The sequence below is a fragment of the Archangium violaceum genome, from assembly GCF_016887565.1.
Classification (GTDB): Bacteria; Myxococcota; Myxococcia; order Myxococcales; family Myxococcaceae; genus Archangium; species Archangium violaceum_B.
Genome location: NZ_CP069396.1, coordinates 12,349,715 through 12,405,412 on the forward strand (window position 1 = coordinate 12,349,715; position 55,698 = coordinate 12,405,412).

50 protein-coding genes (2 of these 50 only partly in view) are annotated in these 55,698 nt (G+C 69.3%); 22 read left to right on the plus strand and 28 right to left on the minus strand.

The features are described 5' to 3' along the window. Positions 1-961: the end of a protein kinase domain-containing protein gene (locus JRI60_RS49300; protein WP_343213379.1), read on the plus strand. Its footprint begins 1,682 nt before the window's first position; 961 of the gene's 2,643 nt are visible here — the last part of the coding sequence; the start codon falls outside the window, past its left edge; its stop codon occupies positions 959-961. Positions 962-1,270: 309 nt separating this feature from the next. Here JRI60_RS49300 and gyrB read toward each other — a convergent pair whose 3' ends face one another. Both gyrB and JRI60_RS49310 read right to left on the minus strand, forming a co-directional pair. Next, entirely contained in the window at positions 1,271-3,724 is a 2,454-nt protein-coding gene (gene gyrB, locus JRI60_RS49305; RefSeq protein WP_204223077.1) for a DNA topoisomerase (ATP-hydrolyzing) subunit B, read from the minus strand. Positions 3,725-3,849: 125 nt separating this feature from the next. Then, positions 3,850-4,308 carry a hypothetical protein gene (locus JRI60_RS49310; protein WP_204223079.1) on the minus strand — a complete coding sequence of 153 codons (459 nt, stop codon included), beginning with the start codon at positions 4,306-4,308 and terminating at the stop codon, positions 3,850-3,852. Between the two features lie 98 nt (positions 4,309-4,406). Here JRI60_RS49310 and JRI60_RS49315 point away from each other — a divergent pair, with 98 nt between their 5' ends. Then, entirely contained in the window at positions 4,407-5,174 is a 768-nt protein-coding gene (locus JRI60_RS49315) for a GNAT family N-acetyltransferase (RefSeq protein WP_204223081.1), read from the plus strand. A gap of 4 nt (positions 5,175-5,178) precedes the next feature. Here JRI60_RS49315 and JRI60_RS49320 read toward each other — a convergent pair whose 3' ends face one another. From JRI60_RS49320 to JRI60_RS49345, 6 genes are all read right to left on the minus strand, one after another. Then, positions 5,179-5,550, minus strand: coding sequence for a response regulator (locus tag JRI60_RS49320; RefSeq protein ID WP_204223083.1), 372 nt, complete (start codon positions 5,548-5,550; stop codon positions 5,179-5,181). Beyond that, the gene (locus JRI60_RS49325; RefSeq protein ID WP_204223085.1) at positions 5,547-7,193 is read right to left on the minus strand and encodes an ATP-binding protein; all 1,647 of its coding nucleotides are present in this window, start codon (positions 7,191-7,193) and stop codon (positions 5,547-5,549) included. The genes JRI60_RS49320 and JRI60_RS49325 overlap by 4 nt, the downstream gene beginning before the upstream one ends. Then, entirely contained in the window at positions 7,190-7,642 is a 453-nt protein-coding gene (locus JRI60_RS49330) for a response regulator (protein ID WP_204223087.1), read from the minus strand. The genes JRI60_RS49325 and JRI60_RS49330 overlap by 4 nt, the downstream gene beginning before the upstream one ends. Beyond that, complete coding sequence (locus JRI60_RS49335; protein WP_204223089.1) at positions 7,639-9,063, minus strand: sensor histidine kinase; 1,425 nt, start codon at positions 9,061-9,063, stop codon at positions 7,639-7,641. The genes JRI60_RS49330 and JRI60_RS49335 overlap by 4 nt, the downstream gene beginning before the upstream one ends. 134 nt (positions 9,064-9,197) lie before the next feature. Further along, a complete protein-coding gene (locus JRI60_RS49340; protein ID WP_204223091.1) occupies positions 9,198-9,743 on the minus strand; it encodes a hypothetical protein in 546 nt (181 codons plus the stop codon). A gap of 129 nt (positions 9,744-9,872) precedes the next feature. Beyond that, on the minus strand, positions 9,873-11,702 hold the full coding sequence (locus tag JRI60_RS49345) for a hypothetical protein (protein WP_204223093.1): 1,830 nt from the start codon (positions 11,700-11,702) through the stop codon (positions 9,873-9,875). A gap of 166 nt (positions 11,703-11,868) precedes the next feature. Here JRI60_RS49345 and JRI60_RS49350 point away from each other — a divergent pair, with 166 nt between their 5' ends. The 3 genes from JRI60_RS49350 to JRI60_RS49360 all read left to right on the plus strand — a co-directional run bounded on the left by JRI60_RS49350 (position 11,869) and on the right by JRI60_RS49360 (position 15,789). Continuing rightward, positions 11,869-13,923, plus strand: coding sequence for a serine/threonine protein kinase (locus JRI60_RS49350; protein WP_204223095.1), 2,055 nt, complete (start codon positions 11,869-11,871; stop codon positions 13,921-13,923). A 120-nt stretch (positions 13,924-14,043) separates the two neighbouring features. Beyond that, positions 14,044-14,865 carry a DUF2381 family protein gene (locus JRI60_RS49355; RefSeq protein WP_239470190.1) on the plus strand — a complete coding sequence of 274 codons (822 nt, stop codon included), beginning with the start codon at positions 14,044-14,046 and terminating at the stop codon, positions 14,863-14,865. Between the two features lie 489 nt (positions 14,866-15,354). Next, the gene (locus tag JRI60_RS49360) at positions 15,355-15,789 is read left to right on the plus strand and encodes a hypothetical protein (protein WP_204223097.1); all 435 of its coding nucleotides are present in this window, start codon (positions 15,355-15,357) and stop codon (positions 15,787-15,789) included. Between the two features lie 5 nt (positions 15,790-15,794). On the opposite strand, the gene JRI60_RS49365 is transcribed toward JRI60_RS49360, so the two are convergent. After that, positions 15,795-16,964 carry a pyridoxal-phosphate-dependent aminotransferase family protein gene (locus JRI60_RS49365; RefSeq protein WP_239470191.1) on the minus strand — a complete coding sequence of 390 codons (1,170 nt, stop codon included), beginning with the start codon at positions 16,962-16,964 and terminating at the stop codon, positions 15,795-15,797. Between the two features lie 105 nt (positions 16,965-17,069). Here JRI60_RS49365 and JRI60_RS49370 point away from each other — a divergent pair, with 105 nt between their 5' ends. Both JRI60_RS49370 and JRI60_RS49375 read left to right on the plus strand, forming a co-directional pair. Next, positions 17,070-18,080 carry a ChaN family lipoprotein gene (locus JRI60_RS49370; RefSeq protein ID WP_204223098.1) on the plus strand — a complete coding sequence of 337 codons (1,011 nt, stop codon included), beginning with the start codon at positions 17,070-17,072 and terminating at the stop codon, positions 18,078-18,080. A 409-nt stretch (positions 18,081-18,489) separates the two neighbouring features. Continuing rightward, positions 18,490-18,864: a VOC family protein gene (locus JRI60_RS49375; RefSeq protein ID WP_204223099.1), complete on the plus strand. Its 375-nt coding sequence runs from the start codon at positions 18,490-18,492 to the stop codon at positions 18,862-18,864. Between the two features lie 30 nt (positions 18,865-18,894). On the opposite strand, the gene JRI60_RS49380 is transcribed toward JRI60_RS49375, so the two are convergent. From JRI60_RS49380 to gnd, 5 genes are all read right to left on the minus strand, one after another. Then, positions 18,895-22,032, minus strand: a complete 3,138-nt coding sequence (locus JRI60_RS49380) for an ATP-binding protein (protein ID WP_204223100.1) — start codon at positions 22,030-22,032, stop codon at positions 18,895-18,897. Positions 22,033-22,268: 236 nt separating this feature from the next. Further along, complete coding sequence (locus JRI60_RS49385; protein ID WP_204223101.1) at positions 22,269-23,042, minus strand: SAM-dependent methyltransferase; 774 nt, start codon at positions 23,040-23,042, stop codon at positions 22,269-22,271. A gap of 42 nt (positions 23,043-23,084) precedes the next feature. After that, on the minus strand, positions 23,085-23,675 hold the full coding sequence (locus JRI60_RS49390) for an HdeD family acid-resistance protein (RefSeq protein ID WP_239470192.1): 591 nt from the start codon (positions 23,673-23,675) through the stop codon (positions 23,085-23,087). Between the two features lie 74 nt (positions 23,676-23,749). Continuing rightward, a complete protein-coding gene (gene zwf, locus JRI60_RS49395; protein ID WP_204223102.1) occupies positions 23,750-25,231 on the minus strand; it encodes a glucose-6-phosphate dehydrogenase in 1,482 nt (493 codons plus the stop codon). Positions 25,232-25,234: 3 nt separating this feature from the next. Next, the gene (gene gnd, locus JRI60_RS49400; protein WP_204223103.1) at positions 25,235-26,251 is read right to left on the minus strand and encodes a phosphogluconate dehydrogenase (NAD(+)-dependent, decarboxylating); all 1,017 of its coding nucleotides are present in this window, start codon (positions 26,249-26,251) and stop codon (positions 25,235-25,237) included. Positions 26,252-26,412: 161 nt separating this feature from the next. Here gnd and JRI60_RS49405 point away from each other — a divergent pair, with 161 nt between their 5' ends. The 3 genes from JRI60_RS49405 to sitI6 are packed head-to-tail and all read left to right on the plus strand — an operon-like array spanning position 26,413 to position 29,697. Next, entirely contained in the window at positions 26,413-28,239 is a 1,827-nt protein-coding gene (locus JRI60_RS49405) for a glycoside hydrolase family 15 protein (protein ID WP_204223104.1), read from the plus strand. Positions 28,240-28,264: 25 nt separating this feature from the next. Further along, positions 28,265-28,942, plus strand: coding sequence for a SitA6 family polymorphic toxin lipoprotein (gene sitA6, locus JRI60_RS49410; protein ID WP_204223105.1), 678 nt, complete (start codon positions 28,265-28,267; stop codon positions 28,940-28,942). A 35-nt stretch (positions 28,943-28,977) separates the two neighbouring features. Beyond that, positions 28,978-29,697, plus strand: coding sequence for a SitI6 family double-CXXCG motif immunity protein (gene sitI6 / locus JRI60_RS49415; RefSeq protein WP_204223106.1), 720 nt, complete (start codon positions 28,978-28,980; stop codon positions 29,695-29,697). A gap of 35 nt (positions 29,698-29,732) precedes the next feature. On the opposite strand, the gene JRI60_RS49420 is transcribed toward sitI6, so the two are convergent. Both JRI60_RS49420 and JRI60_RS49425 read right to left on the minus strand, forming a co-directional pair. Continuing rightward, entirely contained in the window at positions 29,733-30,263 is a 531-nt protein-coding gene (locus JRI60_RS49420; RefSeq protein ID WP_204223107.1) for a hypothetical protein, read from the minus strand. 37 nt (positions 30,264-30,300) lie between these two features. Next, positions 30,301-31,071: an SDR family NAD(P)-dependent oxidoreductase gene (locus JRI60_RS49425; RefSeq protein WP_204223108.1), complete on the minus strand. Its 771-nt coding sequence runs from the start codon at positions 31,069-31,071 to the stop codon at positions 30,301-30,303. A 204-nt stretch (positions 31,072-31,275) separates the two neighbouring features. On the opposite strand from JRI60_RS49425, the gene JRI60_RS49430 reads away from it, so the two are divergent. Beyond that, positions 31,276-31,605, plus strand: a complete 330-nt coding sequence (locus JRI60_RS49430; protein WP_204223109.1) for a hypothetical protein — start codon at positions 31,276-31,278, stop codon at positions 31,603-31,605. An 80-nt stretch (positions 31,606-31,685) separates the two neighbouring features. On the opposite strand, the gene JRI60_RS49435 is transcribed toward JRI60_RS49430, so the two are convergent. From JRI60_RS49435 to JRI60_RS49450, 4 genes are all read right to left on the minus strand, one after another. Next, positions 31,686-32,912 (minus strand): MlaD family protein, encoded by a 1,227-nt coding sequence (locus JRI60_RS49435; RefSeq protein WP_204223110.1) that lies wholly within the window; start codon positions 32,910-32,912, stop codon positions 31,686-31,688. Further along, positions 32,909-33,730, minus strand: a complete 822-nt coding sequence (locus JRI60_RS49440) for an ABC transporter ATP-binding protein (protein WP_204223111.1) — start codon at positions 33,728-33,730, stop codon at positions 32,909-32,911. Before JRI60_RS49440 ends, JRI60_RS49435 begins: the two co-directional genes overlap by 4 nt. 1 nt (position 33,731) lies before the next feature. Beyond that, a complete protein-coding gene (locus tag JRI60_RS49445; RefSeq protein WP_239470925.1) occupies positions 33,732-34,442 on the minus strand; it encodes an MlaE family ABC transporter permease in 711 nt (236 codons plus the stop codon). Positions 34,443-34,573: 131 nt separating this feature from the next. Next, positions 34,574-35,089 carry a hypothetical protein gene (locus tag JRI60_RS49450; RefSeq protein ID WP_239470193.1) on the minus strand — a complete coding sequence of 172 codons (516 nt, stop codon included), beginning with the start codon at positions 35,087-35,089 and terminating at the stop codon, positions 34,574-34,576. 190 nt (positions 35,090-35,279) lie between these two features. Here JRI60_RS49450 and JRI60_RS49455 point away from each other — a divergent pair, with 190 nt between their 5' ends. Continuing rightward, positions 35,280-35,666, plus strand: a complete 387-nt coding sequence (locus JRI60_RS49455) for a hypothetical protein (protein ID WP_204223113.1) — start codon at positions 35,280-35,282, stop codon at positions 35,664-35,666. Positions 35,667-35,730: 64 nt separating this feature from the next. Here JRI60_RS49455 and JRI60_RS49460 read toward each other — a convergent pair whose 3' ends face one another. Continuing rightward, positions 35,731-38,169, minus strand: coding sequence for a carboxypeptidase-like regulatory domain-containing protein (locus tag JRI60_RS49460; protein ID WP_204223114.1), 2,439 nt, complete (start codon positions 38,167-38,169; stop codon positions 35,731-35,733). Between the two features lie 70 nt (positions 38,170-38,239). Between JRI60_RS49460 and JRI60_RS49465 the strand changes: the two genes are divergently transcribed. After that, positions 38,240-39,136: a tetratricopeptide repeat protein gene (locus JRI60_RS49465; protein ID WP_204223115.1), complete on the plus strand. Its 897-nt coding sequence runs from the start codon at positions 38,240-38,242 to the stop codon at positions 39,134-39,136. 18 nt (positions 39,137-39,154) lie between these two features. Here the strand turns inward: JRI60_RS49465 and JRI60_RS49470 are convergent, their stop codons facing one another. From JRI60_RS49470 to JRI60_RS49490, 5 genes are all read right to left on the minus strand, one after another. Continuing rightward, the gene (locus tag JRI60_RS49470; RefSeq protein ID WP_204223116.1) at positions 39,155-39,514 is read right to left on the minus strand and encodes a hypothetical protein; all 360 of its coding nucleotides are present in this window, start codon (positions 39,512-39,514) and stop codon (positions 39,155-39,157) included. A gap of 90 nt (positions 39,515-39,604) precedes the next feature. After that, a complete protein-coding gene (locus JRI60_RS49475; RefSeq protein ID WP_204223117.1) occupies positions 39,605-40,087 on the minus strand; it encodes a DUF4265 domain-containing protein in 483 nt (160 codons plus the stop codon). A gap of 2 nt (positions 40,088-40,089) precedes the next feature. Beyond that, positions 40,090-41,304: an HNH endonuclease gene (locus tag JRI60_RS49480; RefSeq protein WP_204223118.1), complete on the minus strand. Its 1,215-nt coding sequence runs from the start codon at positions 41,302-41,304 to the stop codon at positions 40,090-40,092. A 609-nt stretch (positions 41,305-41,913) separates the two neighbouring features. Next, the gene (locus JRI60_RS49485; RefSeq protein ID WP_204223119.1) at positions 41,914-42,435 is read right to left on the minus strand and encodes a DUF962 domain-containing protein; all 522 of its coding nucleotides are present in this window, start codon (positions 42,433-42,435) and stop codon (positions 41,914-41,916) included. A gap of 103 nt (positions 42,436-42,538) precedes the next feature. Then, the gene (locus JRI60_RS49490) at positions 42,539-43,426 is read right to left on the minus strand and encodes a LysR family transcriptional regulator (protein ID WP_204223120.1); all 888 of its coding nucleotides are present in this window, start codon (positions 43,424-43,426) and stop codon (positions 42,539-42,541) included. 119 nt (positions 43,427-43,545) lie between these two features. On the opposite strand from JRI60_RS49490, the gene JRI60_RS49495 reads away from it, so the two are divergent. The 4 genes from JRI60_RS49495 to JRI60_RS49510 all read left to right on the plus strand — a co-directional run bounded on the left by JRI60_RS49495 (position 43,546) and on the right by JRI60_RS49510 (position 47,241). Beyond that, positions 43,546-43,845 carry a YiaA/YiaB family inner membrane protein gene (locus JRI60_RS49495; RefSeq protein ID WP_204223121.1) on the plus strand — a complete coding sequence of 100 codons (300 nt, stop codon included), beginning with the start codon at positions 43,546-43,548 and terminating at the stop codon, positions 43,843-43,845. Positions 43,846-43,998: 153 nt separating this feature from the next. Continuing rightward, on the plus strand, positions 43,999-45,567 hold the full coding sequence (locus JRI60_RS49500) for an AAA family ATPase (RefSeq protein ID WP_204223122.1): 1,569 nt from the start codon (positions 43,999-44,001) through the stop codon (positions 45,565-45,567). 3 nt (positions 45,568-45,570) lie between these two features. Continuing rightward, positions 45,571-46,296 (plus strand): hypothetical protein, encoded by a 726-nt coding sequence (locus tag JRI60_RS49505; RefSeq protein ID WP_204223123.1) that lies wholly within the window; start codon positions 45,571-45,573, stop codon positions 46,294-46,296. 84 nt (positions 46,297-46,380) lie between these two features. Beyond that, positions 46,381-47,241, plus strand: coding sequence for a hypothetical protein (locus JRI60_RS49510; protein ID WP_204223124.1), 861 nt, complete (start codon positions 46,381-46,383; stop codon positions 47,239-47,241). A 4-nt stretch (positions 47,242-47,245) separates the two neighbouring features. Here JRI60_RS49510 and recF read toward each other — a convergent pair whose 3' ends face one another. Both recF and JRI60_RS49520 read right to left on the minus strand, forming a co-directional pair. Continuing rightward, positions 47,246-48,397, minus strand: coding sequence for a DNA replication/repair protein RecF (recF, locus tag JRI60_RS49515; protein ID WP_204223125.1), 1,152 nt, complete (start codon positions 48,395-48,397; stop codon positions 47,246-47,248). 45 nt (positions 48,398-48,442) lie between these two features. Further along, positions 48,443-49,660, minus strand: a complete 1,218-nt coding sequence (locus JRI60_RS49520) for a hypothetical protein (RefSeq protein WP_204223126.1) — start codon at positions 49,658-49,660, stop codon at positions 48,443-48,445. A gap of 182 nt (positions 49,661-49,842) precedes the next feature. On the opposite strand from JRI60_RS49520, the gene JRI60_RS49525 reads away from it, so the two are divergent. The 5 genes from JRI60_RS49525 to JRI60_RS49545 form a co-directional block, all read left to right on the plus strand. Then, positions 49,843-50,433 (plus strand): Uma2 family endonuclease, encoded by a 591-nt coding sequence (locus JRI60_RS49525; protein WP_239470194.1) that lies wholly within the window; start codon positions 49,843-49,845, stop codon positions 50,431-50,433. Between the two features lie 21 nt (positions 50,434-50,454). After that, positions 50,455-51,393, plus strand: a complete 939-nt coding sequence (locus JRI60_RS49530) for a LysR family transcriptional regulator (protein WP_204223127.1) — start codon at positions 50,455-50,457, stop codon at positions 51,391-51,393. A 70-nt stretch (positions 51,394-51,463) separates the two neighbouring features. Further along, on the plus strand, positions 51,464-53,035 hold the full coding sequence (locus tag JRI60_RS49535) for an aromatic amino acid hydroxylase (RefSeq protein ID WP_204223128.1): 1,572 nt from the start codon (positions 51,464-51,466) through the stop codon (positions 53,033-53,035). Between the two features lie 174 nt (positions 53,036-53,209). Beyond that, positions 53,210-54,721, plus strand: coding sequence for a flavin-containing monooxygenase (locus JRI60_RS49540; protein ID WP_204223129.1), 1,512 nt, complete (start codon positions 53,210-53,212; stop codon positions 54,719-54,721). Further along, positions 54,714-55,698, plus strand: partial view of an alpha/beta hydrolase gene (locus JRI60_RS49545; RefSeq protein ID WP_204223130.1) — the 5' portion only. 89 nt of this gene lie beyond the right edge of the window; the window shows 985 of its 1,074 coding nt (coding positions 1-985); the start codon lies at positions 54,714-54,716; its stop codon lies off the right edge, out of view. The genes JRI60_RS49540 and JRI60_RS49545 overlap by 8 nt, the downstream gene beginning before the upstream one ends.

A 55,698-nucleotide genomic window follows, 5' to 3' on the forward strand; every position in this document is an offset into this window, starting at 1 on the left:
CGGGAGCGTTCCGCTCGAAGAGGCCAACACCCTGGTGCTCACCCTGCCCGGCTACCGGCCGTGGACGAAGCGCTTCACCCGGAGCAGCGATGCGGATCCGCCCATCCACGCGGAGCTCGAGCGCCTCCAGGAGGAGCCCGCCCCACCGGAGAAGCCCCAGCCCACCGAGGCCGTCGCCGCGACCACCGCCGAGCCAGTGGACGCGGGCACCGAGGCGCCGAAGTCCAACCCCTACAACGAGGTGGACTACCCGGCGCGGCTGATCGTCCTCCGCCCGAAGTACAACGCCTTCCCGGTGACGCAGTACACCACCGCGTCGATCGACCTCAGCCCGTCCGCGAGCTACTCCGTCAACACGGAGGGCAGTGCCTCGCTGGCCGAGGAACGTGGAGGCGCGTCCGGCACGCTGGCCTACTTCCTCGAGGGCGACAACGTGTCCGTGGACGAGTCCTTCGGGCTGATCGGCCCCGCCTCGCGCACCATCAAGGGCGCGCGCCGGCTGCACGTCTTCCTGCTGGACGATGACGTCTCGGACAACAGCGGCACGGTGCGGGTGCACCTGCGCCAATCCAAGTGGACGGCGCCACGCCAGCTCACGTTCAACGCCGCACAGGACGCGCTGGCGCTCAAGCCCGAGCACCAGCTGGTGCTGCGCGGGCTCAACCCGGACGCCCTCTACCTGCTCACCGTGCGCGATGACCTGCCGGAGCTGCGCTCGGGTGCCGGCGGGCGGACACGTCGGGTGCTGTGCGCGGAGAGCAACCAGAAGTCCGCCCGGCGCACACACCGCCTGTTCGAGTCAGGAAAGCGCTACCAGCTGACGGGGGCCGACACGCTGCGCTGCACCTACCCGGACACCCGGTTGGAGGACAACGCCGGGGCGCTCGAGGTGGACATCGTCGACGTCACGGACATGTCCCGAAGGGACAGGGCAGCGGCGCTGCGCGGCGCATCTCGTTGACCGGACGACACCTCCCGGGTTAGTGAAGACGGGCGGGCGGTCAGGCGCAGGGTGCCTCCTCCGTCCAACCCTTTCGTACTCCCCAGGCAGGCAGCAACCGCTTCCGTTCTCATCCCGGAAGCGATGCGTACCATGAAGCGCACAGGGACCCACTGAGGGGTACCCGGGAATACAACAGATTCCTTCCGTAAAGGCTCAAGGGGGCCGCAGCGGTTCCGCGGCCCGGCTCGATAAGGACGGGAAAGGCACGTGGGCGCGGAGCCGAGACAGGCACCGGGCCCACTTGTCTTTTGGGGGTCTGGAACTCCCTCAGATGTCCAGGTTCTGCACGTCCAGCGCGTTGCGCTCGATGAACTCGCGCCGCGGCTCGACGGCCTCGCCCATGAGCAGCGAGAAGATTTCGTCGCTCTCCACGGCGTCCTCGATGCGTACCTGGAGCAGCGTGCGGGTGGCCGGGTTCATCGTGGTGTCCCAGAGCTGCTCCGGGTTCATCTCACCCAGACCCTTGTAGCGCTGCAGGCCCAGCCCCTTCTGCGCGTCCTTGCGCACCGCGGCCAGCACCTCCTGCACCGACAGCGCCGTCACCTCGCCATCGCTCACCACCACCCGGTAGGGCGCCTTGCCCATCGCGCCGAACACGTCGCGCAGGCCCACCAGCTCCAGGTACTCCGGCGACGACAGGAAGCCGTGATCGAACACCGTCTGCTTCAGGCCCCCGTTGACGTCCGTCTTCACCACCAGCTTCTTCGTGTGGTGCTCCGTGTCGTCGGGGAACGACACCTCGAAGCGGCCCAGCGCGTCCGGCATCCGGGCCTTCAGGTACTCGCGCACCTTGTCCATCTGCCCGCTCAGCGCGGCCTCGTCGGCCAGCGTGCCCGCATCCACCCGGGCCGCCTGCACCAGCGCGTCCACCACCCGCGCGTCCCGCCGCGCCGCCAGCTTCTCCAGCCGCTCCTCGTACGTAATCACCTTCTCCAGCAGCGAGCGCAGCTCCGAGCCCCCGATCTCCCCGGACGGCGTCACCACCCGCGAATGCTCGGAGGCGATCCGCAGCAGGTAGTCGTTCAGGTTCCGCTCGTCCTTCACGTACATGTCCTTCTTGTTGCGCGTGACTTTGTAGAGCGGCGGCTGCGCGATGTAGAGGTAGCCGTTCTGGATGAGCTCCGGCATCTGCCGGTAGAAGAACGTCAGGAGCAGCGTGCGGATGTGGCTGCCGTCCACGTCGGCGTCCGTCATCAGGATGATGCGGTGGTAGCGCGCCTTCGTCGGATCGTAGTCCTCGCGCCCGATGCCCGTGCCCAGCGCGGTAATCAGGGTCACGATCTCCGCGCTCGTGAGCATCTTCTCGAAGCGCGCCTTCTCGACGTTCAGGATCTTGCCGCGCAGCGGGAGGATGGCCTGGTTGCGCCGGTCGCGGCCCTGCTTGGCCGAGCCACCTGCGGAGTCACCCTCGACGATGTAGAGCTCGCTCTCGCTGGGGTCGCGGCTCTGGCAGTCGGCGAGCTTGCCCGGCAGCGAGCCACCGTCCAGCACGCCCTTGCGCCGCACCGTCTCGCGCGCCTTGCGCGCGGCGATGCGCGCCCGCGTGGCATCGCCAATCTTGGCGACGATCTTCTTGCTGACGATCGGGTTCTCCTCGAGGAAGGTGCCGAGCTGGTCATTGACCATCTGCTCGACCAGGCCCTTGATCTCGCTGTTGCCCAGCTTCGTCTTCGTCTGCCCCTCGAACTGGGGGTTGGACAGCTTGACGGAGATGACGGCGGAGAGGCCCTCGCGCGCGTCCTCGCCCGTGGGCGTCTCCTTCAGGTCCTTCCACGCCCCGCCCTTCTCGGCGTAGCTGTTGAGCGTGCGCGTGAGCGCCGCCTTGAAGCCCGACAGGTGGCTGCCACCCTCGTGCGTGTTGATGTTGTTGGCGAAGGTGAAGATGCGCTCGTCGTAGCCATCGTTCCACTGCATGGCGATCTCCAGCGACACCCCCTCCCGCTCCGCGCGGAAGTGGATGGGCTTGTCGTGGAGCGCCTCCTTCGCCTTGTTGATGTACTCGACGAAGGAGACGATGCCGCCGTCGAACTTGAAGTCGTGCTCCTTGCCGATGCGCATGTCACGGATGATGATGCGCAGGCCGGCGTTGAGGAACGCGAGCTCGCGCATGCGCTGGCTGAGCGTGTCGAAGCTGAAGTCCGCCGTCTCCATGACGGTGTTGTCCGGCTTGAACCAGATGAGCGTGCCGCGCTTGTCCGTCTCGCCCACGGCCACGGGCGGGCCATTGGACACGCCGCGCGAGTACGACTGCTCGTACACCTTGCCGCTGCGCTGGATGCGGACCTTGAACCACTCGGAGAGGAAGTTGACGCAGGTGACGCCCACGCCGTGCAGGCCGCCGGACACCTTGTAGGCGCCGTTGCCGAACTTGCTGCCCGCGTGCAGCTCCGTCAGCACGACCTCGAGCGTGTCCTTGCCCTTGAACTTCGGATCCGGATGCGGGCCCACGGGAATGCCACGACCGTTGTCCTGCACGGACAGCGAGCCATCCACGTGGATGACCACCTCGATGTCGGTGCAGTGGCCCGCGAGGGCCTCGTCGACCGAGTTGTCCACCACCTCGTAGACGAGCTTGTGCAGCCCGTACGTCATGGTGTCGCCGATGTACATGCCCGGACGCTTGCGGACGGCCTCCAGGCCCTCCAGCTTCGTGATGGCACCCGTGTCGTAGTCCGCGGGCGACGGCGCCGCGGCGGCGCCGGTGGCGGGGATGTTTTCCATGCGAGAAAAATCCTTGGGAAATGCTTGGCTGGAACCGGTCGTGCCTACCATTTCGAGGCACACCGAACAAGATTGTTGAGAACACGCAAGGCAGCGGAAAGATTCATGAAATCCCCCGCGCGGCGCTATGCGTCATAACGTGGAGCGGGCTTCCTTTCTTCCAGGGCGCTCGCCAGCTCGCCGAACACCGCCCGGGAGGGAAAAAGGTGGCGCGTCACCAGCACCCGGCCCCCCTCTTCCAAGAACAATCCGAGCACGTCTTCCTTCTTGCCCAGGCGGCGCACGGCGTCGATCTGCCCCCAGGAGAGCTGGAGCTGGCTGCCCGTGAAGGGGCGTGCCACCTGCACGCCCCGGGTGCTCAAGGTGATGCCCCAACCGGGGCGGGGTCGCAGCCGGTGCCAGGCGAAGACGAAGGCGAGCATCAGCCCTCCAGTGAGGCCCGCCCGGGCCACGGCCAGGGGAGCGTTGCCCAGCGACCTGGCATCCGCCAGGGCCCAGGCACTGAGGATGGCCAGCGCGCACGCGCCCACGAAGAGGGCCCGGCGCGTGGGACGAGGATCGAAAGCGTAGAAGCGGGGCTCCATGCGAGCACCTGAACCCTAACCTCCCGGAGGCTCCGCCGGGGATTTTCCTGATACGAGCTGTCCACCCGCGAGCGCTGGAAGTGCCTACCCTGCGGCCCATGACGGACGCTGAACTCACCGAGCGCCTGCGGACCAATCTCTGGGACTTCAAGACCCTGCAGGCCCGCGGCGGTCCGCTGCGGATGCTCGACCTGCCCGGGGTGCGGGCCTTCGCGCTGCCGGATCATCCGGACAACCTCTTCCAGCAGCAGGTGATGTACGAGGACACGCGCTCGCTCGCCGAGGCCCTCGCGCCGCTGGAGGCCTGGTACCGAGAGCAGGACGTGCCCGTCTGGCGCGTGCCCGTGTACCCGGGGGAGTCCCTCGCGGAGGGCCCGCTGGCCCGCGCCGGCTACCGGCCCGCGGACACCATCCCCGCCATGGGCCTCACCCTGAACCACCCGCCGCCGCCCCACCTCCCTCCGGGCCTCACCCTGGAGCACCCGGAGGACCTGGACGAGGTGCTCGCGCTCAACGCGCTCTGCTACGGCGAGGAGAACGCCGGCTTCTTCGAGGACTGGCGCATCCAGCCGCTGCCGTCCGACCAGCTCCATGCCGTGCTGATGCGCGAGGGAGGCAGGCCGCTCGCGGGGGCCGTCTCCTTCGAGCGGGGAGACGCGGCGGGCATCTACCTGGTGGCCACCCACCCGGCCGCGCGCCGCCGGGGCCTGGGCGCCCGGGTGATGCACTGTCTGCACGCGGACGCATTCGCCCGGGGCCGCTGCGTGGCCGTCCTCCAGGCCTCCGACATGGGGCACGACCTGTACCGGCGGCTCGGCTACCGGGAGCTGGGCGGGTGGCCCAACTGGGTGCGCCACACCCGCTGAGGACTCACTCCGGCAGCGCGTGCTGGCCCACCGTCTCCACCAGCACCTCCACGTCCACCGGCTTGCGCAGGTAGGCGCACGCGCCCACCTCGCGGGCCACGTCCGCGTTGCTGGCCGAGGCGGAGAAGATGACCACCGGGATGTCCCTCCACGCGGGGCTCGCGTGCAGCTCCTGGGCGAAGCCCAGGCCGTCCAGCACCGGCATCATCATGTCCAGCAGCACCAGCCCGGGCAGGGGCCGGGTGCGCGCGAGCACGTCCAGCGCCTCGCGGCCATTGCCGGCCCCCAGCACGGTGAAGCCCGCGTCGCGCAGCACCTCCTCGAGCGCCTCGCGCAGGTCCGCGTCGTCATCCACCACCAGCAGGGGGCGCGTCATGAGGGCTCCTTGGACGACTGCGCGGGAGTCTCCAGGGGCAGCTCCAGGGTGAAGCGGGCCCCCCCCTCCTGGCGCTGCTCGGCCCACACGCGGCCTCCGTGTGCCTCGGCCGCCCGGCGCGCCAGGTACAGCCCCAGCCCCAGCCCTCCATAGGAGCGCGAGGACACCGCCCGTCCGAAGCGCTCGAAGATGCGCTCGAGCTGGTCCGCCGGAATGCCGATGCCCCGGTCCTCCACCACCACCCGCGCCACCGTCCCGTTGCGCTGCACCCGCACCTCCACCGGATGGCGCGCACCGAACTTGAGGGCGTTGGACAACAGGCTGGACACCACCTGCTCCAACCGCATCCGGTCCCATTGGCCGACGACGTCCGGAGCCACCTCCAGCCGAAGCACGCAGCCCATGGCCTGGGCCTCCGCCTCGAAACGCTCCAACACATCGCCCATCAACTCTCCCAGGTCCAGCCGCTCGAGGGACAGGGGTAGCCCGCTGGTGGACAGGCGCGACACGTCCAGCAGCGTCTCCACCAACGTGCCCAGGCGCCGCACCTGGCGCAGGCCTCGCTCCAGCCGCGCCACCAGGTCCGACGAGGTCTCCCGCCGCGCCCGCTGCACGAGGGTGCTCAGCTGCAACCCCAGCGTGGTGAGCGGCGTGCGCAGCTCGTGGGCGGCCACGGCGAGGAACTCGTCGCGCAGGCGGATGGCCTCCTGGGACTCCTGGAAGAGGCGCGCGTTGTCCAGCGCCAGGGCGGCGCGGCGCGCCAGCTCCTGCACCACGGGCATGTCCCGCGAGGAGAAGCGCGGCCGCCCTCCCTCGCTGGTGCCGAGCGTCATCACGCCCAGGGTCCCCGAGCGCCCCTGCAGCGGGACGTGGATGACGGAGCGCAGCTTCAAGGAGCTCATCCGGCGCAGGTGCTCCGGAGAGCGCGCCAGCACCTCCAACCGGGCCGAGGGCACGTCCGTCAGCAACTGCGGCTCGCCGGTGCGCCACACCCGCACGGGGCCCGAGGTGGCGTTCGGGTCCAGGGGAAAGAGGCGGTCCGTCTCGAAGCCTTTGGCCACTCGTTCGGGATCCTCGTGCGCCAGCGCCACCACCTTGAGGGCCTCGCCCGTCTCCGAGAAGTAGACGGCGCACCAGTCCGCCAGCTCCGGCACGCACAGTTGCACCACCCGCGCCAGCGTCTCCTGGAAATCCAGCGAGCGGGCCAGCACCTCGCCGGCGCGGGCCAGCAGGGCCCGGTCCCGCTCGGCCAGCCTCCGCTCGTGGCGGATGCGCGCCTCCCCCAGCTCGCGCGCCACCGCGGCGGGCAGCCGGGTGAGGAGCGTCTTGGGAAAGTAGTCGCGGGCCCCGGCCTTCATCACCTCCACGCCCTCGAATTCCCCCACGCTGCCGGAGACGACGATGAGGGGGATGTCCTGGCCGCTGTCCTGCAGCACCCGGAGCGCCGTCGGCGCGTCGAAGCCGGGCATGCTGTAGTCGGAGAGGATGATGTCCCAGGAGCCATCCTTCAGCGCCGCGCGCATGTCCTCGGCCGTCTGCACCCGGTGACTCTGGACGTCGAAGCCACCCCGGCGCAGCTCGCGTTCCACCAGCATCAAGTCGTCGGGATTGTCCTCGACCTGCAGGACGCGCAGGGGCGTCATTCATGGACCCCCGGCTGCGGTACGCGGTTGAGCGCCAGCCAGTACAGGCCGAGCTGGCGCGCCGCCTCGACGAACTCGTTGTAGCTCACCGGCTTGCGCACGTAGCTGTTGCAGCCCTGGCTGTAGCTCTGCACCAGGTCCTTCTCCTCGTCCGAGGAGGTGAGGATGACCACCGGGAGGAAGCGGGTGCTCGGGCTGGCGCGGATCTGCCGCAGCACCTCGTGCCCGTTCAGGCGGGGCAGCTTGAGGTCCAGCAGCACCAGGGCGGGAAGGGGCTCGCCAGCCCGGTGCGCGTACGCGCCCCGCGCGAAGAGGTAGTCGAGCGCCTCCACCCCATCATCCACCACCTCCAGCGGCTGGGGGTGGCCCGCGCGCTGGAAGGCACGCCGGGTGAGGTCCACATCGTCCGGGTTGTCCTCCACGAGGAGGATGGAGCGTTGGGGGCTCATGCGAGCGACTCCTGCAAGGTGAAGCGGAAGGTGGCGCCGCCACCCACGGTGGCCTGGGCCTCGATGTGTCCACCATGACGATGGACGATGCGCTGCACCGTGGCCAGACCAATTCCCGTGCCGGGGAAGTCGGTGACCTTGTGCATCCGCTGGAAGGGGGTGAAGAGCTTGTCCGCGTAAGCCATGTCGAACCCCACGCCGTCGTCGCGGACAGCGTAGTGAGTCACCCCGTCGACCGTCTCCGCGAAGAACTCGATGAGGGCCCCGGGGCGCTTGCTGGTGAACTTCCAGGCGTTGCCCAGGAGGTTCTCCATCAACACCCGGAGCAACCGCGGGTCGCCCCGGGTGGAGAGACTGGATTGGATGGAGAGCTTCACCTCCCGCCCCGGCTCGCGCTGGCGGAGCTCGTTGGCCACGGAGCCGGCGAGCGCGCTGAGGTCCACCGGCTCGCGGCGCAGCTCGGCGCGGGTGACGCGGGAGAGCTGCAACAGGTCGTCGATGAGCTGGCCCATGCGCGTGGCGGCCGCCTGCAGCCGCTCGAGGAGTTGGAGACTGCTGGGCGACAGCCGCTCGGCCTCGTCCTCGCGCAGCGCCTGGGCGAAGCCGTCGATGGCGCGCAGGGGCGCGCGCAGGTCATGGGAGACGGAGTAGCTGAAGGACTCCAGTTCCTGGTTGGCGGCGGTGAGCTCGGCGGTGCGCTGGGCCACACGCGACTCCAGGCGGGCCTCACTGGCACGCAGGGCGTCCGCCTGGGCCTGCACCCGAGCCAGGCTGGCATCGTAATCCCGGGCCAGGGTGAGCAACTGACGCCGGCTGAGCCAGGCGAGCAGCACGCCCACGGTGAGCGTCCACAGCAGCCCCAGGAAGAGCACGGTGCGAGCGCCCCGCTCGGCCTCGGCGCCCTGGAGGGTGGCGCGCTGGCGCTCCTCGGCGACGATGGCATCCAGGGTGGCGCGCAGCGCATCCATGCGGACCTTGCCGGCACCCGAGCGCACGAGGGAGAGCCAATCGCCCCCCTCCTTGAAGAGGGTGAGCATCTGCATGGACACCTGCTCCCAACTCTTCCAGCCCTCTCGAAGCGCCTCCATCCGGGCCTGCTCCGTGGGTTTGCCCTCCAGGTCCCGTTCCAGCTCATCGAGCGCCCGGGGTAGCAGCTGTTCGGCTGCCTGGTAGGGCTCGAGGAAGGCGCGGTCCCCCGTGAGGAGGAAGCCGCGCACGCCCGTCTCCCGGTCGATGAAGAGCTGGCGCACGCGCTCCACCCGGACGAGGGTCACCTGGGAGTGGCGTGCCGCCTCCTGCGTCTGGAGCAGGTCCTTCACCTCCCACAGGAGGAGGGCCGCGAGCAGGAGCAGCAGCCCCACCGGCACCAGGATGGCGCGCAGCAGCAGGCGGCGGAAGCGTCGCGGATCGGTCAGGGGCATCACACAGTCAACGGTGGCAGGGCTCCTCCGTCAAGGTTGGGAGCAGGAAGGAGTTGTTCAACCCATACCGTTGGCCATTCCGGGCGGGCGGGGGAGGAGGCTCGTCTGGAGTGGAGGGGAGGGCAAGCGAGCGGTCACGCCCGGGTCCCCATCACCTTCGCGGCCCAGCGGCGTGTCGAGTCGTCCACGTGCTTCATCAACGCGTCGAAGCGCCCCGCGCGCATCAACTCCACCAGCCGCTCGTCCCGCGCGAGGATCCCGGCCGCGTCCCAGGGGAAGGTGAGGACCGTCTCACCGGACTCCTGATAGCCCGGGTGTGCGACCAGGGCTTCCAGGTAGCGCGAGTAGCTGTCGAAGAACCGGTCCACGTTCGAGGCCACGGGCATGACCTTGGGTCCATCGAGGTCATAGGTGTTCACCTCCACCACGGGCTGCATTCCCCGCGCATCCATGAGACCCGGCACGGTGGCATAGGCGTAGACGTCACCACCGAAAACAATCACGGGCTCACCCAACTCATCCCAGTAATTCTCCTGCCACCACTTGTTGTTCTCCTCCAGTCTGTTCACCTCATCATCGAACTGGGTGAGCACCCAACTGTTGACCTTGGTTGCGAACGCGGCATGTCCCAGACGCGCATAGAGGCTCGCCAGTACTGGGTCGAGAGGCAGGCCCGCCAACAAACTCCCAGCCTTCAACGGTTCACGGGCGGGTGGCGAGGTTTTCAACCCCAGGTTCAACCGTTGGCATGCATCCAAGAGTCGATCCAAACCAGGCAGTTCCATGACTCCTCTACTGTTCCCAATGATTCACTCAAGACCAGGGAATCGGAGCCGCAACTCACGCAATGCAGCCTCCCTGGCATCTTCCGTGGCCTTCAACAACCCTGGCGACTCTTCGGCGTGGTGGTACCAGGACTCGAATCGCCCATCGATGATTTCGGCTGCGCGTCTCACATCATCAGCTGTCGGGTTGGGACGGGCCTTCCGAAACCTTCCCCACAACAGATTGATTTCCTTGTGGACGTACTTCGGTAACATCGCCAGGTTCTCCGCAGCATTGATGTCTTCGGATGGAAAGAGGTGTGCGTATTGAAGCGGACGTCGATGGTGGATGGGAAGCTCTTCGCCCAGCCTGTCCAGAACTTCCGCGAGCTGTGGATGCAACTCCGCGTAAAACCTGCGAGCCTCCACTCGAAGAGTTTTCTTCAGGTTGCCATCCAGCGGCTGCTGGATGACCTGCTCGAGGCGAACGAAGAGGCCCCGCAGCGTCTCGCGCTCGCCCCGGCTCATGGCCTGCTCGCCTTCCAGAGCCATCTTCCGCCAGAGACGCTCGAACGCGGCCTGCTCCTCCACGGACAGGCGCCTGAGCGCGGTACGCAGCCACCCCGCCGCCATCTCGGGCTCGCGTCCTAGAGCCCTCGGCACCCACTCCAGCCCCTTCGTGGCGAAGAAGCCCGCGCCCTTCGCGACAACGCCTCCCACGAACCAGAGGGCCGTCTCCTCCACGCCCTTCTGCGCCAGCCAGGCCGAACCTTCGTGCACGTCCTCCCGCCAGCGCAGCAGGATGGCCTCGTGCATGGACCGGTACCAGCTCAGTTCCGGCACGGGCGGTGGACGCTCGACCCAGGCGGACTCCACATGCCCCCGCGCATCCGCGTCCCCCAACCGATGCTCGGCGCGCAGTACCATGTGCACGGTGCGGGAACCAAGCCCCTCGGTGAAGGGCAGCAGCACCTGGCTGGAGTGTCCCGCCACTTCGGATGACAAAGGCCGAGAGACTCCCCCTGTTCCCTCGCGCGTGCGCCGAACCTCCAGCAACTCCCAATCGAGGAGTCGACCATCCTCCAGCCGCGCCACGAGCTCCACGCGCATCGCGCCCCCGGCCGGCACCTGCACTGCGCGCAACCACTTCCCCGCCGTCTCGTGGAGTACGAGGAAACGCTCGCCCGCGGTTCCCCGGGTACGCACCGGGAGTGCCCTGGCCTCAGCGGGGCGGGGAGACTGACGAGAGGCATCGTAGTCCACCGCCCAGCGAGCATCCTCGCGCCGCAACCGCAGCACCACTTCACCCGTACGCCGGCCCACGTAATCAGCGAAGACCTGGCGCAGCACCCGAGCCAGCCCGTTCCCCCCTACCGGCCGCCCCTCGCGCCCTCCACCGCTTTCTTCGCGGTAGCCCACCAGCGTCAGAGCGCCCTCCTCCGCCCAGAAGGTGAAGGCCAGCGTCGCTCCCACCGCATCCACTCCACGAGTCAGGCCCAGCACATGAGCGGTCGCTCTGTCCGCCTCGGCCTCTCGCGCCGCAGTCGGCTCCCGCCCATCCCGCCATGCATCCAGCACCAGCGCTTCGACTCTCTTCTCCTCCACCCGCCGCGCACGCCCCCTGGCGTCTTCCTCGCGGATGGCTTCGCCGGCCGGCACCTGCGCCAACGCGGTGACTGGTGGCCGCGCCAGGGCCAGAGCACTTCCGAGGCTGCTTCCGCTGTTGGACGCTGCCGGCGGCAGCCCCCACGACGCCGCCGCGTGCCCAAATGTTTCCGAGGAACGCAGCACCCCGGTGGACGGAGCGTGCGCGGCGCACCCGGCCAGAAGCAACCCCACCAGACCGAGCACACAGGAACGCCACCGAGCGGCCATGGCCCCCATTGTTCCCACTCGCGCAACCAACGTCCATCGGCAGCACCTTGGTTAGAGACAGGCTCGAAACCGGAAACTCACATGACCTGAGCAGTAGCATGCGGGGTGATTCCGTGAGTAGTGTCGCGAGGCGTGACTTGTTGGTTCACGTTTGGAGGCCCCGCGCATGGCAGAAGACGCGAAGAACCCTTCCGAGACCGGCTCCTCCGAGCCCTCCGACCCAGGCCCCCGCCAGCCTCCACCGCCGCCGCTGACCCGAGGCTCGCGGGTGGCCGGCTACACGGTGGAGGACCAGCTGGGAACGGGAGGCTATGGCACCGTGTACAGTGCGCGCTGCGGGGAGAATACCGTCGCGCTGAAGGTCCTCCCGCTGAAGACCTCCGGGGGATGGGAGGAGCGGGAGGTGGACGTGCTCCGCCGGCTGAAGCACCCCCACGTGGTGCGGCTGCTGGGGTATTTCGACTGGCCAGAAAACGCCCCGTGCTTCCGCGTCCTCGTCATGGAGTTCGTGGACGGCTCGCCCCTGGACGAGTGGGCGCGCAGATTCAACCCGTCGGCACTCGAGGTGGTGGAGCTGCTGCTGCCGCTGTTGGAGGCACTGGAGGCGGTGCACACCTCGGGCGTGGTGCACCGGGACGTGAAGTCCTCCAACATCCTGGTGCGCGCCTCGGACGGACAGCCGATGCTGGTGGACTTCGGCGCGGGCTCCTATGCGGGGGCTCCGCAGCTGACGTCCACGCTGCCACCGGGCACCGCGGAGTACCGCGGTCCCGAGGTCTGGGACTTCTTCCGCAACCACGTGGGCGAGAGCACGGCACGTTACTCACCCAGTCCCGCGGACGACCTGTGGGCGGTGGGCGTCATGCTCTACTGGCTGCTGACGGATCGCCTGCCCTTCACCGGTGGGGATGTCCTCGCGGTGGGCAGGGCCGTCCTCACGCAGAAGCCCGTGCCGCCCCACGTACGCAACGTCCGCGTCCCGGAGGCACTGAGCCGCGTGTGCCTGCGCATGCTGGAGAAGGCCCGCGAGTCCCGGTACGCGAACGCGTGGGAGGTACGTGCGGCGCTTCTGGCCCTGAAGGCACGAGCGAACGGGTCGTGGAGCCTTCCCCTGTTCGAGCCCCGGGGCCCACACACCGTCACCACACGGTCCGCGCCATCATTGGCGGACGGGCAGGATCTCCTGGCGCGAGCGGAAAGGCTCGCACGGCAGCCACCGCTCCGAGGAGAAGCCATGGAGGAGGCGCCCTCGCCATCGAGAGCCGGCCCGCTGGCGGCGCGCCTGCTCTTCGTCCGTGGCGGTGTATGGGCCGGGATGGTGTTGGGGCTGGCGGGCCTCGCCCTGGCCCTGGGCTGGTGGCAGAGCACCTCCCTCCATGCACAGCCGTCCTCGGCGGTAGTACACGCGACCCTACCTTTCATGTCCCCCGAGCCCTATCCCATACAAGGAGATACTTTTTTCCAAGTTGTCGCGCCCCCGTGGAAGTCGCCTGATGTTGGTGGGGACGCGGCGCCCAACGGGAAGGTCATCCCCGCGCCCGTCGTCAACGCCAGATACGGAGAGAAAGACATGCGCGCGAAGAACAAGAAGAACGTCTCCCCCGCCCAGGAGGAGAAGAAGCCCGTGGAGAACAACAACCGTCTCGCTACGTTGTGCGCCGCCGGGGCGCTGGCCCTCACCAGCTCCGCCTGCGCCGCGCCGTCTGCCCTCACCCAGGCCTTCGCGAAGTATGAGCCCAAGGTGGTCGACCCGGAGGAGCTCCAGCTGGCGCTGAAGTGCCCTCGCGAAGCGGTCGAGTACATGAAGAAGCATGGCATCAAGATCGGGAGGATCTACGAGAGCGTCTGGCCGGACACCTACCTTGGACCTCCGCTGGAAGAGATCCCCTATACCGAGCAGGTCGAGCTGACGATACCGTTTGCCAGGACTCGACATGAGAAGAACAAGTCCCTGGGCAGCCTGCCCATCTCGGACGATACCCAGGGGTTCGCAGGGCCGTTCGTCATCCATGAGAACCGCGTCCATGCCCGGTTCGTCTACTACAACTATCTCACCAAGAATCTTATTGCCCAGGGAAAGGATCCAAACCAGTTCGGGCCCGTGTGCATGGAGGCCTGGTACGATGGCGAGCCGGGTGTCCCCTACCTCGGTCCGGGGACGGAGGAGGATACGATCAGGACTTTTGCCCGCATGCAGCTCAGAGCGGTGGATCACTGGTAGACGTCACCACTCGCCCCGGGAAACGGCTCGTACGTGATCTCCGCACCCCTTGCCCCCCTTCTTGTCTGGCTCCTCATGAGCACGGCTCCGTCTCCCGGCTCGCGTGCATGTGAGCAGGACATGCACCGCATCGAGCTGACGCAGGCTCCCCCTCATGACATCCAGGAGGTGCGCATCAGCGCGGGGCTCGTCACCACACTGCTCTTCGATTCACGCATTCATCCTGGGCGGATTGAATTGGAGGCAGAGGAGGACTTCACCGTGGTGGAAGCCAGCGGGCGTCTCCTCATGCTCATTCCCTCGAGCAGGCTGGCGGCGGGGAGACGCTTGAGGCTGTCCGTGAGATTCGAGGACGGTGAAGCCCCCGTTGGCGCGACTTTCATCCTCGTGATGGACCCCCAGCGAGCAGAGAGGCAGGTGGAGGTGTTCCGCCTTCGGAGAGCCCCGGAATCATGCCAGCGAGAGCTGGACGCCGAGAGAGCCAGGACCGAGCAATTGCAGGCCGAGCTTGAGCACCTGCGTACACGTACGCATCAGGAGAGGAATCTCGAGAGAATGGCCCTGTTGAAGATTCCGAACGAAGGTGGAATCATCGTTCGGAATCTGAGCAAGAGCATCACCTGGAATGAGAAAGCAGTGCTTGCCGTGAGGCTTCTCAGCTATCGTGACATGCACTCCAAGGGGTCCCTGGTGCTTCAAGTGGAGCTGACGCTTCCACGAAGAGACCAGCCCTGGCGCCTCGACAAGGCGGAACTGTCTGTCCAAGCAAAAATCAACAAACACTATACCCCAGTCTGGGAGGCTTTCACGCCCTCCAATAATGGCTTGTATTTGCTGATGGAGAGCGAGGTACCCATGGCCAATCCCAACACCCTGTACAAGCTCACCCTGACAACACAAGGGGGTCAGCAGTTGATCATCGGGAACATCCCGATTCCTTGAGCCCCGCGCGCGAGTTCCCGCCAGGCCCCATGGCAGTGGCAATTGATTACTATCCATGATGTTCACTTCGGTGCGCCCCAGAGCAACACCGACGCATCCAAGTGCACTGGCTCCAAGGTGGTCATGCCCGTCAAATACCTCGACCTCCAAATCAAACTTCCTCCAGGCATCCCATCGGGTGAAGTCGTGAGGGAGTTTCTCGCGCTCGTCCTTGGCAAGTACAAATGGTTCGGGCCCAGGCGCTATGGCTCTGCATCCCTGGACAATCCCATAGACCCGACCCGCCTCGAACTCTCCTCACTGATCGCTCATTATGAGGATCGCAACAACCTGTGCGTTGCAGCCAAGACGGACCGGGACTTCATCTGGTTCTCACCATCACCCGCTGGATGTCCACCCTATACAGGTTCGATCTCCTGGATGACGTCCGCCAGCTCAGCAACGAAGGCATCCTGGCGCACAACCCATGCCCAGCAAGTCGCCGAGCTCATGCGACTGGTCCAATCGCCCATAGCTCTAGTGGGGCTCGTCGAGGATCTCGATAGCAAGCAGTGGCGGCTCGTACACAAGAGCATTCCCACAGAGGGGAATGACTTCACGTACTCGACAGAGGAGTTCACCGTACGCGACTACAGCGAGGGACTTCCTGGCCTCGCCTGGCGCAACTTCTATGGCCCGCCCTTCGTGCGCATGTTCGGCCAGAGGCTCGATGCCCTCCCTCCCGAGTGCCGCAAACCACTCGGCGAGGACATCGTCCTCGTCCAGCCCTACGAGCTGCCCACCGAGGCGGGGACCGAGTCAGGCATCGCCCGTGAGCGCGAGCTCATCTCCCTCCTCGGCGCCGAGTGCTTCTACGACCACGAGCGCCTCACCCTTCCCACCCGCCGCCCCGTCCTCGACGCCCTCGGTCAGCCCATGCACTGAGCGCCTCACCCCGCCGAGAGCAACTCCGTCTGCGCGGCTGCCACCGCCACGCCCGGCGTGGCCCGGTGCCCCGCCGCCGCGAGCGCCCGTTCCACCGCTCCCACCGTGGCCAGCACGTCCCCAGGGCCCACCACGTTCATGTGCCCCACCCGGAAGTAGCGCGTCTTGAGTTGCGGGTGCAGTCCCCCGGCGAGCACCACCCCCTGCTCTCGCGCCCGGCCGAGCACCGCCGCATCCACTCCCTCCGGGTAGTAGAGGGCGCTGAGCGTGTGGGCCGTCACCGACTCCGAGACGGGCAGCATCTTCAATCCCAGCGCGCGCCAGGCGGCGCGGAAGGACCGTGCCATGCGGCGATGCCGGGCGAAGCGCGCCTCCATCCCCTCGCGCAGGATCTGCCCCAGGCTCACGTCCAGCGCGCACACCAGGTTGACCGGCGGCGTGGCGAAGTAGGCGGCCTTGCCGGCCTCGTAGGCCTCCATGATGGGAAGCCACTCGCTGAAGTCCGCGTACAGCGAGCGCACCGGCGTCCGGCGCGCACGCCACGCCGCCATGGCGCGCGGGCTCACGGTGAGCAGCGCCAGCCCCGGTGGCACTCCAATCGCCTTCTGGCTCGCGGTGAGATACACGTCCGCGCCCCACGCCTCCTGGTGGAACGCCTCCCCCGCGGTGGCGCACACCCCGTCCACCACCGACAGCACCCCGTGCCGGTCCGCCGCCTTCACCAGCGCCTCCGCCGGCGCCAGCACTCCGGTGCTGGTGTCCACGTGGGTGACGGTCATCACCTTGAAGCGCCCACTCGTCAGCAGCGCCTCCACCGACGCCACGTCCGGCGCCTCACCCGGCGCGCACCGCGCATGCACCACCTCCGCCCCGTAACGCTCGAGCAGCAGGGCCATCCGGTCGCTGAAGTAGCCGGTGTTCACCACCAGCGCGCGATCGCCCGGCTCCACCAGGTTGGCCACCGCCAGCTCCATGGCCAGCGTGCCACTGCCCGCCACCACGAAGGGCTGCGCCGAGGGCGCCAGGCACACCTCGCGCAGCCTCTTCAGCGCCCGGCCGAAGACGGCGATGAACTCGGGGGCCACGTGGCTGGCCGTCTTCGCCCCCAGCGCCCGCAGCACCTCCGGGTCGAACTCCACCGGGCCGGGAATCATCAGCAGGTCTCGCTCGCTCATCGCACTCCTCCTCGCGGTTGCACCCCAGGGGCGTAGCGTAGCGTGGTCCGGGACTCCATGACGGATTTGATGGAGGGCCCCGGCTGTGGCTGACTGCCGCACCCGATGAGCGCTCCCACTTCCCTCCGCGTAGGCCTCGCCTTCCTCCTGGTCTGTGGCTGTGCCACGCCGTCCTCCTCGAGCCGCGCCACGCCACCCGAGGCGCGGACAGCGGAGTGGCGGAGCCCGCTGCACCGCGACCACCCGCTGGTGGGTCGCATCTGGGACGCGCGGCGGAACCGCCAGGTGGATGAGCCGACATTGCTGGCGGAGCTCTCCCGAGTGCGCTTCGTGCTCCTCGGTGAGCGCCACGACAACCCCGACCACCACCGCCTCCAGGCCGAGCTGGTCCGGGGGCTCACCGCCTCTGGCCGCGAGCCCGTGCTCGCCTTCGAGATGCTCGACACGGAGCAGCAGGCCGCCGTCGACGAGGCACTCGCCCGCGCTCCGGGGGACCCGGATGCCATCGCCCAGGCTGTGGCATGGGAGAAGAGTGGCTGGCCCGACTGGTCTCTCTACCGCCCCATCTTCGCCGTGGGCACCGAGCGCGGCCTGCCCATCCTCGGCGCCAACCTCCCACGCCGACAGGTGAGGGAGCTCGTCACCCGGGGCCCCGAGGCCCTGGCCCCGGAGACGCGCGCGCGGCTGGGGCTCGACACACCGCTGCCGGAGGCGGTCGACCGCGCCATGCGCGCGGAGATGCACGAGTCCCACTGTGGCCACCTGCCCGAGTCCATGCTCGCGCCGATGGTGCTCGCCCAGCGGGCCCGCGACGCACAGATGGCCGACCGCCTGCTGTCCACCTCAGCGGAGGACGGGGCCATCCTCATCACCGGCGCCGGTCACGCTCGCACCGACCGGGGCGTCCCCGCGGACCTCGTCCGGAGAGCCCCAGAGCAGCCGGTGCTCGCCGTGGCCTTCCTCGAGGTCTCGCCCGAGGCCCGCGAGCCGAGCGACTACGCGCCCACCGACAGTCCCGGGAAGCTGCCCTACGACTATGTCTGGTTCACGCCCGCCGCGGAGCGGGAGGATCCGTGCGCCGCGTTCCGCTCGCGTGAGAACCCCACGAGAAAATAGCCTGTCAGGTCCGCTCTGGCCGCCGCGTCACTGAGAGCATGGACGCAAAGCTTTGAAGCGCCCGCCCGGAGAGGCCATACACGCACGTTCTGTTGGTTCGAATCCAACTCCCGGCACTCCACGCCGGGATAGCCAAATGGTAAAGGCACTCGACTCTTCATCGAGCAACTCGACGGCTTCCCCACTCGGGCGCTTCATTTATTCTTGACGATATTCGTGTCTGGCCGAAGAGGCCCTACAAGCACATGGGCTCTCGTGGTCGCCGGTTCGAGTCCGGCCCTCCCGATCCGCTTCACCGGGGGGTAGCTCAGGGGTAGAGCTCGAGACTGAAAGACGGCTTCCTCACTCGGACACGTTCCCTTTTCCCCGGTCCTCTTCCGGTGGCATGCTCGGCCGCATGCCGCCCCCGGTGCGAATCCTGCGACTGGACCACGTGCAGCTCACCGTTCCCAAGGGAATGGAAGATGCCGCGCGAGCCTTCTACCGCGACACCCTCGGCATGACCGAGGTCATGAAGCCGGAGGCCCTGAAGGGGCGCGGAGGCTTCTGGCTCCAGCTCCCCGGTGCCCAGGTTCACATCGGCACCGAGGAGGGCGTGGAGCGGCTGCGCACCAAGGCGCATCCCGCTTTCGAGGTGGAGGACCTCGAGGGTGTGCGGCTCGTCCTCGAACGAGCGGGTCTCACCCTCCAGGACGGCATTCCCATTCCCGGAATGCGGCGCTTCGAGTGCCGGGACCCCTTCGGCAACCGGCTGGAGTTCCTCCAGATGACTCCGGAGGAATAGTCCTTCCAACCGCGCCTCGCCGGTAACGCCTCACGCCCGCGAGGTGCTGCCTCCCAGCGCGGGTCCGCAACGGTCCAGTTCCCGGAGCGCCTCTCGCAGGTCCGACGAAGCCGCCTCCGGTGGAGCGCTCCGGGCCCGGGTCACGCGCCGCCGCGCCTCCGTCAGGGCCCGCCCGCGCTCGTCGCTCTCCGCGGGAGCCCACTGGGCCACCGCCAGGTCCAGCGAGGCCCGCAGCAGCGAGGAGAGCTCGCGCAGCACGGCGTCCCCCTGGAGCTCGGGAGCCGCCTCCAGCGATTCGAAGTCCTCGCGGGCGCCCACGAGGTCTCCGAGCACGGCTCGCACCGAGGCGAGGTGCGCGGTGAAGCGCAGCGCGTGCCAGCGGGACACCCGCTCCAGGATGCAGATGGACTCCGACAGGCCGGCACGCGCGGCCTCCAGCGCCCCGAGCGCCACCAGGGCCCGGCCGAGCTCGCCCAGCGCGACGCCCTCCAGCATGCGCATGCCGAGCTGCCGGCCAATGCGCACGGCCACCTCCAGGTGCTCACGGGCTTCCGCCGCCCGGCCCGCGTCGAGCAGGAAGCAGCCCAGGTTCACCCGGGCCAGCGCCTGCCCCGCCCGGTCCCCCACGCGCGAGGCCTTGTCCAGCGCCTCGTCCAGCAGGACCACCGCCTCCGCCGTGCTCCCGCTCTCGCCCATCGCCATGGCGTAGTTGGTGAGGAAGCCCACCTCGAAGGCCACGTCTCCCACGGCGCGGAACAGCTCCAGCGCGGTGCGCAGGTACGGCAGCGCCGCTCCAGCTCCGTGCCGCCCCAGCTCCAGGATGCCGAGGTTGCCCACCGCGTACGCGTCCAGCCACCGGTCCCCCTCCGAGGGCAGCTCCTTCGCATCCTGGACCAGAGCCCAGGCCGAGCCCGTGTCCCCCTCGTCGCGGGCCACGATGCCCAGGTCCACCAGCACGCGCTTCTCCCGGTCCACCGCGCCGAGCGCCTGGAACGTGGACCGGGCCGCCTCCAGGTCCCTCCGGGCCGCCGCGAGCTGGCCCGCCCCATGGTGCGTCCGGCCCCGCACCGCGAGCGCCTCGGCCCGCAGCAGCGGCTCCACCTCCACGTTCGCCGACAGCTCCAGCGCCCGGTCCAGCCGCGACAGCGTGATGCCGACAGGGCCTCGGGCCGTCACGTCCGGCTCCAGCGCCACCAGCACGCCCAGCGCCCGCTCCAGGGCGCTCGCCGCCACGGGCACCACCGCCAGCGCGTTGTCACACGCCACCAACAGGTTCTCCCGCTCCAGCGCGAGCCGGCGGAAGGCCACCTCGCCCCCCTCTCCCCTCATCCGCGCGCTCAACCGGCGGGCCTTGGCCAGGTAGTAGTCCGCGTGGCGCGCCGCCAGCATCCCCCCCTCGCCCCGCTCCGCCAGCCGCGAGGAGGCGTACTGCTGGATGCTCTCGTACATGCCCAGGCGCAGCTCTCCGGTGAGCCCGTCCGGCGCGTAGGCCCTCAGCAGCGACTTCGAGCGCAGCGAGTAGATGATCTCCAGCACATCCGGCCCGCCGGGAGGGAACATGAGCACCGACTCGGCCGCCCGCAGCGTGAAGCCTCCCCGGAACATCGAGCACTGGGCCAGGGCCGCCCGCTCCGTCGGCTCCAGCAGGTTCCACGACCAGTCGATGGCGCCCCACAGCGTGCACTGCCGCGCCGAGCCGTCGCGACGCCCTCCGCGCAGCAGCTCGAAGCGGCGGGACAGCCGCTCCTGAATCTGCATCACGCCCAGCAGGTTGGTCCGAGCCGCCGCGAGCTCGATGGCCAGGGGGATGCCATCCAGCTTGCGCACGATGTCCGCTACCCGCGGCGCATCCGCGTCCGTCAGCTCGAAGCTGCCCCGCACCGCCCGGGTCCGCTGCACGAAGAGGCGCACCGCGTCCGAGCCCGCCAGCCGCTCCAGGCGCGTCTCCCCTTCCTCCGGCACTTCCAGCGGCTCCAGCTCGATGACCCGCTCCTCGGGGAACAGGAGCGCCTCGCGCGAGGTGACGAGGAACCTCGCCCGGGGTGCCAGCCCCCGCCAGCGGCCCAGCGTGGCTGGCAGGTGGTGGATGACGTGCTCCACGTTGTCGAGGATGACCAGCACGTCCCCCCGCCCGGCCAGCGCCCGGCCCAGCCGCTCCGCCGGCTCGCTGACCTCCGCATTGCGCGTCAGCGCGACCCCCAGCGCCTGGCCGACGGCGTGGCAGATGTCGTCCACCGTCGCCGAGTCCGTCAGCCCGCACATCCACACCCCGCCCGGCCACATGCCCGCGCCGATCTGGAGCTCGCCGAAGCTGGTGGCCAGCCGGCTCTTTCCCATGCCACCCGGGCCCAGCAGCGTGACGAGCCGGGCTCCCTCGTCGAAGCAGCACCGCAGCAGCGCCAGCTCATCTCTCCGCCCGATGAGCTCGCTCGTCTCGGCCGGGACGTTGCCGCGCCGCACCCGCTGGACCCGCGGGGCCGCGAAGCGCCGATCCGCCAGCGCCTCGGGCAGCACCTCCACCAGGGTGACGGCATCCTCGATGCCCTTGAGGTGGTACTCGCCCAGGGGACGCACCACGGGCTGGCCCAACGCCTCCAGCATGCCCTCCACCTGGGCCCAGACGGCCCCACTCACCAGCACCTGCCCACCATGGCCCGCGGCCGCCACTCGCGCCGTCACGTTCACCATCCTCCCGAAGTAGTCCGCCCGGCCCGTCCGCGTGTCGATGCGGCACTCCGGCTCTCCCAGGTGGACGCCCATGCGCACCCGGAGGCCGCGGTGCACCAGCCCGCGCGGGCCTCGCACCTCCGCCGCGTCCGCCTCGGCGAGCAGCTCCTCCGGCCAGGGCGCATGCAGCAGCTCCTGCTGCGCCAGCAGACACCAGCGCACGGCCTCCACCGCCGAGTCGAAGGCCACCATGAAGGAGTCGCCCTGCGTCTTCACCTCGTAGCCATTCCCCTCCACCAGCAGGGCGCGCAGCACCCGGTCATGCACGTCCAACGCGGCGCGCATGCCGGAGCTGCACCGCTCCCATAGCTGCGTGGAGCCCTGCACGTCCGTGAAGACGAGGGCCACCGTTCCGGTGGGCACCTCGGCGGCCGGACGGGATCGATGCCGAGAGGAGCCCCCGAAGCCGGAGACCTCGGCGGTGCTGAACGGTGAGAACATTCGCAGGACTCTCCCCATCACCTGCTCCCTCGTCTCTGTTCATGATGAACGGAGCGACTGGCGCTGGCGCCCCCCGCGTGCGGCATCCGTGCACCAGCGTACGGAGCGTCCACCTGACGGCTAGCGAGCCAACACCTCCGCACCGCACGAGGACGCGCACCTCGGACGACAATCCCTCACGCGAGATCCGCTGACGGTGGAATGCCAGACGGGAAGGCCCCGAGCTCGGCGACCCGCTACGGGAGGGCACCGCTCGAGCCCGGACCGCGGCTCTGGAGCAGATAGAAGACGTAGCCGTAGGACGAGCCATGCCGCGAGTAGAGGGAGATCTCACGCTCCGTCTCGGCGATCGCGGTGGCGAGGAGCGCGTCCTCGCGCGCCCGTGCGCGAAGCGACTCGATGCGCGCCCGCAGCGGAGCGTAGTACTCGTCCCACCACGCCGACTCCGGCAGGACGAAGGTGTCCAGCACCTCGAAGCCGGCCGCGCGCGCGGCGGCGCCGTTGGACGCGATGGTGCCCATGGTGGGGTAGGCCTCGCGCCAGAAGGCGGCGGCCTTGTCCGGCGGCGAGCCCGTGAGCCATGTCGCCTCGGTGACGGCCATCAGTCCACCGGGACGCAGCAGCGGGCGCCACCGCCGCAGGCCCTCGGCCCAGCCCAGCAGGTAGATGGCACCCTCGGACCAGAGCAGGTCCACGCTGCCCGGCGCCTCCTCGAGCGCCCCGAAGTCGGCGCACCGCGTGCGGACGAGGTGCCCCAGTCCCCGTGCCGCGGCCTCGGCCTCCAGCCGCGCCAGGAAGGGCGCATGCAGATCCACGGCGGTGACGCGGGTAGCGAGCTCCTCCGCCAGCACGAGCGTCTGCCGGCCGGGACCACAGCCGAGGTCGAGCACCTCGGGCGCGGCGGGAAGCAACGGACGGAGCCGGCGAAGCGCCTCGCGGGTGGTGTCGTCACTCCCAGGCGCCTCTCGGGGCAGGTCCGTGTGCAGCAGCATGAAGGCATCGGCCAGCATGGGCGGAACCTACCCCGACCGGGGAGGCCAGGTCTCGCGGCCTCAGGCGTGGAGCTTGCGCATCGCTCCGCGTACCGCGAGCGAGCCCGCCATGAGGGAGACGCCACGGGCGAGGATCTCCACGCCCACCACCACGCCCAGGGCCCACAACGAGGAATAGGGCAGCTGGGCGAAGATGATGGCGCCCAGCGCCACGGACACGATGCCGTAGGCGAAGTCCCACCCCCAGCCGGTGTACCGGTCCGCGAGCGACGTGATGCTCCGGAAGAGCCCGCTGGCGAAGAAGTACCCCGCCATCAGGAGCGTCAACGCCACCAGCCCGGCACCCGGACGAGCGAGCACCAGCGCGCCCACCACGAGGGAGAGGATGCCGCCCAACAGGAAGAGCAGGAAGGGGCCTGTCTTTCGGACGCGGAAGGCGTGGACGACCTCGAAGATGCCCGCCGCCACCAGCATCGCCCCGTAGAAGATGACCGACAGGAAGCTGGTGAGGACGACCGCGCCCAGCGCCACGATGCCGAGCAGGGCAATGAGCAGCCCCATCACGAAGGGGCCGCCCCACATGCTCGCCAGCGTCCGTGAGCCACGCGTGTCGTTGATGTCCGAACCGGGATTCGAATCCGAGATGGCCATGACGGAACTCCGAGGCAGCGGAGGTGCACCTTCAAGCTGGGAGTGCCCCGAAGTCCCGACAAGCGTCCAGGGCGTCAATGTACGGCCGTCGGGCCGGGGCCTCGCGCGGCTTCCTCCTCCTGGGCGAGTCGAGGCTCATCGGTGTGAGCGAGCCCTGGGACCTCCGCCCCTCCCGAGGTGCTCAGCGTGGGGCGCCACCTGCCATGAGGAGCGATGAGGTCATCGGCCTGGGGCGGGCCCCAGGTACCGGGCTCGTATTCGTACAGCGGCGTGGCGCCGCCCACGATGGGGTCCACCACCCGCCACGCCTCCTCGACGCTCTCCTGGCGCGCGAAGAGCGAGACATCGCCGCGCATGGCATCGCCGAGCAGCCGCTCGTAGGGCCTCATCGTCCCGCCGGCGTGCTGGATGGCCACCAGGTCCACGTCCTCGCCCGTCATGTTCCCACCGGGCTTCTTCGCGCGCGCGCCGATGGAGATGCGCACGTCCGGGCCAAGGCGGAAGCGCACCGAGTTGGGGGAGGCCATGAAGGGCTCCTCGAAGATGGGGCGCGGCGGGTGGTTCAGCTCGACGAACACCTCGGTGGCGTTGGTGGGCAGACACTTGCCCGAACGGATGAAGAAGGGCACGTCCGCCCAGCGCCACGAGTCGATGAACAGGCGCACCGCGGCGAACGTCTCCACGTCGGAGGTGGGCGAGACGCCGCGCTCCCCCCGGTAGCCGCGGAACTGGCCACGCACCACGCTGGCCGGGTCGAGCGAGCGCATGGCCTTGAAGACCCGGGCCTTCTCGTCGCGCAGGTTCTCGGGGTCCGAGCAGAACGGCGCATCCATGGTCAGCAGCCCGACGATCTGCAGCAGGTGGTTCTGCAGCACGTCCCGGATGGCGCCCACCTCCTCGTAGAAGGCGCCGCGGCCCTGCACGCCGAAGCTCTCGGCCAGCGTCACCTGCACGCCGCGCACGTGCTGCCGGTTCCAGATGGGCTCCAGGAAGACGTTGGCGAAGCGGAAGAAGAGCAGGTTCTGCACCGGCTCCTTCCCCAGGAAGTGGTCGATGCGGAAGATGGCGGACTCGGGCAGGAAGCGGTGCAGCGTCTCGTTGAGGGCGCGCGCGGAGGCCAGGTCCCTCCCGAAGGGCTTCTCCACCACCACCCGCACGCCCTGCCCCAGACAGGTGGAGTGGGACAGTCCCTCCACCACCGTGGCGAAGAGGCTCGGAGGGATGGCCAGGTAGTGCAGCGGGCGCTTCGCTCCACCGAGCGCCTCGCGGACGCGGTCGAAGGTCTTCGGGTCGCGGTAGTCCCCATCCACGTAGCGCAGCAACTGACTCAGGTGCTGGAAGGCGGCCTCGTCGAATCCACCGTGAGCCCGGATGCTGTCGCGCGCCCGCTCGCGCAGCTGCTCCAGTCCCCAGCCCGCCTTGGCCACGCCGATGATGGGAATCGCCAGCCGGTGGCGGACCACCAGCGCCTGCAGGGCGGGAAATATCTGCTTGTACGCCAGGTCTCCGGTGGCTCCGAAGAAGACGAGGGCATCCGAAACGGGCACATCCGCCATGACTCACCCTCCCTTCTTCTCCTGGTGACCGCCGAACGCGTGGCGCATGGCGGACAACAGCTTGTCGGCGAAGTCGCCCTGCCCCCGGCTGCCGAATCGTTGGAAGAGGGCGCTGCCGAGCACGGGCGCGGGCACGCCCTCGTCGACGGCCGCCGCCAGGGTCCACCGCCCCTCGCCGGAGTCGGAGACCTGGCCGGAGAACCCGCTCAGCTCGGGGTCGCCGCGCAGCGCCTGCGTGGTGAGGTCCAACAGCCAGGAGCCGACGACACTGCCCCGCCGCCACAGCTCGGCCACCTCGGGCAGGTCGAGCTCGTACAGGAACTCCTCGGGGTTGCGCAGCGGCGTCGTCTCCGCGTCCGCGTCGTGCCGGTGCTTGCCGACGTTGGCGTGGCGCAGGATGTTGAACCCCTCGGCGTAGGCGGCCATGAGGCCGTACTCGATGCCGTTGTGCACCATCTTCACGAAGTGGCCCGCGCCATTCGGCCCGCAGTGCAGCCAGCCCTGCTCGGCGGGGGACGGTGGGCCCTCGCGGCCCGGCGTACGCGGCGCGGAGAGGACTCCGGGGGCCAGCGCGGCGAAGATGGGCTCCAGCCCGCGAACCTGCTCCGGCTCTCCGCCAATCATCAGGCAATAGCCCCGCTCCCGCCCCCACACTCCACCGCTCACGCCTACGTCCACGTAGTGCAGTCCCCGCGGACGCAGCTCCGCCGCGCGGCGCAGGTCATCGCGGTAGTACGAATTGCCGCCGTCGATGACGGTGTCCCCGGCGTCGAGCAGCGGCACCAGCCTCGCCAGCGTGCCATCCACCACGGCCGCGGGCAGCATCAGCCACACCCTGCGCGGAGCGGGGAGCCGCCGTACCAGCTCCTCCAGCGAGAAGGCGCCCACCGCTCCCTGCCCCTGGAGCTCCTCGACGGCCCGCCGGTTCAAGTCATGGACGACGCACCGGTGCCCCCCGTCGAGCAACCGGCGCACCATGGAGGCCCCCATCCGTCCGAGCCCGATCATCCCCAGGTCCATGTCCTCCACTCCTCCACGCGAGCCAGGGAGGGCCCGGCTGCCCGTCCGCGTTCCCATCCCGGGTGCTCGCACGACACACGGGTGACCACGCTCAACCTGTGCACCCTGGCCGGGCTTGCCCGCTTGTGTCGTGACGCTCGGAGCCCCACCTTCCAAGGGACATGCCCCGCCCCATCGAGGACTACGCACTCATCGGAGACACCCAGACCGCGGCACTGGTGGGACGGGACGGCTCCATCGACTGGCTGTGTCTGCCCCGCTTCGACTCGGGCGCCTGCTTCGCGGCCCTGCTCGGTGAGCCGGAGCACGGCCGTTGGAAGCTGGCGCCCGCGGAAGAGCCTCCCCGGCAGGTGCGGCGGCGCTACCGCGAGGGCAGCCTGGTGCTGGAGACGGAGTTCACCACCGCCGACGGCGTGGTGCGGGTGGTGGACTGCATGCCTCCGCGCGACCGCACGCCGGACGTCATCCGCGTGGTGGAGGGCGTGAAGGGCCGGGTGCCCATGCGCATGGAGCTCGTCATCCGTTTCGACTACGGCTCGGTGGTGCCGTGGGTGACCCGGACGGGCGAGGAGCTGCGCGCGGAGGCGGGACCGGATGCCCTCAGCCTCTACTCTCCGGTGAGGACGCAAGGGCAGGGACTTCACACGTTGGCGGACTTCACCGTGTCCGAGGGCCAGCGCATCCCCTTCGTCCTGCGCTGGCATCCCTCCAACGAGCCACCGCCTCCGCCCCTGGACGGACTGACGGCGGCGGCGGACACCCAGGCCTGGTGGCGGGAGTGGTCGAGCCACTGCACCTATCGAGGCTCCTGGCACGAGCCCGTCCACACCTCGCTGATGACGCTCAAGGCCCTCACCTACGCGCCCACCGGAGGCATCGTGGCGGCGGCCACCACCTCGCTGCCCGAGCGGCTCGGCGGCGTGCGCAACTGGGACTACCGCTTCTGCTGGCTACGGGACGCCACCTTCACCCTCTACTCCCTGGTGCTCAGCGGCTTCCGGGAGGAGGCCCAGGCGTGGCGCGACTGGCTGCTGCGCTCGGTGGCGGGAGACCCCGCGAAGCTGCAAATCATGTACGGGGTGGCCGGCGAGCGCCGCCTCACCGAGACCGACCTGGACTGGCTGCCCGGCTATGCGGGCTCCAAGCCGGTGCGCACGGGCAACGCCGCGGTCCACCAGTTCCAGCTCGACGTCTATGGAGAGGTGATGGACGCGCTGCACCAGGCGCACCGCACCGGGCTGGTCCGCGACAGGCGCGCCTGGGACGTGGCGCTCGTGCTGATGGACTTCCTGGAGTCCGGGTGGAGCAAGCCCGACGAGGGGCTCTGGGAAGTGCGCGGGGAGCGCCAGCACTTCACCCACTCGAAGGTGATGGCCTGGGTGGCCTTTGATCGCGCGGTGAGGTCGGCGGAGCACAACAAGCTGCCGGGGCCCGTGGAGCGCTGGAGGAAGCTGCGCCACGCCATCCACGAGGAGATCTGCCAGCGGGGCTACGATCCGAAGCTCGGAGCCTTCACCCAGGCGTATGGCTCATCGAGCATGGACGCGAGTCTGCTGTTGATGCCGCTGGTGGGCTTCCTTCCGCCCAGGGATCCACGGGTGCTGGGCACCGTGCGCGCCATCGAGCGGGAGTTGATGCACGAAGGCCTCGTTCGGCGCTACCACACCCACGAGACGGAGGACGGACTGCCCCCGGGCGAGGGAGTCTTCCTCGCCTGCTCCTTCTGGCTCGCGGACAACTACATCCTGCAGGGCCGCATGGACGAGGCGGAGGCGCTCTTCAACCGGCTGCTCGGCCTGCGCAATGACGTGGGGCTGCTGTCCGAGGAGTACGATCCGGTGAACCGGCGCATGCTGGGCAACTTCCCGCAGGCCTTCTCGCACGTGGGACTCGTCAACACGGCGTTCAACCTCGAGCGGCACCGCAACAGCCCCGCCATCCACCGGCGAGAGAATCACAACGGCGTGCAGGAGCAGCCGTCATCCTGACGCGCCCGCCGGTAGGATGGGCCATATGGACATCCTGACCGTCAGGAGAGGACTCGCGCTCCTCTGCACGCTGCTGAGCGCTTGTGTCACCTCGCCGGGCCCGGTGCATGAATCCGACGAGGCACCCGAAGCCGTGGCCTCGTGGGAGGAGGCCCGAGCGGACCCGAGCTGTGTGGTACCGCGGTGTGACGAAGAGCGCTGCGCGCTCTGGCGCTGCCAGGACCTGGTGGAGGTGGACTCCCATCCCGTGGTGCTGGTGCGTGGGGCCGTGGGCCTACGACCTCCCCTGGTGGGCAATCCCAATCGCTGGTGGGGCCGCACACTGGCCGCCCCCACCTCCGTAGAACCCGTCTTCGAGATCCCCTGGCACAACTGGAAGACTCGAGACCAGCGCGCTCAGCCCAAGCACCCGCTCTCATGCATGCTGCCGCCCGAGCCGCTCGAAAAGCACCACCTCTTCCCGCAGCAGGACAGGCTGGCCGCATGGTTCAAGGTCAAGCGGATCGACATTCACGCATTCACCATCCGCCTCCCTCAAGGTTTCCACCGATGGCTCCACAGTGGTGGCCCTGAAGGCGGCCAATGGAATGAGGCCTGGCGGCAGTTTCAAAGAGAAAACCCTGGAGCCTCCACGGAGCGGATCTGGCAGTTCGCGTTCGAGCTCATGGAACGGTTCAGGGTCAATGGTCCGCTCGTGCCCTAGTACTGCCAGTGAGCATGGGGGCGAGAAACGTCTGTATGCACTACTTCATTGTCGAGAAAGACAAGTCCTCGGATTACACGGGTATCATCAATGGCTCGCACAAATGGGGACTCCCGGGAGTCATCTCCTGTCCTGCATGCAAGGCCACCTGGGGTGACAATTCCAGAACGTACCCCTCCGCGGACTTGACCTCCGTGGCTGCCCTGGCCGACTTCGAAGAGGCACGAGCCGAACCCATCGAAGAATACGAACGACTCCGTGATTTGGTGCGGCCCCTGCTTCCCCCGGAGGCCCAACTGGATCCGGGTACAGCCCTCGGCCCGATCGTTGGAAGCGCCCAGGGCCGCTTCGGGCCACTCGTGTCGCCCGATCCCTGGTGGCTGCTGGTGCAGCGCGAGGCGCTCGAGAAGCTCCAGGCCGAGGGCTTGCGAGGGCTCAAGGGCTGCCGCACCCAGCTGCGCTTCCGCCAGAGGAACGCACCCGAGCTGCTCGAGCTGGAGCTCCTCTCAGCGGGCCGCCTGCACACGGACTGCCTGCCCCCAAACCGCCAACCGCCCTGCCCCCGCTGCGGCCGATTCGGCCTCACCCTACCCAAGACCCGGCTGCTGGATGCCGCCACGGTTCCCCCCCACGTGGACGTGTTCCGCCTGGAGGACTTCTCCACCGTCATCGTCTGCACGGAGAACTTCGTCAACGCCTGTCAGCGCCTGGGACTGGACGGCGTTGCCTTCCACCCGCTGCCTGTCTCCCGGTAGGGGAACCCCACTCGGGTCTACCTGGGAGCGGGGCGTCAGACGCGGAAGGGACCGGAGTGGCCCTCGGGCCAGAGCACCCGGGGCTCCTCGCCCTCGCGTACCACGGCGATGACCGCGTCCTCCAGCTGGTCCTCCTCGTCGAGCGCCTCGGCGATGGTGCGCATGGCCACCTCCAGGTCCATCACCCGGCAGAAGACGTTCATGCGCCCGGGCTGCGTCTCGCCGCCCTCCACCTCGCCGTTGCCCGTCCACCCCAGCACGTCCGTGAGCAGCTCCTCCACCGCGTGCCGCTTCTCGAAGTCGTGCCCCGTGCCCTTGCCCTTCAGCGCGTACTGGATGACGAGCGGCACCATCGCGTCCAGGTCCGGCTCGTCGTAGCCCTGGTCCACCAACGGCTCGGCGGCCTGGGCAATGGCCATGTCCGGGTCCTCGTCGGCCGGGAGCGGCTGCTCCTTCTCCTCGCCCGTCTCCCCGACGGTGCCCCAGTGCACGGTGAGCTTGTCCTCGTGCACCCAGGCCTCCCAGTAGCGGAGCGTGTCGCCTTCCTTCTTGTAGAGCTTCAGCACGCGCGCACTCTACACGCCAGGGCCGCGTCGGCCCGAGTCAGAAGGCACGGCCCTGTCCACCATCCACCGGCACGGTGGCCCCCGTCACCCAGCGCGCCCGCTCCGAGCAGAGGAAGACGACCACGTCGGCCACCTCCTCGGGCGCGCCGAAACGGCCCCAGGGCAGCTCCTCGCGCACCATCTTCTCCACCTTCTCCGGGTTCGCCTGCCGCCGCCGGTCCCAGCTGCCCCCGGGGAACAGGATGGAGCCCGGCGCCACCCCGTTGACGCGGATGCGGTGGCGCGCCAGGTCGATGGCCATCTCCTTGGTGAGCGCCGTGAGCCCCGCCTTGGCCGCCGTATAGGGCGCGCTGGTGCCGTACTCGCGTCCATAGATGGAGTTGATGTGCACGATGCTGCCGCCACCCCGCGCCTTCATGACCTCCAGCGCGCGCTGGCTGCACCACACGGCGGCCAGGAGGTTGCGGTCGAGCACGTCCTTCCACTGAGAGGCGGTGGCCGCGTCGAAGGCGCCCGCGCCACCACTGCCGCCCACGTTGTTGACGAGGATGTCCAGCCCCCCGAAGGCCCGCACCGCCGTGTCCACCGCCGCCGCCGCCCCCTCCGCCGTGGTCACGTCACCCGCCACGGTGACCACCTCGGCGCCCGAGGCCCGCAGCTCCGCCGCCGTGGCCTCCAGTCCCTCCGCCCCCCGCGCGCTCAGACACACCCGCGCACCCTCCCGGGCCAGCGCCGTGGCGATGGCCCGACCAATGCCCCGGCTGCTCCCCGTGACGAGCGCCGCCCTTCCCTTGAGTTCCAGGTCCATGCGGCGCGTTCTACCCTGGTCCCGTGCTCCCCTGGAGTCCCCAGGAGCCGTCAATCCAGCACCCGGCCTCCTGGTGGCTCAGCACCCGGGCAGGAGACCGCCAGGCACACGGGGGACAGCATGGCGTCTCCGCCACTCCTGGGATTGCCCGCACCTCCGGGGCTCCACACGTTTCGTCACGAGAGGGGGACAGGAGCGCGCGCCATGGTCCGCGGAAACACCCGCCCCGCCAACTTCACCTCCCGGATGCTCGTGGCGTACCTCATCGCCTACGCCATCGCCGCCGCGGGGGTCGTGCTCGGATCCTTCATCCGCTCCGTCCCCTGGCTCGCCTTCGGCCTCTGGCTCGCGGCCAGTCTCACGGTGATACTCATCGACCGCGCCGTCACCGCTCGCATGCCCCGCGATGTCCCCTCCAGCCGCGAGGCCCGGAACAACCCCGGCTCCATGTTCCAGAGCAGCCCCGCCGCCCTCACCGTCATCGGCATCATGGCCGTGGCCGCCCTGATCGTCTCACTCTTCGCCCACTGGTAGGCAGGGGTTCGTCACGAGCACAGGGGGCGCATACCCTCACCCCGACCCTCTCCCAGAGGGAGAGGGAGTGGGCGTGGGTGTCAGGGACCGTTGTTCGGGGGTATGGGCGGCGGGAGGGGGAACTGGAGAGGCGAGGGGCCCGAGCCTCCGACTCCGGTGGGAGACTCGTTTCCCTTCGGCGGCGGCAACGGCCGGCCCACGTACTGGACGTTGTCGTTGTTGTCGATGGCGAACCGCACCAGCGCGCGCAGCACCTTGTTGCGCCGCACGTTGCCCACCATCTGTCTCAAATCCTCGTACACCGTCGGGTCCTTCAGGATGCCGCCCAGCGAGCCCTCGCCACGCGCCACCATGGACGTAATCTGCTTGATGTCGGCCGCCGCGCTCCCCAGGTCCGCCAGCATGTTGCCCGCGTTGCCGTAGATCAGCTGGTGCACCGCGCTGTCCGGGTTCTTCTTCGCGTCCTCCATCAACCCGGCCAGCTGCCCCGCCGCCGCCCCCAGCTCCTGCACCGCCTTGGCGCCCTCCGGGCCGTAGATGAGCGCGTGCGCGGTCCCATCCCCGTTGCGCACCTCGTCGAGCAGCCCCTCCACGTGGCCCACCGCCTTGTCCACCCGTATCGCCACGCGCGAGGCGTTGGACACCAGCGTGCGCACCTGCCTGCCCGTCTCCTTGTCGTAGATGAGCGCGTGCAGCGCGCCGTCGCCCTTCTCCACCTCCTCGAGCAACAGCCGCAGGCTGCGCACACTGGCCGCCGCGTCCTCGGCCAGCTGCGGGTCCGCGTATGCATCCACCGCCTCGCGCAACTTGTGGCTCGTCGCCACCAGGTCCTCCGTCACCTGCGCCGCCCCCTTCATCAGCGTGGACAGGTCCCCACCCGATGCGCTCGGAATCTCTCCCTCCTCCAGCACCTGGGGCTGGTCCAGCGAGCCAATGGAGATGTCCACCGCCTTGTCACCCAGCACGCCCAGGCTGGACAGCCGCGCCACCGAGTCCGCCCGCACCCGCTGCGCGTACTTCTGGCTCAGCTTCAGCCGCACCTCCAGCCGCTTCTCTCCGGGCTTCGACGGGAAGCTCACCCCCTCCACGCGGCCCACCTCCAGGCCGCCCAGCCACACGGGGGATTGATCCGACAGGCCCTCCACGTTCTCGAAGTAGGCGCGGTACGTTACCTCCCGCTCGAAGAGGCGCGTCTCCTGTCCGATGAGGAAGACGACGAGGCCCGCCAGCGCCAGCGCCAGCGCCACGAAGACCCCCACCCGCAGCGACAGGCGCCGCTCCTGGGACGTGCCACTGAAGAGGCTCATGGCGCCACCTCCGCCCCGGGCTCCAATTCCTGACGCCGCGCGTCCAGGAAGGCCCTCACCTCGGGCAGCGTGGAAGCGCGCATCTCCTCCGGCGTGCCCACCTGGACGATGCTCCGGTTGGCCAGCATCGCGATGCGGTCCGACACGCTGAAGGCACTCATCATGTCGTGGGTCACCACGATGGACGTGCACCCGAGCTTCTTCTGCATGGAACGAATCATCTGGTTGATGGTCTCGGTGGTGACGGGGTCCAACCCCGTGGTGGGCTCGTCCCAGAGGATGACCTCCGGGTCCGTGGCGATGGCCCTCGCCAGCCCCACCCGCTTCTTCATGCCGCCGGACAGATCCGCCGGCCGCATGTCCTCGATGCCCGGCAGGTCCACCAGCTTCAGCTTCTCGGCCACCCGCCCCCTCAGCTCCTCGGCGGACATGCTCGGGAAGTGCTCGCGCAGCGGATAGGCGATGTTCTCCCCCACCGTGAGCGAGTCGAACAGCGCCGCGCCCTGGAACACCATGGCCACATGCCGACGCACGTCGATGAAGTCCTCTTCCCGGTAGCCGGTGATCTCCTGCCCCTGGAAGAGGATGCGTCCGGCATCCGGCCGCAGCAACCCGATGAGGCACTTGAGCAACACGCTCTTGCCCGTGCCCGAGCCGCCGATCACCGTGAGGGTCTCGCCCGCGTACACGGAGAGTTGCAGGTCGTCGAAGACGCGCTTGGGTCCGAAGGATTTGCGCAGGTGCTCGAAGCGGATGAGCTCCTCGCCTCGCGTGGGCGGACGGAACTCCAGACGGGGTGTGCGGTGGCGGAAGAGCATCTCAGAGGTAGAGGGTGAGCTTGGTGATGAAGAAGTCGGCCAGACACACCGAGACGGAGGTGATGGCCACCGTCTGGGTGGTGGCGCGGCCCACGCCCTCGGTGCCGCCCTCCACGGTGAGCCCCTTGAAGCAACCCACCACGCCGACGATGCCTCCGAAGACGAAGCCCTTGAAGACGCCGGAGAGGAAGTCGCCCATGAGCACCACCTCCAGCGCCCCCTGGAAGAACAGGTGGAAGCTGATGTCGTACTGGGCATTGACCACCAGGGCGCCGGCCACCATGCCGATGACGTCCGCCAGCACGGTGAGCGCGGGCATGAGGATGAAGCAGGCGAGCACCCGGGGCACCACCAGCTTGCGCAAGGGGTCCGCCCCCAGGGCGCGGATGGCGTCCACCTGCTCCGTCACCGTCATGGAGCCCAGCTCCGCGGCGATGCCCGAGCCCACGCGCGCCCCCACGGTGAGGGCGATGAGCACCGGGGACAGCTCGCGGAAGAGGGTGAGCACCACCACCCGGCCCACCGTGTACTGCACGCCGAAGCGCGCCAGGAAGAAGCCGAACTGCAGGGCGATGACGAGCCCGGCGAAGGTGGACGTCAGCAGGGCGATGGGCAGCGAGCGCACCCCCAGCGCCTCCACCTGGTAGACGAGCGCCGAGAAGGAGAATGGCGGGCTGAAGGCGCGCGTGAACACCTTGCCCGTCATCACCATGAGCGCGCCCAGCCGCTCCAGGCGCGCCTCCAGCCGGTGCCGGAAGGAGCCGCCCTCCGGATTGATGGCGCCCGCGGACGACGCCTCCACCGGCCGGTGGTGGGGCGGGTGGTGCAGCTCGGCTCCCGTCCTCATGACGCACGCTCCGCGCGGAAGCCGTGCACCAGCGACTCGAAGTCGCCCACCCGCTCCTGGAAGCGGCCCAGCGGCGCCACGTAGGTGAAGTCGTACACGCACTGGTCCTTCTTGAGCACCACCAGCAGCAGCTCCACGGGCACCCCATCCAGCTTGGCCTGGTAATGCGAGCGCAGCGCCTCCCGCTCGTCGACCACCACCTTCTCCTCGGCCACGGCCTGGCGCTCGGTGAAGCCCATGAGGAGGTGGCGCGTGAGGACATCCAGCGGCGCGTCCTCCCCCTGACAGGTGGAGTTCACCTGGAGGGCATGGCCCGTGTCCTCGGTGTACCAGGCGAGGTCATTCTCCGAGAGCTTCACCCGCTCCCACACGGGCGGCAGCTCGCCCACGCGGTAGCTCACCCCGGGTTTGGTGAACACATGGTTCTCGAAACGTACCCCGCGGTGACAACCCACGGCGGATACGAGCAGCAGCGCCCATGCAAGGACGTGGTGCATCACTCCCAGCTTCATGGGCCGAGGGTAGGCACCCCTCCCCCACCCCGTGAGTTCCCGGGAGGATGAAAGGTCGACCCGATGCCAAGTGGAGGACGACCGGGCGTGCCGGACGCCCGCTCCGCCGAGCGTTCCTCCACTGGTGGACAGATGCGGATGTTAGGACCTGAACCCTTGCCACTTGGCGACTTGGAGGAGGAGGAACCTCATGGACGGTGGGTTGGGGCTGTTCGGATTGGGATTGTTCCTGCTGTCGATTGCCCTCCTGTATGCCCGGGAGGCATTCGGGCTGGCATGGACGCTGCTGGCCATGGCCCTTCTCTCCATGGGCTTCGCCATGTCGGAGTCGCCGCGGCGCCGGGAGCTGGCGCTGGGCATTGGCGTGGTGTGCATGGCGGCGGCGCTGGTGAGTCTGGCCACCGGGGTGACGTGGTGGTGGGTGGTGGCCACGGCGGTGTTCGGGGTGGCCTACCTGGTGCTGTGGGCGGAGTTCCGCTTCCCCTTCTTCCAGCACATGCCCCAGGAGGCGGCCGGGCCGGCCACCGGGTCCCCGCACCACGCGAGGCGCTTCCGGCTGCGACGCGCCAGGCGCTGAAATGACGACGGCCCGCCGTGGGAATCCACGACGGGCCGGTGTGAGGTGAAGCCGTCCCCGGTGCTCAGGGGACGTTGATCAGGTACAGACCGTCCTGGAAGGACAGGGGCGCGAGCGAGCCCTCGCGCACGAGTGCCACCTGCCCGGAGGTCGACCAGAAGGCGCGCGACACCCGGTCCGACAGGACTCGCACCTCCCCGGTGCCGAGATTCATCGCCCGCGCCACCGCCCCCGCATCCGTATAGAGGACCCACGCACTGTCCGGAGAGAGCGAGAAGGAGCGCACGCTCTCGGCGAGCAGGGTGTCGGTCCCGCCGACGGGGGCCACCGCGCGGAGCGCGCCCTGTCCGTTGAGGTAGACGATCCGGCTGCCGTCCCACAGCACCCCGAAGTCGCTCACGCCGCTGGCCAGCGTCACCGCCGAGCCCGCGCCGAATGGCACGGAGAGCAGGCCTCGGGAAGCGGCCGTGACATCGGCCAGGAGGAAGATGCGGTCGTTGGTCGGGGCGATGGCGGTCTTGTAGACGGAGCCGCTGGTGGTGGCCAGCGAGCGCAGCCCCGTCCCCTTCGCCCCCACGGAGTAGTAGGTCGACCCCAGGGAGAAGACGACCCAGGCACCATTGGACGAGTACTGGAGCGAGTAGGGCACGCTCGAGCCGCTCCACAACGGCCACTTGCCGGTCGAAGGGGTCGTCAGGTCGATGTTGAACAGGGTGTAGGTGGTCCCCGCGCTATCCCGGTCGAGCAGCAGGAACTGCCGGCCATCCTGGGAGAACTGCAGCAGATCATAGGCGCTATAGGTGGTGTTGAGCGGGACCGGGGTCGTCGAGGGCAGCGTGAGCAACCTGGCCAGCGATGGCGCGGCCGACGTCCTGTAGACGACGCGGGCCCCATCCGGGGACATCATGAACTCGGAGACGGAGGCTTCCACGGCACTGGTCGTCACTCCGCCGGCGGTGAGCCGGGACACGAACAGGGTGTTGGTGTCCTTGGAACCGGAGAGCGTGACGGCGATGGACCGGTCGGGCGTCACCCGGTACGACGACAGGGAGGCGGTGAGGGACTGTGAGCTCCCATTCCTCAGGTCCGCCAGCGACAGGCCCGCGTTCGACGCGTAGTAGAAGAGGCGGTTGCCATCCGCCGAGAACACAGCGGGCTCCGAGCGTCCACTGTAGTAGGAGTTGGAGTTGGAGGAACCCAGTGCGGTGCTGGCACCGCCCGAGGAGCTGACGACGAACAGCACGCCCTCCTTCAGGTACGCCACCTTGGAGCCGTCCGGGCTGGCCCCATACTGACTGGTGGGGCTGCCGCCGTAGATGTAGGGACTGGGGGTGTACACGCCAGCGGCCAGGGGCAGGCTCTCCCCCGTGGCGAGATCGCCAGACAAGAGCGAGCCGTCGCCGCGCGTGAAGAGGACGTGCGTACCATCGGCCGTGGGCGCGAAGGACGTCACCGAGGGCTCCATCACGAACGCGGGCCCCCCGGTGGAGGAGGCCGCCATCAAGGTGCCCTCGAAGGACACCCCCCGGACGCTGCCGCTGTCCGAGAGCAGTTGGTAGAAGGTGTCGGAGAGGAAGAGGAAGTGGCCCCCAGCCGCCGTGCGCTGGATGAGCGGCTGCGACGCCCAGCTCTCCCAGGCCTGGGGCAACCCCACCCGGGTGGCGCTGGCGAGCCGCTTCGCCAGGGCCAGCTTCAGGGGCGGCATCGGTACCAGGCCCACGCCGTTGGAGAGGTAGGCCGTTCCCTGGAGGAACACCACGCTCGGGACGACCTCTTCGTAGGCGCCGCCGCGCAGCGACAGCGAGTAGATGCCATCGGGCACGCCGTTGAAGGAGAAGGAACCATCCGCCGCCGAGGTGGCGGTCAGCTCCGTGCCCTGGAGCGTCGCCACGATGCCGGCATGGCCGCTCGCGCCCAGCAACGTGGCCGAGAGCGGTTGGATGGACCGCGCGCGGGTGAGCACCACCGGCGCGGCACTCGCCCGGGCGGCTCGGCCCACCTGCACCTGGATGGGGGCACGGGCGTAGCCTGGAGCCACGGCCTCCAGCGTGCGGCTGCCCGTCGGCACCCCGCGCAGCACGTAGTGCCCGGAGTCATCCGTGACGGCCACGGCCGAGCTCCCCGGCGCCATCACCGTGATGCCGGCATTGCCCGTGGTGACGCCCAGCGTCGCCTGCCCCTCCACCTCGCCCACGGGGGTGAGCTTCACTTCCGGCGCGGAAGCGGAGCCCTCGTCCGGCACCTCCACCTGCACCGCCAGCGTCCCCTCCAGCGTCCCACTGGCGGACACCTGGACCACATAGGAACCGCCACTCAGCAGCTCCACCCGCCAGGCGCCCTGCTTGTCCGTGAGCGCGGAGCGCCCGGCGAGGGTGACGAGCACCCCGGAATGGTCCGCTTCACCGTCGAGCACGACCTTGCCAGTGACCTGTACGGCCGCGCCCTGCCCCGAGCAGGCCACCACCAGTACGGCGAGACACGCCCCCAACCAGACGGGTCGCATGTGGAATTCTCCGAATTCTTCGAAGAGGTAGACAGACGACTTTAGCACGCTGGGAGTAATATCCCGCGTCATGCCCCCGATCTTCCGCCGCAAGCCCCTGGCGCTCCTGCTGGGTCTGGCCCTGGGAGTGGTCCCGACACCGCCCGCGCAGGCGGCGAAGAAGACCGTGGAGCGTCCGGCGAAGAAGAGTGGCACGCGATCGGAGAAGGACTTCAACCGCTACATCGTGGCGGCCGTGCGCCTGTACGAGAGCCTCGAATACGAGCGCGCCCTGGCGCAGCTCGGCCGGGCCCGCCGTCTGGTCGACACCGTGAAGCAGGACGTGCTGGTGTCGCTCTACGAGGGTGCCATCCAGGCGGACCTGGGGCGCATGAACGAGGCCCTGGCCAGCTTCAAGACGGCCCTGCTGCTGGACCCGGACGCGAAGCTGCCCCTGCGGGTGTCACCGAAGGTGGAGAGTGAGTTCGAAGCCCTCCGCGAGCGCGTGCGCAAGGAGCTGTCGCGAATGGAGGGACACGTCGGGGAGGACGCCCCCCAGGAGAGCCCCGAGCCCATCAGTCCCTCCCTGGAGCCTCGAGTGAGCACCGCACCGCCCGCGACGCCCACGGATCGTCCGGAGCAGGAGCCGGCGAAGAGCGCCGCGCTGGTGCCCGAGCCGCCATCGCCGGCCCTGACACCGGCCGTGGAGAATCGGAAGGTAAGGGTGCCCACCGTGTCGCTGGCACTGGCCGGCGCGGGCGTGGTGGCGGGTGGCGTGGGGACGTACTTCGGGCTGAGCTCGCAAAGCCAGCTGACGGCGGCACGCCAGAGCTTCTACGCGGACGAGGCCACCGCGCGACTCTCCTCGGCCCAGGGCAACGCGCGCACGGCCAACATCCTGCTGGGGACGGCGGGACTGGCCGCCGCGGGCGCGCTCGTCACCTGGCTGCTGCTGCCCGGTGACGCGACGACCACTGCGGCGAAGTGAGGCGGAGCCGTCCCGGGATTACAGCTGGCCCTTCTGGTCGAGTACCCACAGCGTGGCGGCCACGATGTCCGGACAGTCGTAGACGCGCTGGGCGTCGCTCACGGAGCCCCAGGTGGAGCCGCCCTTGAGGATCTTCCCATTCTCGATGGTGGCCTGGGTGCTGCCGCCCACCTCGACGGCATAGCCGCCGCCGCGCTTGACGGCCTTGCCCCGGGAGCCCCCCCCCTTCTCGATGGTGATGTCCGAACCCGAGGTGCGCACGGTGTACTGGGTGCTGCCGCTCTTCTCCACGCGGTTGCCGTTGCACTTGTAGTCTGCGGCGAGGGCTGGAGCCGGGGCGAGGGAGAGCACGGCGAGCAGCATCGACATCTTCTTCACGAACTTCCTCCAGGAACAGGACGCGGAGCACTGCGTCATGACATGGACCCCACCTAACACCAGGGCCTGACATGCGCATGGCGCGCACGTCTACCGTTGCACCTGCAATGGATGGCCGCAGTGCCCCTCCTCGAAACTCCAGACCCGCGCCTCCTCTCCCTGCTCCAACAGAGAGTAGGCGGCGTGGATGGTCAACTCCGGCGGAACATCCACCGCGAGAAGCCCGCCAGGACCCTCCTCGTAGCTACAACCCAGTTTCTGAAGGGGTGCCCACCGCTCCTGAAATCGGACCGGGTCCGAGCCCTTGGCCTTGATGATGCGATACGTGGAGTGGCCTCCGTGCCGGGCCACCCCAGCGAAGACGAGCCGCCCGTCCTGCTCTCGCGCGAACACGACATCCTCCGCGCTGACCCCGTACGCGTAGAAAGGGGTGTTCCTCAGACGGTATTGGCTGTCCGTGACCTTCTCGGCCCAGAGGATCTCCGTTGCCGAACCGTGCCAGGCACTCGCATCGAGCGGGAAGGTCAGTTTGACCAGTCCCTCGCTCCGTCCATCCTGCTCCTCCCCTGGCATCGTCAGCGTCCCTCGAGGAACTCCTCGGTCGTCTTGCTTCCCTTGTCGAGGTTACAGGTTCTGCAGGTGTTCTGGGCATTGTCGAGGGTGTTGTTTCCACCTCGCGACTTCGGCACGGCATGATCCGTGTTGCGCTGCGCGGGTCCCGGCTCCCTCGTTGTCGGGCGCCCGCAGAAGACACATCGCCCTCCGGCTGCTTGCTCGGCGGACGCCTTCACCTCCTCGGTGAATCTCTTCCCGGAACCGGGACCTCCTCGTGCGCCTGCCTTCGCGCCCGGTTCCGACGGAGGGACACTCCCAGTTGGACCAGGGGTCCCCGTATTGGCCATGTGCAGCACGTAGGTGGCACCGAGCACCTGTCCCGCTCCGGTGACGAGCCGCCCTCCGGACACCCCCACCAATCGCAGCGCCAGCGCGCCCTCTCCCGTCAGCGAGAAGACGGGCACGGAGAAGTGGCCCAGCGTGCCGCCCCAGGAGGCTGTCTTCGCCGCTCCCGCCCCCGCGGTTCCCACCACCAGCACGACGCTCGTGGTGAGCCGGGAAACGGCGCGTATCCGCTCACCGTGGGGCTTGTGGCGGAAGGCATTCCAATACTCGGGAGCGTTCTGGACGAGCTCTCGTACCGCTCCCGGCAACCGGGTGAGGCCCTCCACGGTTTCCACGGGGTGGACAACGAGCTGGAAGAGGCCCTCCACCGTGTCCACCAGTGCCAGTTCCGCTCCCTCCAGCGCGGGCAGCACCACACCGTCATCCGGCGCATAGGCACCCAGGGACGGTGCCTCCCGAAGCACCTCCAGTTCCATGTCCACCAACCACAGGCGCCCGCCTTCAATGGCGTAGAAAGGGCCTACCTCGAAGCGGCCAACGCGCAGCGAACCATCCTCCGCGACATTCACCTCTCCGACCCTCTGTTTGGCCTCGCCCGTGGTGGGCCGCACCAGGTAGCCGTCCGGCCTCAGCACCAACAATCGGAGGAAACGGCGCATGCGCGCGTGCAGCTCTTCGCGCGTCACCGGATGCTGGCCCGTGGCCACTTCCAGTAACAAGTGTGCCGCCATGCGGCGTTGAGCGAAGTTGCCCAGCGTCACAGGGGTCCTCAGCAGGTGCGGCAACAGCTTCAGCGCCTGTTCGGGGGAAAGGTGGCGCCCGTCCACGGGCAGTGCGTCGGTAGGCACGCCCACCTGCGAAAGGAAGCCTTGGAAATAGTCCAGGCTCATGGGCACGACCTGGGGACGTCCGTCACCTACGCCATCCGGCCAGCCCGTCCACCCCTCACCCCATTCATCCAGCGGCTCGCTCGCGCCATCTGCGGAGAGATGTCCCCGAGGACGAATCTCCCGCTGCGCGCCGCCGCCCTCCTCGACCCCAGGGGGACGCACCACCAGAGTGGGCGGCTCAGCCGATGGCCCATCCTCGGAGAGGACGCTTGTTGAAACCGAGGCATGAACGGGCTCCTCCGAGGCCAGTCGTGTGCTGGCACGAGGGAAGAGCGCCGGCACCAGGGAGCGGTGGTTCACACCCGAAACCAGGTGTCTCCGAGGAGCATGAGTGGCGCAGCCAGCCAACAACAGCAGAGCCCCCACCACGACCCCCCACAGCACCGGAGGGTGCAATCTCCAACGAGGAATCAGGAAAGAGGGCCGCGGGGGCCTGGAATGGATTCCACTCCGTTCGACTGTGACGGCGCGTGCCGCGGGAGGAAGAAGCCGCCCGCTCGCTCGCCAAGCATCCCACCAGAAAGCAGCCCACCCGCCAAACGATAGCGCCCACGGCCAGCAAGACATGCCGACCATGGGCGCCGTTCACCGCGGCGTTGCTCTACCGGCTCAGGCGACCGCCTTGCTCCGGATGTAGGTGGGGCCGGACCGCGCTTCCACGGCCTGACGCACCTCGGAGCGCAGCCCCAGCAGGAACGCCACCTCGGCGACGACGAACAAGGGCCCCACGATCAGGCCGACCAGGTCGTCCACGAAGGCCGGCTTGCGCCCCTCGAAGTAATGACCCACGAACTGGAACACCCAGCCGACCACGAACAAGCCAATGCCAGCGCTCAGCCAGGTGGTGAAGGATTGCGCGGCCAGCGCCTGTCCCACCCACAGGTTCAGTGACATGAGCACGGCCATGGTCAGCCCGAAACGCGCATCCAGCCGCGCGTAGAAGAGCACCGCGCCGAGGCTGACCACGAGGGCTGGCGACACCCACAGCCCGAACACCTCGAGGCCGGAGCGCGAGAGCAGGGTGGCGACGGCCACCGCGATCATCGGGATGCCGATGAAGTGCGTGGCGATGTTGCGACGGTCACGGTGATAGGCCGCGTACTGCGCGAGGTGATCCACGAGCGTTTTCATCCATGTTCCCCTGTGCATGTCGGGTGCCGATAGTGTTCCTGGCGCCTGTCTTGACTCTGACAGGTTACATATAGAGCCGCCAACATCGGAGCCAACGAAGCCGTCATGGACTTGACGGCTTCGGAGCGAGCTCCAACAGCGCGTCGATGAGCGGATCCCTCTGCTTGCCCTTGCGCCAGGCGGCGTAGATGGGGAACTCGCGAGCCGGCTCCGTGAGGGGCCAGGCCACCACGCCCGGGACTCGCGGCCCTCGCGGCAGCAGCGAGGCCAGCAGCGAGTACCCGAGTCCCGCCGCCACGAAGCCGAGAATCGTCTCCGACGAGTCCGCCGCGTACATCCTCCGCGGCACCACGCCGAAGTGCGCGAGCGCCGCGAGCTGCAACTCGCGCAGCTGCGGGTCCGAGCTGTAGGTGATGAAGGGCTCGTCCCCGAATGGCTCGGGGCTCACCGCCCCCTTGCGCGCCAGCCGGTGGTTGGACGGGATGCAGAGAAAGGCGCGCGTCCTGCCCACCTGCCGGACCTCCAGGTCCGCAGGCACCTCGGGCAGGTGGTCCACCAGCAGGTCCGCCTCGCCCGAGCGCACGAGCGACACCGCCGGCACCTTCGCCTCGAAGAGGGCCACCTCGATGTCCGGCCGCTGGCCCTGCAAGCGCCGCAGCCACGGCGGCAGCAGGTGGAGCAGCGTATGTCCCGAGGCGTGGATGCGCAGCCGGCCTCCCACCTCGCCCGAGCGCAGCGAACGCTCCAGCCCGGGCAGCCCCTCGTAGAACGGGGCCACGTAGTCGTAGAGCGCGCGGCCCTGCGGCGTGAGCACCACGCGGTCCTTCCCCACCCGCTCGAAGAGGCGCACGCCCAGCTCGGACTCCAACCGCTTCACCTGCTGGTGCACGCCCGGCTGGGTGATGGGGTACGGGAACGCGCGCGCCGCCCGGGCATACCCCTCGGACCGCGCGACCCAATAGAAACCCTCGAGACGCTGAAGCTGGATCATTCACTCCAGGTTATCGAACGCCGAGCCATTAGTTCCATGCGGTTTACGAGAAACGGGTGCATCGTGTGTCTCGTCAGCGCGCTTCCACCGAAGCGGCTCCGAACCGAACGAGGCCTTCCATGTCCCGCCAGCCCAACACCACCGCCGTGCAGGCCACCCACAGTGGCGCCTGGGTCCTCCAGTCCTGGCTCTCCTTCGCCCTGGCCGTCGGCGTGACGGCGCTCGGCATCTACCACCTGCCCGTCGACGGCTGGCAGAAGGCCTTCCTGGGCATGGGGCTGCTCTTCAGCATCGGCTCCACCTTCAGCCTGTCCAAGACGGTGCGCGACCAGCACGAGCAGGAGCGCCTCACCGCCCGCATCGACGAGGCCCGCGTCACCAAGCTGCTCGCCGAGGTGGACCCCATCAGTCTCAAGTGAGCGCACGGGGGAGTACCCGCGAGGCTCCGTCCTCCTCGGAGCGCCGGGCTTCAACACCCGGCGGCCCGTCCGGACTTCCAGTGAGGGTCGCCAGGCGAGCATCCCGGCTGGCCCCGTGTCCCCCTGCTCGCCCTCCCTGGTATACCCTTGGGCATGGCGTCCAGTCCCGCGCTCCCCCGTCCCGGGTCCCCGGCCACCTCCGCCCCCTGGCTGGAGGAGCTCGACATCCTCATTCGCGCCCGCTACCCGCTCCTCTACCTCGTCTCGTGGGAGGAGCACCGCGTCGACACCCTCCTCGCGGACATGGCCCGCGCCCACGGCAAGGCGCTCCTCACCTGGTCCACCACCCGGGGCCTGCGCCACGCGGGCGGCTCCCGCGGCCCCACCTTCCCCGAGGACACCCGCAACCCCCTCGAGGCCCTCGCCGCCATCGAGAAGCTCTCCGAGCCCTCCCTCGTCGTCCTCAAGGACTTCCATCCCTACCTCGAGGAGAAGCCCGTGGTGCGTGCCCTGCGCGAGCTCGCCCACTTCCTCAAGAGCACCTTCACCACCGTCATCCTCCTGTCCCCCACGCTCACCATCCCCACCGAGCTGGAGAAGGAGATTTCGGTCCTCGATGTCCCGCTGCCCGGCTTCCAGGAGCTGCTCAACCTGCTCAAGGAGATCGTCGCCGTGGTGCGCCGGGGCAACAAGGCCACCATCGAGCTGTCGCGCGAGGACGCCGAGCAGCTCATCAAAGCCGCCCAGGGCCTCACGCTGTCGGAGGCGGAGAACGCCTTCGCCAAGGCCATCGCCCATGACGGCAAGCTGAGCGCCGCCGACATCCGCCGCGTCCAGGACGAGAAGCGCCAGGTCATCCGCAAGAGCGGGCTGCTCGAGTACTACCCGCCGGAGCAGGACCTGGGGAACGTCGGGGGACTGCAGAACCTCAAGGGGTGGCTCACCCGGCGCACCGCCGCCTTCGGCGAGCGCGCCCGCCAGTTCGGCCTGCCCGAGCCGCGCGGTCTGCTGCTGCTGGGCGTGCAGGGCTGCGGCAAGAGCCTCACCGCCAAGGCCATCTCCGCGCACTGGAACCTGCCCCTGCTGCGGCTCGACATGGGCCGCATCTTCAGCGGCCTGGTGGGCTCCTCCGAGGAGAACCTCCGCAAGGCCATCCGCGTCGCCGAGAGCATCGCCCCCGTGGTGCTGTGGGTGGATGAGATTGAAAAAGGCCTGTCCGGCGTGGCCTCCTCGGGCACGGCCGACGGTGGCGTCACCGCGCGCGTCTTCGGCACCCTGCTCACCTGGCTCCAGGAGAAGACGGCCCCCGTGTTCGTCGTGGCCACCGCCAACCGGATCGAAGGGCTGCCCCCCGAGCTGCTGCGCAAGGGACGCTTCGACGAGATCTTCTTCATCGACCTGCCCGAGGCCGCCGAGCGCCGCGACATCTTCCGCATCCACCTGCAGCGGCGGAAGAGGGAGCCAGCCGCGTACGACCTGCACGCGCTGGCCGACATGGCCTCGGACTTCAGCGGCGCGGAGATAGAGCAGGTCGTCATCGCCGGGCTCTACGAGGCCTTCGCCGAGAACGTGGAGCTGGGACAGGCCCACCTCACGCGCGCCATCCAGGAGACCTTCCCGCTCGCCGTCACCATGCGGGATGAAATCCTCCGGCTGCGCGAGTGGGCCCGCGGGCGCACCCGGCCCGCCTCGTCGTCGGTCAGCGGTTCGCGGAAGGAGTAGCCCATGTCGTCCAAGTTCTCCCGCTTCCTCCACCTCGAGCGCTCTCGCGGCGAGAAGACGCCCCCCGGGGGACAGGTGCGGCTGCAGGACGGCAACCGCTTCGAGTCCGTGGTGGGGCCCGGCGAGGCGCCCTCCTCTGTGGCCGTGCCCGAGGCCCACGTCGAGCGCTTCAAGCACCACGGGCAGACGCCGCTGGCGCTCGATGCGGCGCCCCAGGCGGAGCAGCGCTTCCCCCGCTGCATCCAGTGCCAGACCGAGAACGGCCGCTTCTCCCAGGCGTGCACCACGTGCGGCGCGGACCTCCAGTCGCCCGAGCAGCTCGCGGACAACGAGCAGCGCTGGCGCGCCCAGGAGCAGTTCGACGCAGAGACCCGCGAGCGGATGACGGTGCGCCAGAAGGCCCAGGAGCGGGACGAGGCCGAGCGGCTCGCGGAGCACCAGCGCTACACGGAGCAGCTCACGCGGGCCCTGGAGAAGGACCGCTCGTTCATCAGCAGACTCCAGCCGCTCTTCGAGCCGTCCCTCGGCGTGGGGCTGCTGCGGCTCGTCCCCCACCCGCAGGCGCGATGGATCGTCCTCGCGTGGGCCATCGGCCTGCCCGTGCTGCTCGTGCGCTTCGGCAACGAGCCGCTCCGGCATCTCGGGCTGTACCTGGGGGTGTTCGTCGCCCTGAGCTTCATCCCCACCTGGCTCTGGACGGCGGGGCGCGGGGGCCGCTGGGACCGCTGAGAAAGGGTGTCAGGAACCCGAGACCCCCTCCGTCCTGCCCGCCGGGAGGACGCCATGGTGTATGGAGAGGAAAAGGCGCGGGAGATGGCTCGCTCCCTGCTGCCCTCGAAGAATCGGGAGGCGGCACGCAAGGGCAGGGCCCGCATCCACCGCGCCGCTCGCCGCCAGTCCCGCGTGGAGCTGGGCCAGCTCACGAGAGACCCCGAGGACTTCGAGGACCTCGCCGGGCTCGACGCGGAGCCGGTCGCGGAGATCCGCCAGTTGATGATGCACCGGCGCTGGGGAGACAAGGTCGCCCCCTTCGTCCGCTGGGCCAGCGCCATCGCCCGCCAGCAGCCCCGGGAGAACCGCCTGAGCCACATCCGCGCCCTCGTGCCCCGAGGTGTCATCGGCGAACATGCGCTGCAGCACCTCACGCACAGGGCCGAGTTCGAGCACCCGAGCGAGGCCATGCTGCGCGAAGACCGGGAGCGTGCGTGGCGGAACAAGCGCCCGTACCTGATGGACCGCGGAGAGCAGACCCTGTGGTTGCGCACCCTCCTGCAAGCCCCCGACGGGCACCGCGCCTTCAACAGGTGGCTCCAGTTGAACCACGCCGTCCACTACCGCCAGGAGCAGCGCCGCCGGCCCTGCACGTGCTCGCCCGGGTGCTCCATCCTGGAAGCGGTGAACGTCCCCGTCGGACCCATCCGCGCCCGCCTGCTCCTCGGAGCGCATGACGTGCCGCCGTTCCTCGCCGCGATGTGGGGTTCCGCCAGTGAGGCCCGGCGCAGCGGGAACGCCCACGGTCCCCACGCCCAGCAGCTCGGGAGCGTGCACACCTTCCTCCGGGCCTTCAAACGGTGCCGCGGGGACGTGGTGGCCACGGCGCGAGCGCTGCGCCTCGAATCCAAGGCCTACTGGAAGGCGATCGCCCCCACCCTGCTCGTCTCCAGCCAGGAGTGAGCGGCTACGCGGGCTCGTCCGCGGGCAGCTCCCGAGCCGGTGGCACGCTCGTCACCTCTCCGGTCCGCACGCTCAGCCACTGCGTGTCCTGCGCCGCGGCCGCGCGCACCAGACCCGCATCCGTCGTCGTGAGGAACACCTGCGCGCCGCTCGCCGACAGGTAGTTCATCAGGTACGCGTTGCGCTCCGGGTCCAGCTCGCTCGACACGTCGTCCAGCATCAGCAGCGGCAGGAAGCCCATCGCCGTCTCGAGGTTCTCGATCTCCGCGATCTTCCACCCCAACACCAGCGCCCGCTGCTGTCCCTGGCTCGCGTACGCCCGCGCGCTCCGTCCGCCCAGCGTCACCGTCACGTCGTCCGCGTGCGGCCCCACCGAGGTGAAGCGCCGCTCGGTGTCCCTCCGGTAGCGCGCCGCCAGCGCCTCCCTCAGCGCCACCGCCAGCGCGGCCTCGTCCGCCGCCGCGAAGTCCACGTCCCCCAGGTGCGCCGGGTGGTAGCCGTAGACCGCCGGCTCCGGCGTCCGCCCGATGGAGCCGAACGTCGCCTGCGCCCTCGGCGCCAGCTCCGCCATCAGCGCCCGCCGCCGTGCGTACACCCGCGCTCCCGCCCTCGCGAGCGTCTCGTCGTAGGCCTCCAGGTACGCCGGGTCCACCGGGCCCTCGCGCAGCAGCCGGTTGCGGTTCTTCAGCGCCCGCCCGTACTCACGGCTCTCGCGCAAGAACGCCGGGAAGCGGTTGAACACCGCCCGGTCCAGGAAGGCCCGCCGCGCGTCCGGCCCTCCCTTCACCACCTCCAGGTCGTCCGGCGTGAAGGCCACCACCGACACGCCCCCGAAGTAGTCCTCCAGGCTCGAGGCCTTCTTCCCGTCCACGAAGGCCTGCCGCACGCCTCCGGACACCTCGACGGAGATTTCCCGCTCGGCTCCCTTGAGCAGGAAGCGGCCCGTCACCCGAGCCCCCTGCGTTCCCCACCGCACCAGCTCCGACAGGCGCCCGGCCCGCAGCGGCTTCAGCGTCGCGAGGAAGTAGAGCGCCTCCAGCAGGTTCGTCTTCCCCTGGCCGTTCTGCCCCACCGCGATGGTCGCGTGCGGGCTCGGCGCCAGGGAGACCTGGCCAAGGTTGCGGAAATCCTGGACGTGAAGTGCCAACAGGCGCACGGGAGCTTTCTCCCATCCGAGGTCACCAGCGTCCAGGTTAATCCCCTACTCTGACATCCTCCCCGTCCGAGGCTGGCTGGCCGCCTCCCGGGCCTTCTGTATCAGCCCCGGCAGATCCTCCACCGCATCCCCCGGGCTCCCCGAGGGCAGCCGGGCGAGCTGCTCCCGCTCCGGAGAGAAGAGCCTCGCCGGCGTCTGTCCCTGCCCCCGCAGCCGGATGAAGAGGCGCAGCGACTCCCGCAGCCGCTCCATGTCCGGGCCCGTCTCGGCCCTGGCCCGCTGTGCCGCCGTCCACAGCCGCACCCAGGCGGCCTCCTCGTTCCACGGTCCCACCGGGCGCGCATGAGACAGCGAGGCCAGCTCCGCCGCGACTTCCAGCAGCCCCGCCCGGCCCTCGCCCAGCACCTCCGAGGCCGCCAGCCGAGCCTCCACCGAGGACTCCCGGGCCGCCAGCCAGCCCAGCAGCTCCGGCCACTCCTCCTCGCGAGGCACCACCGGTGACAGGCGGGACTCCAGCAGTGCCTTCACCCGGGAGCGCGCCAGGTCGTGCCAGAAGGCCGCGTGCAGCAGCAGCTCCGGCCCGCTGCGCGGAGGGTGCACCGGCGCGAGCCTCGCCCGCTTCTCCAGGAAGGCCCTCACCCGGCCCGTGGCGTCGAAGCGGTCCAGCCGGCTCCAGAGCGTCTCCAGGGCCTTGTCGGCCAGGGGCAGCGCCCGGCGGAGCTCGTCCGCCTCCGCCGCGTCGAAGGGCAGCCCGGCCGCTGGGGAAGGACGCCTGAAGACGCGCTCGAAGACCTCGGCCGCCGTGCAGACGGCCCGCAGCTCCGGGAGGTTGCGCGGCAACATCTCCACCGCCTGGGCCCAGAGGCGCCGCCCCAGCAGCGGTCCCGCGTCCAGCACCTCCTCCTCCAGCTGCAGCAGGGCCTCTCCGAGCAGCTCCGGCTTCTTCTTCGCGATGAGCCGCCGGTCCACCGCCCACGCGACGGCTTCGCGCAGCCGCAGCACCTCGGTCAGCAACGCCATGGGCGCCGAGCCCCTCGGCCAGCCCTCCGCCTCCGCGCGCCGGGACACCGCCTCCAGCGTGGCATCCACCTCCGGCTGGGCCAGCGCCACCTCGCGCAGCAGCTCGAGGTTGGCCCGCACCCGGTCCCTCCAGAAGAAGGCCCGGAGCAGCTTCTCCAGGGCGCGGTAGCGCAAACGTGTGGCTTCGAGCAGATCCGCGCGGTCTTCGAGCCGCGCCCGCAGGATGTCCGGATGGGTCGCCACTGTAGGGCCCACTATAAGGATGCACGGGCGAGGCGACAGGCCCCCGGTGGCCACTCGGAGTGACGAGTGAACGGTGGAACCCCGGTGGCGCTCGACGCCGGGGCGGGCGCATGGGAAGAAGAGAACGCTCGCGGTGGCAGCCTCGCGAGAACGATGTCGGACCCGGGCGGCAGGCTCCAGACATGGAACCTGTCGCTCGGATGGACGTGGATGAGATGGGGATGGGAAAGCGACCCGCGACCTACACGGACCTGGAGGAGCTCCCTCCGAACATGGTGGGGGAGATCATCGCTGGCGAGCTGTACGTGAGCCCGCGACCCGCGGTGGACCACATGGTCACCTCCTCCCTGCTTGGCTACGAGTTGACCGGCCCCTTCCAAAAGGGTCGCGGCGGTCCCGGTGGTTGGATCATCGCGGATGAACCCGAGCTCCATCTGGGCGGAAATGTGCTCATTCCGGATCTCGCCGGATGGCGCCGCGAGCGGTATTCCAAGCTTCCGCGCGGCAAGGCCCTGACGATCGCTCCCGATTGGCTCTGCGAAATCCTGTCGCCCTCCACGGAAGCGCGTGACCGCGCGGCCAAGCTGCCAGCCTATGCGCGAGAGGGCATTCGGCACGTGTGGCTCGTGGACCCGGTCGTACGCACGCTGGAGGTGTTCCGACTGGAGGGGCCACACTACATGCTGCTCACCACCTTCGCGGGTGACGGACGGGTCCGCGCGGAACCCTTCGATGCCGTCGAACTGGAGCTGAAATCCATCTGGGAGGAGTAATCCCCGGTAAGGATGCGCCCGATGCCCCCGCGCAAGCTCCCGCGACACCTCGTCTGGCTCGAGTCCTTCGCCGCCGCCGTCGAGTCCGGCAGTCTCGAAGGCGCCGCCGAGCACCTCGGCGTGGCCCGCTCCGTCGTCAGCGAGCACCTCCGCGCCCTCGAGGACGCCCTCGCCGAGGGTCAGCCCCTCCTCGAGCGCGGCCCCGGCCGCCGCCTCCACCTCACCGCCCGCGGCGAGAAGCTCTACGAGGGCACCCAGATGCCCCTCCACCAGCTCGACCTCAAGCGCCTGCGCGACCTCGCCAGCGCCGAGCCCAGCCTGCGCCTCGGTCTCAACACCACCCTCTCCAACTTCCTCCTCGCCGGCATCGCCGAGGACGCCTCGCGCGCCGGCATCAAGCCCGAGGTCCGCTTCGGCGGCCCCTTCGAGCTCGTGCGGCTGGTGCAGACGCACCAGCTCGACCTCGCCCTGGACTTCACCCCCCTGCCTCCCCACCGGGGTCTCGAGGCCGAGTCCCTGCTGCGCCTGCCCTTCGTGGTGCTCGCCGGTCCCCAGAGCGACCTGGCCCTCCACCCGGGCTCGCGCCGCTCCCTCCACGTGCGCGACCTGGAGGGCCATGCCTTCGTGGACTGGCTCCGGGATGATCCCTACGGCGGCGCCAACAGCGCCCGCTTCGCCGCGCACGGCGTCACCGTGCGCGAGGTGGCCCGAGGGGAGAGCTTCCTCCACCTCTTCGACCTGCTGCGCGCCTTCCGCGCCTGCGCCATCGCCCCCGACCTGCGGCCCCTGCGCTCCTTCCCCGAGGACCTCTCTGTCTGGCCCCTGCGCGAGGAGGACCCCCAGTTCATCGAGGTGGTGGCCCTCCGTCCCTCCGGTGGGCCCCGCTCCGAGGCCGCCCGGCTCGTGCTCGACGGATTGCGTCAAAGACTGACACCGAACCGTCGTCGGAAAACCGAATAAGACGTCGTTTTTTAACGGATTTCCGCCACCGCTCTCCGTCACTAGAATTTGAAGGAACGGAGAAGCCACCATGACGCCCACGGAACGGACCCTTGCCCGTCTGCCCGCCCACCTGCGCCGCTACGTGGTGGGCCAGGATTACGAGGCCTACACGCCGAGGGACCAGGCGGTGTGGCGTCACATCCTGTGCCAGCTGCGCAGCCACCTGAGCGACAAGGCGCACCCCGTCTACCTGGAGGGCCTGGAGGCCACCGGCATCGGCGTGGAGCGCATCCCCAGCCTGGATGAGATGAACGAGAAGCTGGCGAAGCTGGGCTGGGCGGCGGTGGGCGTGCGCGGCTTCATCCCGCCCGCGGTGTTCACCGAGCTGCAGGCCCTGGGCGTGCTGGCGATCGCCGCGGACATCCGCACCCACGAGCACATCCAGTACACGCCGGCCCCGGACATCGTGCACGAGAGCGCCGGCCACGCGCCCATCATCGCCAACGCGCGCTATGCCGAGTACCTCAAGCGCTGCGGGCTGGTGGGCTTCAAGGCCATCGCCACCGTGGAGGACGAGGCCGTCTTCCAGGCCATCCGCAACCTCAGCGTGGTGAAGGAGGATCCCACCGCCACGCAGGAGGAGATCGAACACGCCCAGGCGCGTCTGGAGGCCGCCAACCAGAGCCGCCGCTACGTGAGCGAGAGCACCCGCGCCTCGCGCCTCTACTGGTGGACGGCCGAGTACGGGCTCGTCGGGAGCCTGGAGCACCCGCGCATCTACGGCGCCGGCCTGCTGTCCAGCATTGGCGAGGCGAAGCACTGCCTCACCGACGCGGTGAAGAAGGTGCCGCTGAGCATCCAGTGCGCGGACACCGAGTACGACATCACCCGGATGCAGCCGCAGCTCTTCGTGGCTCGGGACTTCGAGCACCTCTTCGAGGTGCTGGCCGACTTCGAGGCCACCCTGGCCTGGAAGCGCGGGGGTGACTACGGACTGAAGGAGGCCATCAACGCGCGCACGGTGAACCACCTGGTGCTGTCCGATGGCCGGGAGATCACCGCCCGCGTGGTGGAGGCGCTCCCGGGTGCCCGTCCCGTGGCCGAGGGCCTCTCCGCCGCCCTGGTGCGCCTGGAGGGCCCGGTGATGGTGTCGCGCTCGGGTAAGGCCGAGGGCAAGCCGTGGCCGGGACTCGCGCTGGTGGCGTTCGGCGCCGGGCAGCTTCCGGACAAGGGGAACTTCAAGCTGGAGCTCGCGAGCGGCCTGAAGCTCCAGGGCTTCGCCGTGGGCGGGGGCGAGGTGCTCAACCTCCGGGGCGAGCTGGACGGACGCGCGGTGGAGCTGCCCAGCGTGGCGCAGCTGTTCCTCAGCGAGGGGCTGCCCTCGGTGGCCGGTGGCCCCGCGGATCCGGGCGCGTGGGACCGCTGGTTCGGCGAGCTCAACGCCTTCGCCGAGGGCGAGGGCGAGGCCAAGGCCCGTGCCAAGAAGGCCATGGCCCTGCACCCGTCGCTCGCGGCGCTCTACCGCGAGGTGCGTACCATGCGCGAGTCGAAGTCCGTGAAGCCCGAGCGCCTGGAGCAGATCGCCCGCGCCGCCACCGACTTCCAGGACGACTGGCTCCTCGAGGTCGAGGTCGAGGAGCTGAAGAAGGCTCGCGCCTAGCGTCCGGACAGAAGCCGCCTCCCGGAGAGGCAGCCAGGGCCTGATTCCCTTCCGGGGGAGTCAGGCCCTTTTCCGTTCCCGTCCTCGCTCCCCATGCGACGACTCGCGCCCCCGTGTCATCCATGCGTCATGTTTGCACTTTGACGCACGCCGCGACATAATGCGGATTCGATCATGTCCGCACACTTTCACGTCGCCATCGCCGGAAGCGGCTTCAGCGGCCTGGGCCTGGCCATCCGGCTCAAGCAGGAGGGAATCGAGGACTTCGTGGTCTTCGAGCGCGCGTGGGAGGTCGGCGGCGTCTGGCGCGACAACTCGTACCCGGGCTGCGCGTGCGACGTGCAGTCCCACCTCTATTCGTTCTCGTTCGCACCGAATCCGAACTGGTCTCACGCCTACTCACCCCAAGCGGAGATCCACGCCTACCTGCGCGACTGCGCCGACAGGTTCGCGATCCGGCCGCACCTCCGCCTGGGTCACACGGTCCTCGATGCGCGCTGGGATGATGCGGCGCAGCGCTGGCACATCGAGACCTCGGGGGGACGCTTCACCGCGGACGTCTTCGTCTCCGCCGCGGGCGCCTTGAGCGACCCGGCCATCCCCAAGCTGCCGGGCCTCGAGAAGTTCCAGGGCAAGGTGATGCACTCCGCGCGGTGGGACCACCAGTACACCCTCGCCGGACGCAAGGTGGCCGTCATCGGCACCGGCGCCTCCGCCATCCAGTTCGTTCCCCGCATTCAACCGGAGGTGGGCAAGCTGGTCCTCGTCCAGCGCACACCCCCGTGGGTCCTGCCCCGGGGAGACCGCGCCATCAGCGCACGGATGCAGTGGGTGTACCGGACGGTGCCGGGAGCGCAGCGCCTCACGCGCTGGCTCCTCTACATGTTCCGCGAGCTGATGGCCTTCGGGTTCATACACCCCTGGCTCCTGAAGCTCGCCCAGCGGCTCGCCGTGCGGCACCTGGAGCGGTCCGTTCCCGATCCGGAGCTGAGGGCCAGACTCCTCCCCGACTACACGATGGGCTGCAAGCGCGTCCTCATCTCGGATGACTACCTCGCCTCGCTCACCCATGAGAACGTCGAGCTCGTCACCGGGCAGCTGCGCGAGGTGCGCGAACACTCCCTCGTCCTCGCGGACGGCACCGAGCGGCAGGTCGATGCCATCATCTTCGGCACCGGATTCCAGGTGCAGGATCTGCCGATCGCCCACCACATCCGGGGACGGGATGGACGCACGCTGAAGGAGACGTGGGGCCGGACCATGACGGCGCACCTCGGCACCACGGTGAGCGGCTTCCCCAACTTCTTCATGCTCCAGGGGCCCAACACCGGGCTCGGACACAGCTCGGTCCTCCTGATGCTCGAGGGACAGATCGAGCACGTGCTCGGTGCGCTGCGCTACCTGGAGGGCCGGGGCCTGGCCGCCGTGGAGCCGACGGCCGAAGCCCAGGCGGAGTTCGTCCGGTACGTCGACACGCGAATGAGCGGCACGGTGTGGAACCAGGGCGGATGCGCGAGCTGGTACCTCGATGCCACGGGGCGCAACTCCACCTTGTGGCCGGGGCTCATCTCCACGTTCAGGCGCCGCGTGGAGCGCTTCGAGCCCTCCGAGTACGTCGCCATCACCCGCCACGTCCAGCCGGCCGCCGTGCTCCACGAGCGCCCCAGGAGACTCGCCCATGGCTGAAAACACACTCTCGCTCAAGGAGCGGGTCGAGCACCGCGTCGCGCGCACCCTCCTGCGCCTGCCACACCACCTCCAGCGCTTCCTCTCGGGGACGCCGCCGGTGGAGCGCAACGGCCTCACCCTCCATCCGGAGCTGCAACTGCTGCTCGCGCTGCGCAAGCGCATGGGCGCCGTGGATGTATCGACCCTGCCACCGGCGGAGGCACGCCGCCGCATGCGCCGCGAGGCGCTGGTGCACGCGGGCGAGCCCATCGAGGTCGGAGCGGTACGGGAGCTCGTGCTGGATGTGGCGCACGGTCCGCTCAAGGCCCGCCACTACGCTCCAGTGGATGGCGCGGCGCGAAGACCGATGCTCGTGTTCCTCCACGGCGGCGGCTTCGTCCTGGGAGACCTGGACACCCACGACTCCGCCTGCCGGCTGCTGTGCCGTCACGCCGGCCTGCACGTCCTCTCCATCGATTACAGGCTCGCGCCCGAGCATCCCTTTCCCGCGGCACTGGAGGATGTGACCGCCGCGTTCGCCTGGGCCTGCGCGCACGCCGGGGAGCTGGGAGCGGACCCGGCACGGGTGGCGGTGGGCGGCGACAGCGCGGGTGGAAACCTGGCCGCCGTCGTCTCCCAGCTCGCCGTCCGAGACGGAACTCCCCGCCCCGCGCTGCAGTTCCTGCTCTACCCGGCGGTGGATCGCACCGTCGACCGGGAATCGCTGGAGCACTTCGCCGAGGGATTCTTCCTCACGCGGGCGGATGTCGCGTGGTACCAGATGCATTACATGGGCGCCTTCCGCAGCGAAGGACCGGACCCGAGGCTCTCTCCGCTCGTGTGCCGCGACCTGTCCGGCCTGCCCCCGGCACTGGTGGTCACCGCCGGGTTCGATCCACTGCGGGACGAGGGTGAAGCCTATGCCCGCGCGCTCCAGGCCGCCGGCACGCCGGCCCGGCTGCGCCGCTTCGACAGCCTCATCCACGGTTTCGCCA

Excerpts from the sequence above, each read along its gene's own strand:
- JRI60_RS49530 (WP_204223127.1), top strand. The coding sequence starts at position 50,455 with ATGCCCCCGCGCAAGCTCCCGCGACACCTCGTCTGGCTCGAGTCCTTC.
- JRI60_RS49335 (WP_204223089.1), bottom strand. The coding sequence starts at position 9,063 with ATGCCCCTGACCGATCCGCGACGCTTCCGCCGCCTGCTGCTGCGCGCC.
- JRI60_RS49425 (WP_204223108.1), bottom strand. The coding sequence starts at position 31,071 with ATGGACCTGGAACTCAAGGGAAGGGCGGCGCTCGTCACGGGGAGCAGC.
- JRI60_RS49500 (WP_204223122.1), top strand. The coding sequence starts at position 43,999 with ATGGCGTCCAGTCCCGCGCTCCCCCGTCCCGGGTCCCCGGCCACCTCC.
- JRI60_RS49435 (WP_204223110.1), bottom strand. The coding sequence starts at position 32,912 with ATGAGCCTCTTCAGTGGCACGTCCCAGGAGCGGCGCCTGTCGCTGCGG.
- JRI60_RS49380 (WP_204223100.1), bottom strand. The coding sequence starts at position 22,032 with ATGTTCTCACCGTTCAGCACCGCCGAGGTCTCCGGCTTCGGGGGCTCC.
- JRI60_RS49315 (WP_204223081.1), top strand. The coding sequence starts at position 4,407 with ATGACGGACGCTGAACTCACCGAGCGCCTGCGGACCAATCTCTGGGAC.
- gyrB (WP_204223077.1), bottom strand. The coding sequence starts at position 3,724 with ATGGAAAACATCCCCGCCACCGGCGCCGCCGCGGCGCCGTCGCCCGCG.
- JRI60_RS49360 (WP_204223097.1), top strand. The coding sequence starts at position 15,355 with ATGCGACTGGTCCAATCGCCCATAGCTCTAGTGGGGCTCGTCGAGGAT.
- JRI60_RS49445 (WP_239470925.1), bottom strand. The coding sequence starts at position 34,442 with ATGGTGATGACGGGCAAGGTGTTCACGCGCGCCTTCAGCCCGCCATTC.
- JRI60_RS49540 (WP_204223129.1), top strand. The coding sequence starts at position 53,210 with ATGTCCGCACACTTTCACGTCGCCATCGCCGGAAGCGGCTTCAGCGGC.
- JRI60_RS49320 (WP_204223083.1), bottom strand. The coding sequence starts at position 5,550 with ATGACGCGCCCCCTGCTGGTGGTGGATGACGACGCGGACCTGCGCGAG.
- JRI60_RS49475 (WP_204223117.1), bottom strand. The coding sequence starts at position 40,087 with ATGCCAGGGGAGGAGCAGGATGGACGGAGCGAGGGACTGGTCAAACTG.
- JRI60_RS49525 (WP_239470194.1), top strand. The coding sequence starts at position 49,843 with ATGGAACCTGTCGCTCGGATGGACGTGGATGAGATGGGGATGGGAAAG.
- JRI60_RS49490 (WP_204223120.1), bottom strand. The coding sequence starts at position 43,426 with ATGATCCAGCTTCAGCGTCTCGAGGGTTTCTATTGGGTCGCGCGGTCC.
- JRI60_RS49450 (WP_239470193.1), bottom strand. The coding sequence starts at position 35,089 with ATGAAGCTGGGAGTGATGCACCACGTCCTTGCATGGGCGCTGCTGCTC.
- JRI60_RS49310 (WP_204223079.1), bottom strand. The coding sequence starts at position 4,308 with ATGGAGCCCCGCTTCTACGCTTTCGATCCTCGTCCCACGCGCCGGGCC.
- JRI60_RS49460 (WP_204223114.1), bottom strand. The coding sequence starts at position 38,169 with ATGCGACCCGTCTGGTTGGGGGCGTGTCTCGCCGTACTGGTGGTGGCC.
- JRI60_RS49480 (WP_204223118.1), bottom strand. The coding sequence starts at position 41,304 with ATGAGCCTGGACTATTTCCAAGGCTTCCTTTCGCAGGTGGGCGTGCCT.
- JRI60_RS49350 (WP_204223095.1), top strand. The coding sequence starts at position 11,869 with ATGGCAGAAGACGCGAAGAACCCTTCCGAGACCGGCTCCTCCGAGCCC.
- JRI60_RS49390 (WP_239470192.1), bottom strand. The coding sequence starts at position 23,675 with ATGGCCATCTCGGATTCGAATCCCGGTTCGGACATCAACGACACGCGT.
- JRI60_RS49495 (WP_204223121.1), top strand. The coding sequence starts at position 43,546 with ATGTCCCGCCAGCCCAACACCACCGCCGTGCAGGCCACCCACAGTGGC.
- JRI60_RS49325 (WP_204223085.1), bottom strand. The coding sequence starts at position 7,193 with ATGACGCCCCTGCGCGTCCTGCAGGTCGAGGACAATCCCGACGACTTG.
- JRI60_RS49505 (WP_204223123.1), top strand. The coding sequence starts at position 45,571 with ATGTCGTCCAAGTTCTCCCGCTTCCTCCACCTCGAGCGCTCTCGCGGC.
- JRI60_RS49430 (WP_204223109.1), top strand. The coding sequence starts at position 31,276 with ATGGTCCGCGGAAACACCCGCCCCGCCAACTTCACCTCCCGGATGCTC.
- sitI6 (WP_204223106.1), top strand. The coding sequence starts at position 28,978 with ATGCACTACTTCATTGTCGAGAAAGACAAGTCCTCGGATTACACGGGT.
- JRI60_RS49370 (WP_204223098.1), top strand. The coding sequence starts at position 17,070 with ATGAGCGCTCCCACTTCCCTCCGCGTAGGCCTCGCCTTCCTCCTGGTC.
- gnd (WP_204223103.1), bottom strand. The coding sequence starts at position 26,251 with ATGGACCTGGGGATGATCGGGCTCGGACGGATGGGGGCCTCCATGGTG.
- JRI60_RS49455 (WP_204223113.1), top strand. The coding sequence starts at position 35,280 with ATGGACGGTGGGTTGGGGCTGTTCGGATTGGGATTGTTCCTGCTGTCG.
- sitA6 (WP_204223105.1), top strand. The coding sequence starts at position 28,265 with ATGGACATCCTGACCGTCAGGAGAGGACTCGCGCTCCTCTGCACGCTG.
- JRI60_RS49535 (WP_204223128.1), top strand. The coding sequence starts at position 51,464 with ATGACGCCCACGGAACGGACCCTTGCCCGTCTGCCCGCCCACCTGCGC.
- JRI60_RS49345 (WP_204223093.1), bottom strand. The coding sequence starts at position 11,702 with ATGGCCGCTCGGTGGCGTTCCTGTGTGCTCGGTCTGGTGGGGTTGCTT.
- JRI60_RS49385 (WP_204223101.1), bottom strand. The coding sequence starts at position 23,042 with ATGCTGGCCGATGCCTTCATGCTGCTGCACACGGACCTGCCCCGAGAG.
- zwf (WP_204223102.1), bottom strand. The coding sequence starts at position 25,231 with ATGGCGGATGTGCCCGTTTCGGATGCCCTCGTCTTCTTCGGAGCCACC.
- JRI60_RS49355 (WP_239470190.1), top strand. The coding sequence starts at position 14,044 with ATGCACCGCATCGAGCTGACGCAGGCTCCCCCTCATGACATCCAGGAG.
- JRI60_RS49440 (WP_204223111.1), bottom strand. The coding sequence starts at position 33,730 with ATGCTCTTCCGCCACCGCACACCCCGTCTGGAGTTCCGTCCGCCCACG.
- JRI60_RS49365 (WP_239470191.1), bottom strand. The coding sequence starts at position 16,964 with ATGAGCGAGCGAGACCTGCTGATGATTCCCGGCCCGGTGGAGTTCGAC.
- JRI60_RS49405 (WP_204223104.1), top strand. The coding sequence starts at position 26,413 with ATGCCCCGCCCCATCGAGGACTACGCACTCATCGGAGACACCCAGACC.
- JRI60_RS49510 (WP_204223124.1), top strand. The coding sequence starts at position 46,381 with ATGGCTCGCTCCCTGCTGCCCTCGAAGAATCGGGAGGCGGCACGCAAG.
- JRI60_RS49485 (WP_204223119.1), bottom strand. The coding sequence starts at position 42,435 with ATGAAAACGCTCGTGGATCACCTCGCGCAGTACGCGGCCTATCACCGT.
- JRI60_RS49465 (WP_204223115.1), top strand. The coding sequence starts at position 38,240 with ATGCCCCCGATCTTCCGCCGCAAGCCCCTGGCGCTCCTGCTGGGTCTG.
- JRI60_RS49330 (WP_204223087.1), bottom strand. The coding sequence starts at position 7,642 with ATGAGCCCCCAACGCTCCATCCTCCTCGTGGAGGACAACCCGGACGAT.